The following is a 57,671-nucleotide window of genomic DNA, read 5'->3' as shown; positions in this document are numbered from 1 at the left end:
TACGCTAAAGCTGTGGTTTTTGCCTGTGTGCTCGCGCTTTTCCCCGCCTATGGTTTCATGTTCGTTGGCTTTAACGTGGCTTAGCCGGGTTTTCTCTACGGTCAGATGGCTGTCATTTCTGATGACTTCGGTGCGGTTGTTTTCGGTGAGCAGGTCCAGGTTTTTCTGAGCGTGAATATACACCTGCTGTTTTTCTGCTTCGTCTTCAAAGCGCAATTCGTTGCTGCCTTCGCCCTTGTGGGTGCGGGTTTTCAGGACGGTACGGGTTTTGTGTTGTGGCAGCGCGTAGGGCGGCATGCTGGTGGCGTTGTAGGTGCAGCCTGTGATGATGGGCTGATCCGGGTCGCCGTCCAGGAAGGAGACGATGACTTCACTTCCAATTCTGGGCAGGGCCATAAAACCATATTGGCCACCGGCCCAACCCTGGCTAACCCGGAGCCATGCACTGCAGTGCTCGTTGTTTTTCCTGCTCTCTGCCTCATTTGGCCGCTGGCGCCGGTCCCAGGGGAAACGGACTTTTACCCGGCCGTGTTCGTCGCAGTGGATTTCTTCGCCCTCTGGGCCTGTGACTATGGCCACTTGTGGCCCGTTCATCACAGGTCGGGGACGGATTTGAAATCCGTCCCCGTCGGGCAGATCGGAGACAGGTAAATCGGGGACAGATTTGAAATCTGTCCCCAAGCTTGTCTTCATGTCAGGGCGCCAGGTTTTATTGGCTGGTATGGCGCTGAACGTGTTGTGATAGGTGGTGGGTTCGGCGCCAGCTTCTTGTTCTAATGCCTGAGGCTGTTTGCCAGTATGGGTGATGCTGGTCAGCAACCAGTCGCGGTTCATGATCTCGTGATTGTGACTGTTGAGCTTAACTTTCGCACCGCAGGTGAAATCTGGCCGGTTGCTGGCACCCGTGGCGGTGTTGGCGTCATTTCGAAGTGCATCCAGGCGCGCTTGGGTAAAGCGCTTGCCGCTGGCGTCGGCTTTGAATCGGCCGGGGTAGTCGAAGTGTTGGTAATCCTGGCGTTGGTTTTCGGGGGCCGCATGGTGTTCGTGCCTCATGGCGTAAGCTGGATTTTTGAAGGTGTAGTCTTTCATCACCACGGCCGAGGCTTTTACGCGTTCTTCGGAGCGCAAGCGAAATACGGCGGGTTGCCGGCTACTGCCGCCCGCTTTGGCGTTGTATTCCGCGCTGTCCAATCTTGGGGAGTCACCGTGATGGTCTGCAAAAATAACCGTTGGCTGCTGGCTGGCGTCGATGCTGCCGTGACAGTAGCGGTAATGCCAACCTTCTTCCGCCGCCAGGCGTTGGATAAAGGCCAGATCACTCTCCCTGTGCTGAACACAGTATTCCCGAACGTCGCCACCGCACCTCAGTTGGAACGCTGCGGCAGGTATTCCGCGTTCTTGCAGAAGCGCGCTGGCAATGGACTCTGTGGTCTGGCCCTGAAAAATACGACTGTTGTACATCAACTCAAGGCGCCACAGAGGCGACTGCAGCACGATTTCATAACGGGTGCGGTGATGGCCGCTGTCACACTGTACACATTCGCTGACCACGCCGGTAAAGCGCCGCAAAGGCTCGTTGTGCTGCCATATCACCAGGTCAACCGATTGTTCCAGAACATTGCCGGGGTCAATATCAGAACCGGTGCTGGCCAACTGCAGACGACCGCAGACTAGCTGTGACAGGCTTTCTGTTAGCTCGAAGCCAACAACGGAGAATACTTCTGAGGGAAACTCACCGACTTGTGCGGTGAACTGCAGTCCATTTGCCTTGGGCATATCTTCAATCCTTGAAGGTATGTGTTTGAATGATGATAGTCTATTTCCGCCATGCTGCGCTGTCGAGCGTGTCGCAAATCATGCGGTAGGGGACAGATTTGTGAGTTTGGGGACAGACTTGAAGTCTGTCCCCAAAGATGCGGGGACGGATTTGAAATCCGTCCCCAGGAAACGAAATCCGTCCCCTAACGAAAAAACCCCAGATTGTTTCCAATCTGGGGTTTTTAAATTTGGCGGAGCGGACGGGACTCGAACCCGCGACCCCCGGCGTGACAGGCCGGTATTCTAACCAACTGAACTACCGCTCCAAGCTGAAACCGTGTGTGCGATCTTTTCAGATTGCTCGGTGACAACGAGGGCGAATTATAGAGACACCCCACTTTATGTCAACGGTTTTTATGAATATTTTTTATTTTCTGGCATCCAGGCGTCCGGCACGACTGCCACAAAGCCTGTTCAATCAGAGTCGGGCCGGGCGACCACCGCCACGGGCAGCGTGAAGTAAAAACGGGTGCCGCCGTCTATCGGGCGTTCAAAACCAATCTCACCACCCTGGGCGTGAATCAGTGATTGGCAGGTGGTCAAGCCGATGCCCATGCCGTCGCTTTTGGTGGTGTAGAAGGGCAGAAACAACTTTTCCTCGGCGTCGTCTTGCAGACCAATGCCATGATCACGCACCTCGATGCGCACAAAGCCTTGTGCAGTGAGCGTTGCGCTCACCTCCACCGGTACCGCCGAGTCAACGCTGCGGGTTGCCTCCAGGCCGTTGCGGATCAGGTTAAGGGCTACCTGCTGGACCTGAATCGGATCTGCAAGCACGTCAGGCAGGTTTGGGGCCAGAGTCAGCTCTATTCCGCCCTCGTTATTGCGCATGTCGACTTCCGCGAACTGGCGGGTATCTTCGAGCAAAGCGGCGATAGCGACAATTTCTTTGCCAGTGGCAGGCTTTTTCATAAACCGGCGGATACGACGAATAATCTCACTGGCCCGGTGCGACTGGGCTTCGACTTTGTCCATGGTCTGCTGTAGCAGACCTAAATCCGGCTCTGCTTTGCCCACCAGGCGTTTGGCCACGCGGGCGTAATTGGTAATAGCGGTCAGCGGCTGGTTCACTTCGTGAGCAAAACCTGCGGCCATTTCGCCCATGGTGGTCATGCGCGAGGTATGAGCAAGCTGGTCGCGCTGTTCCTGCACCGTGGCACGGGCTTCTTCCAGCGCCTGTTCGTTAGCCAGTTCTTCGGTGATGTCGCGAAACACGACAACAGCGCCATGCAACTCGTCGGCATCCTGTTTAGGCGAAGACCGATATTTTGCGCGAAACGCCGACCGGTCTACGCGCAGCATCTGAATATCGCGCTGCGCCTCTGCAATGCCGTGACGACAGGTGGCCTGAACCGGCAGGGGTTCCTGACTATCGCCCCCGCCTGCAAAGTGCAGGTCAAAAAAACATTGGCCAATCAGCTCTGCCACCGGAGCGTTCATAATCTGGCCGGCGGCGGGATTGGCAAATTCGATGATTCCATTTTCGTCGAGGCCGTAAATGCCCTCGCTGATGGCGTTAAGAATACGGGACTGATCACTTTGTAATTCACGGTTACGCGCCTGAAGTTCGCGCTCAAGGCGAATAACCCGGGCGTGGGTTTTTACCCTCGCGATCACTTCTTGTGACTGAAACGGCTTGGAAATGTAGTCGGCACCACCCAGCGAAAACCCTCTTACCTTAGCGCTCAGGTCATCAAGGGCTGACAAGAAAACCACCGCGCAATCGGCGGTGGCCGGGTCAGCTTTCAAGCGACGGCAGACTTCATAGCCGTCCATTTCCGGCATCATGATGTCCAGCAGAATGACTTCTGGCTGATGACAATGGGCCAGTTCCAGCGCTTTTTCGCCCCCGTTGGCGATCAGCAGCCGATAGCCTTTGTCTTTCAGAGTCTCATAAAGCACTTTCAGGTTCTGGGGATTGTCATCCACTAGCAGAACCGTTACCTCACGGTTGTCGATGACGGAATCAGTCATATGCAAGAAGCCGGTTACCATAGTAACCGTATGATGCCGTTCGGATCATCGTGGGTCGATAAGGTTCTTTACTGACAGCACCATCCGGACCAGATGTGCCAGTGAATGGGTGCCCATCTTGTGCATCACCCGGGAGCGGTGAATCTCTACGGTGCGCTGACTGATTTCCAGCTCTATGGCAATCACCTTGTTGGCTTGGCCGGCAATCATGCGGTCCATAATTTCGTGTTCGCGGGGGGTCAGGCTTTTTACACGGCGCACAATTTCCTGCTTTTCACCCAGGCTTTTGCGCTGCTGGCGGTCTTGCACCAGGGCGGCTTCGATCTTTTCCAGCAGGGCTTCTTCGCGGTAGGGCTTCTGAATGAAGTCTATAGCGCCCTCTTTCATGGCGTCTACCGCCATGGGAACGTCGCCGTGCCCGGTTACAAAGATAATGGGCAGAATCGAGTGTTTGTCGTTGAGTTTTTTCTGTAGCTCCATGCCATCCATACCCGGCATACGGATATCCAGCACGATGCAGCCCGCCATGGCGTCAGAATAGCTTTTCAGAAACGCGGTAGCGCTGTCGTAGGTTTTTACCGGTTTGTCGTCTGACTGCAGCAACAACTCCAGTGAATCGCGCACCGCTTCGTCGTCTTCAACCACGTATACCGTTTGTTGGATGTCCGTCATCATTTTGCGCGGGATACCCCGTCCTTCAGGGCGGGGAGGGATAGCGCGTCGTGCGTCAGCGCGACTCGTTTTTCCTGTCTCCCTCCTCCTTTCGTTGGTTGGGTTGGATGTGATAGCCGTAGCCATCCGCTCGCTGGGTTAATGTGCAATGCCGATATGAGATGCCTTGTATGGCACCGCCCGGTGTCTGGATATTGAAACTGCCGGTCTTGCGAACGGCGACCCGTCCCAACCAGGTGCCGGCTTTCATGCCTGTCGGCACTACGGCGCGCACCATATCGCCGGTCTGAAACCCTTGGACTTTTTTCTGGCGCATCAGATAGCCACGAGGGAAACCGTATCTTGTGAGTCTTGTACGCTGATAGCTGCCACGCCCGGTAGCCTTGATCGCCAAGGTTGGAATGTCCCAGCCCTCTACGATCTCGACTTCTCCGACGCAAGCCGCATCCAGCGCGTGAGTCTTTGGAATGCGCAACTGACAGCGATTGAACTTGGTCCGGCCACCGGTACTCACTTCAACCGGCAGGCCCGTCTGCTTCAGTGCCTGATGCAATGCCCACCGGGTGGAGTTGACCGCTGAGGCGTCTCTTAAAGGCTTCTTACACTGTTTTAGAATACGATCCAGCCTGGCCTGGTGATTTTTCAGCCGTTTTGATGTGGCAAAGAATGAAACCAGGGACTTCCGGTTCTTTTCCCGGTTGCACGGCCGGCACGCCAGCGTCAGGTTGCTGATCCGGTTCGAGCCACCGTTAGCCTTTGGGTCGATATGCTCAATTTGCAGCGGTGTGTCTTTTTCGGTGCAATAGGCGCATTCGCGGCCCCACTTTTCCAGTAGGTATTCGCGGATCTCGTAGCTGAGCAAGGTACCTTGCTGGTATTCGACACCGCTGACTTCCGGGTTTTCCATCTTTTGCGTATCGAATCGAACCAGCTCCTGGCTAACGGCGGTTACCGGAGCTAAAGCCCAGAGCCGATTCACCAGGCTTTTCGTGGTATCGACCCGATGCTGGAGACTCGGGGCCAGCCAGCCTTTCGGCTTGGTTCGATTCAAGAATCTGGGTGCCCGGTACCGCAGTTGATTGCGACGCCGGCGACGGAACGCCCTGCGTTGCTCCAGAGACTTGCTGATCTGGCGGCCGCGATGGGCCAACTCCATTAACGCCAGAACGTGTTGCTTCTGCCCGTTTTCTCTCACCACTGCAATCCCGGTGGTTTTGCTGCCGGGATCGATCTTGATACGGACCGGCTGTGTGATGCCACCGGTACGGTCTTTCAGCCGGATCGTAAACGGATACGCACGCACTACCACCGCTCGACCACGGTCGAGTAGAAGCCGCGCACGCCTTTCGGTGCACGGCATAAGGGGGTGTTTGCGTCTATCCAATACGAAGACCGACATCGTTTTCCTTTCAATGAATGCCCTTACGGGCCTTGTAACGGAGGCCGAAGCATCTCTCCCCTCGGGAATGTCTATCACCGGCTCCCGCTTGAGCGGCGACCGGAACCTTCGGCGCTTTACCTTTCGCCAGCGTGATCCCAGTCTTTCAGAGCGCCGAACTGAGGAAGCATTCGGCGGTGAGTCTTAGCGACCTGTGATAAACGTAGCGGGTTGGTGTCCACTTTCCCTGGTCAACCTGGCTTGCAGGGTGTTCTCTACAAGCTCCGTCCTTTAGGGCGGGGTAGTTGACGGCGCTGTAATCTCCTGTCCGTTTTATAGTGCTGGTCAGTGAATGGACGGATCTTTGTTGTCATCCCGACTATGTTCCTGCCGCTCGTGTTCACGCATTTTTTCAAACCGTTGCTGGATAATGCCAAAAACGGTGCCTTTAGGGTACCTGCCTTTGCTATCGGGCGTGCCCGCTGGCGTACCCATCAACATGGCTACGGCTTCTTCCACGTGGCTGACAGCGTAAACATGGAAGTCGCCGGCTTTCACCGCGGCAACCACTTCGCTGTCTAGCATAAGGTTTTGTACGTTGCTGGCCGGCATAATGACGCCCTGATTGCCGCTAAGGCCACCCTTAAGCTGGCAGGTCGTGAAAAAGCCTTCTATTTTCTCGTTCACCCCACCAATCGGCTGCACTTCGCCAAACTGGTTGATAGAACCGGTAATGGCCAAATCCTGCCTGACCGGCAGCTGCGCTATAGACGACACCAGGGCGCACAGTTCTGCTAAAGAGGCACTGTCGCCATCTACTTCGCCATAATTTTGCTCGAATGTAAGGCTGGCCGACAGGTGCATCGGGTCGTCTACGGCAAACCGCGACGCCAGCCAGGACGTCAGAATCATCACACCTTTTGAGTGAATGCTGCCGCCCAATTTTACGTCGCGTTCAATATCAATGACGTCGCCATCACCATAATAGCTGCTGGCGGTGATGCGGTTCGACAAACCAAATTCGAAACCGCCGGTAGAAAGCACTGAAAGCGCGTTGACCTGGCCAACGCAGCTGCCACTGGTCGTCACCAATGTGGTGCCATCGCGAATGGAGTCGTAAAAATGATCACGAATGCGACTGTTGCGGTAACGAGCGCTAACCAAAGCACGCTCTACGTGCACATCCTGAATCTGTTTGGCCTCGGCTTGGCGCGCCCAGTAGTCTGACTCGCGCAGCAGGTTTGCGATGTCTGCGGCGTGCAACGACAGGCGGTTCTGATGCTCAGCCATGCGGGCGCTTTGCTCAATCACTCGCGCCACGGCTTTATGGGTGCAGTGCAGCAGTTTTTTCTCGACCACCAGGCTGGCAATAAACTTGGCGTAGGCCAACTGACTGTCGTCGTTGCGATACATTTCGTTTTCGAAATCTGCGGTCACGCGGAACAGTTCTGAAAACTCGGGATCGTATTCCTGCAGCAGCATCCAGGTTTCACGGTCGCCGAACAGTACGATTTTCACATCCAGTGGCACCGGCTCGGGCTCAATGGAGATGGTGCCAGACAGGGTCAGTTCGCGCTCCAGGGAGTTAATCTGGATACAATGAGACTGCAACGCACGCTTGAGGGCGTCCCAAGCGAACGGCTGCTCCAACACTTTTGTGGCGTCCATCAACAGATAACCGCCGTTGGCGCGGTGCAAGCTGCCCGGGCGAATCAGCGAAAAGTCGGTAAACACCGTGCCTTTATAAGTAACGTTTTCGACGTAACCGAACAGGTTGTGATAAGTGGGGTTGTCTTCCACCTCCACCGGGATCTCTTTGGTTTTCTGATGTACCAGCAGATTCACCAAATAGCGCCGCGGCATTTTCTTATCCAGTGACGCGTAGGCAATCGTGGCCTGCTCATCATCGTCATCCAGAAAAATTTCCAGATTCTCGGACAGGTCTTTACGCACGGCTTCAATAAATCCGGCCACCTCTGGCAGGTCTTTGTAACGTTCTTTCAACTCGTCAATCTGGTGACCGGTAACGCCCTCCAGAGTTTCCTGGTTTAGCGCTTGCTGTTTGTCAGCGTATTCCTGCTCCCAGTCGGCCAGTTTGCGCAGGGCGCGGCGCAGGCGTTTTTCCAGATTATTGACAATCTCTTCAAACTTTTCGCGCTGAGCATCCGTCAAGGCCTTAAAAGACTCTGCGGTATGAGCTTCATCACCGCTCATAGCGACTAGCCGATAACCGCCCGGGGTGCTTATGGTCAACCTGACTTTTTGACGCTTGGCCTGCTTCGCGACTTTTTCCAGCTCGCCATCCTGAAGCGCGGTGTAATCGCTTTTTAACTTTTCAGCACGTTCCAAAAAGCCATCGCTATCGAAGGTTTGCGGAATCACCTTCACCAGCCGGCTCATCAGCTTTTCCATATCGCGCTTCAGCTGAATGCCCTGCCCGGCCGGCAGTTTCAGCAGCTTTGGCACCCGCGGCTCTTCAAAGTCGGCCACGTAGCACCAATCGTGGGACTGCTGATCGGTATCTTTGTGGTGTTCCAGGTACCGCAACATCATGGTGCGCTTACCCAGGCCATTGATACCGACCGCATACACGTTGTAACCACCGTGAGGCATGGCCAACGCAAAGCGCACCGCTTCCTGAGCACGGTTCTGACCCACAATTTCAGCCAGGGGCTCTAACTGGCGGGTACTTTTAAATGGCAAATCTCTCAGAACACAGGCTTTGTAGAGCTGATGCGAAGGCAATGACTTCAAGGTTTAATCCTGTAACAGTCGGAATACAAAGATGACTTACTGCGCACAGCAGCAAGTCCGATTTAATAATCGGGCCATTGTACATTTTTTAGAGGCAAGGGGCTCTTGCAAGCCGTTTAGATCATACCGTTATCGAGACTGGCGGCAATGTACAAGCCCAACTCTTCGCACTGCTGTTCAAACTCATCGGCGTAATTGCCACGGCACAGCAGAGGCTCTTGCACCAGTTTCCAGCGCAGGCCGGTGGTAATACTGTCAATCGCACGGCGGGTGCCAGTACCGTCATGACCGGCCCGAATATAAAAGGTAAATGGCAGGCCCTGGGTTTTTTCCAGGCACGGATAATAACAGCGATCGAAAAAATCTTTCAACGCGCCGCTCATGTAACCAAGATTTTCGGTGGTGCCGAGGATAATAGCGTTGCAAGCCAGAACATCTTCGGGGCCGGCATCCAGCGGAGCAAGAACCGTTACATCAACGTTTTCAATATCGCTATGGCTCGCACCAGCGGCGACTGCGTTGCGCAATTTGAGGGTATTTGGCGAGGGAGCGTGGGCAACAATCAATAGTTTTTTGGCGCTGGGCTTTCCGACTTCTGACTTTTCAGAGTCTGAACCTTTAGAGTCTGGCATAGCCGGCCTCACATTTAGTGCTTGTCAGCGCACTGCCATCAGCGGTGCGCTGACAAACTAACGGTCTTACAGTAGTTCGTCGCTGGCTTCTGCAGGCGCCACTGCGGCATCTTTTCCTGCATTTTTCCCTACATTCTTTCCTGCGTCTTTCCCTGCATCTTTCCCTGCATCCTTTGCCGCGTCTTTTTTCACTGGTTTGGGCATCAGCTTGTCGCGCACTTTGGCTTCAATTTCTTTCGCCATTTCCGGGTTTTCTTCCAGGAATTTGCAAGCGTTGGCTTTGCCTTGGCCAATTTTGTCACCGTTGTAGGCGTACCAGGCGCCAGCCTTATCTACAAAGCCTTCCTTTACACCCATGTCCACCACTTCGGCCATGCGGTAAATGCCCTTGCCGTACAAAATTTGGAATTCGGCCTGGCGGAACGGCGGTGCCACTTTGTTTTTAACCACTTTCACCCGGGTTTCGTTACCGGTGACTTCGTCGCCGTCTTTCACTGCGCCAATGCGGCGGATATCCAGACGCACAGAGGCATAGAATTTCAACGCGTTGCCGCCGGTAGTGGTTTCGGGGCTGCCAAACATCACGCCTATTTTCATGCGGATCTGGTTGATGAAAATCAGCAGGACGTTGGCATTCTTGACGTTGCCATTCAGTTTGCGCAGAGCCTGTGACATCAGGCGGGCCTGAAGACCAACATGAGAGTCGCCCATTTCGCCTTCAATTTCAGCTTTTGGCGTCAATGCGGCAACGGAGTCCACGATGATGACATCCACCGCGTTGGAGCGCACCAGCATGTCGCAGATTTCTAACGCCTGCTCACCGGTGTCGGGCTGGGAAACCAGCAGCTCATCAACGTTCACGCCCAGCTTTTCAGCATATTGAGGATCAAGGGCGTGCTCAGCATCAACAAAAGCACACGTTTTGCCCTGCTTCTGGGCTTCGGCAATAACCTGCAAAGTCAGCGTAGTTTTACCAGAGCTTTCAGGGCCGTAGATTTCACAAACCCGGCCATAAGGCAGGCCACCAATGCCAAGAGCAACGTCCAGACCAAGAGAACCGGTAGAAACGGACGGGATTGCCTCACGGGGGTGGTCGCCCATCTTCATGATGGCGCCTTTACCAAACTGGCGTTCAATCTGGGTCAGAGCGGCGGATAAAGCTTTCTTGCGGTTGTCTTCCATAGGTACGAACCTTCTTCAAAATGGTGCGTTAGAATAGTGCGCTGATAAAATAGTGCGCTGATAGGGTGCGCCGGTAATATGATGCGCTAATCTAAACTTGGGAACTGGCTGCCCCGGAAAATCACTGTATATTTAACCAGCATTAAACCACATTAGACAAAGCAGACCAACCCTTGTGTGGGGGATTTTTTAGCCATTGCGGGTCAGATATCACTCGATAAGAAACGGCGCACACTTTCAATCGCAAAGATCACAGCCTGGCGCCGCACCTGGTCGCGATCGCCGTCAAAATGCCTTAAACCGGTGCTGATATTCTCAGCGCTGCCCCAGGCGAACCACACCGTTCCTACCGGCTTGGCGTCGCTGCCGCCGCCAGGCCCGGCAACGCCGCTTACTGAAACGGCGACGCTTGCACCCGACGCTCGCAGCGCTCCGGCGACCATCTGCCGCACCACCGGCTCGCTCACCGCGCCGTATTCCGCCAGCGTCTGTTCACTGACACCCAGCAACGCGTGTTTAGCCTGGTTGCTGTAGGTAACCAACCCACCTGTAACGTAGGCCGAAGAGCCAGCCTGATCGGTCATGGCCTTAGCCACCCAGCCGCCGGTGCAGCTTTCTGCAGTCACTAGCATGGCGCTGGCGCGGGTTAATACGCTACCCAGTTCTGCCGCCTGCTGGCGGATGTATTCATCAGTGATCTCAGGCATGGTGACCTCATTTGTAATCCACGTTTCATCCTGCGGTGTAATTTTCTACAATCCACCGCCCGTTCCTCAAAACAGCCATCGCGGATGTCCCATGTCAGCAGCGCACACCGAAAGTCCAAAAATCACGCCCATGATGCAGCAATACCTGAAAATAAAGGGCCAGCATCCCAATGAGCTGGTGTTCTACCGCATGGGGGATTTTTACGAGCTGTTTTATGACGACGCTAAAAAAGCCTCGGAACTGATGGATATTACCCTGACCGCCCGCGGCCAGTCAGGGGGCAATCCGATTCCCATGGCGGGCATTCCGTACCATGCGGCTGAGGGTTACATTGCCCGCCTGGTGCGCGCAGGTCAATCCATTGCAATTTGCGAGCAGATTGGTGACCCGGCCACCAGCAAAGGCCCGGTCGATCGCCAAGTGGTGCGCATTGTCACCCCCGGCACCCTCAGCGACGACGCCTACCTGGAAGACCGCCGTGACAACCTGCTGGTGGCGATTTATCACCATAAGCAGCATTTTGGTTTTTCCTCTCTGGATATTTCCAGCGGCCGCTTTGCAGTGTCAGAGCTGAACAGCCCTGAAGCCTTGCAAGGCGAACTGCAACGGCTGCGCCCGGCGGAAATTTTGATCAGCGAAGACTTTCCTTTCACCGATTTGCTGGAAGGCTTTACCGGCATTCGTCGCCAGGGGCCCTGGCTGTTCGAACCCGATACCGCGCGACGGGTGATTACCCAGCAATTGCAGGTGCGCGACCTGACCGGTTTTGGCTGTGAAGATATGCACTTAGCCGTGTGCGCCGCCGGTTGCCTGCTGCAATACGCACGGGAAACCCAGCGCACCGCCCTGCCCCACATTCGCAAGCTCAGCCGCGAGCGCCGCGAAGACGCGGTCATTCTGGACGCTGCCAGTCGTCGCAACCTGGAAATTGACACCAACCTGATGGGTGGCACCCAGTACACTTTGGCCTGGGTGATGGACCGCACCGCCACTGCCATGGGTGGGCGGCAGCTGAGGCGTTGGTTGAACCGTCCGCTTCGCGATGTGGCGGTGGTACGTCAGCGCCAGCAGGCGGTCAGTGCGCTATTGAAAGATTTCGACTATGAACCGATTCACGACCAGCTGAAATCCATCGGCGATATAGAACGCATTCTGGCGCGCGTGGCGCTTCGTTCGGCACGGCCCCGTGATCTGGCACGGCTGCGGGATGCGTTTGCCGTGTTGCCCGATTTGCAAAAGGCCCTGGCCGCGGTTGATTCCACCCACATCGGCGAGCTAGCCACGACTATTGGCGAATACCCGCAGTTAGCGGATTTGCTGGGCCGGGCAATCATTGATAACCCACCGGTAGTGATTCGCGAAGGCGGGGTGATTGCAGACGGGTTTGACGCCGAACTGGACGACTTGCGCAACATCAGCGAAAACGCTGGCCAATATCTGTTGGACGTGGAAACACGCGAAAAACAGCGTACTGGCATCAGTACCCTGAAAGTGGGCTACAACCGGGTACATGGCTATTACATTGAAATCAGCCGCTTACAATCGGCCCAGGCGCCTGCGGATTATATTCGCCGGCAAACCCTGAAAAACGCTGAGCGTTTTATTACCCCGGAACTAAAAGAGTTTGAAGACAAGGCCCTAAGCGCCAAAAGTCGTGCCCTGGCCCGGGAAAAAGCCCTGTGGGATGAGGTTCTGGAGACGGTCGCGGCAGAACTTGCACCGCTGCAAGATGCCGCTCAGGCGCTGGCCGAGCTGGACGTGCTAAGCAACTTTGCCGAGCGCGCCTCCAGTTTGCGCCTGTGTGCACCGCAATTCAGCGATGAACCCGGCCTGCAGATTGAGGAAGGCCGGCACCCGGTGGTCGAGCAGCTATTAGACGATCCGTTCGTGCCGAACAATCTGCTGATAGACGCCAAACGCCGCATGCTGGTGATTACCGGCCCCAACATGGGGGGTAAATCCACCTATATGCGCCAGGTGGCACTGATCGCTTTACTGGCTTACACCGGCAGCTTTGTGCCTGCCGACAGCGCGGTGCTTGGGCCGGTAGACCGAATATTCACCCGCATGGGATCGTCTGACGACATTGCCGGCGGGCGCTCCACGTTTATGGTGGAGATGACCGAAACCGCCAATATTCTGCACAACGCCACCAAACACAGCTTGGTGCTGATGGATGAAGTAGGCCGCGGCACCAGCACCTTTGATGGTTTGTCATTGGCCTGGGCCACGGCCGAACATTTAGCGCAGGACATTCTGTGCTACACGCTATTTGCCACCCACTATTTTGAGCTGACCCAGCTCGCGGATGAACTGGAGCACGCCGTTAACGTACACCTGACCGCGACCGAGCACGATGACAGCATTGTGTTTCTGCACAACGTACACGAAGGCCCCGCCAGCCAGAGCTACGGCTTGCAAGTAGCAAAACTGGCCGGCGTACCGGTGGAGGTTATCCGCAATGCCAAAGCCCAACTGGCGAACCTGGAAGGCGCCAATGCAACGCCCGATGAAAAACGCTCAACCACCGGGTTGCCGCAAAAATTGACGCGACGGGCGACGGCTATTGCAGATTCAACTGCGTTTCAGGGGGATATGTTCGCGAGGCTGGAGCCCAGCGCGTTAGAGCTGGCGGTGAGCGCGCTCGACCTGGATGACATGACTCCGCGCCAGGCGCTCGAGCAGCTGTATCAGCTGAAACAGCAACTTGAAAAGTAGTGGCAAAAAAAGTGCGGATAAATTGATGTAAGTATAACGTTATAGAATACGGATGCTTGCGACCGGAGTAGTGGCTCCCTACAATATCGCGCATCAAACTATAATCTCGGGAGCCCGCATTCTAAGCTCCTGATGAGACAGACCAGCCAACCAGGAATATAAACATGACGTTTATCGTTACTGATAACTGCATCAAGTGCAAACACACCGACTGTGTGGAAGTTTGCCCGGTAGATTGCTTCTACGAGGGCCCGAACTTTTTGGTCATTGACCCTGACGAGTGCATCGACTGCGCCCTGTGCGAGCCCGAATGCCCGGTTGAGGCTATTTTCTCGGAAGACGAGTTGCCCGACAACCAGAAAGTGTTTATCGAACTGAACGCAGATCTGGCCGGAAAATGGCCTAACATCACAGAGAAGAAAGAGGCGATGGTTGACGCTGAAAAATGGGACGGCGTGCCAGACAAGCTGCAGTATCTGGAAAAGTAACTATTCATAAAAGTAAAACCATTACCGTGTGCGAGATAGAAAACAGCCGGCTAACTGCCGGCTGTTTTGTGTCTGCTGATCGTGTTTTTCCAGACACAAAAAAGGGAGGCACTGAGGCCTCCCAAGGACACACATCGTTTTGCCGCCGGGGCCTTGTGACCCCGGTCAGCAGAGTGCTTTAGCTTTTTGGTGTGGTTTCCGGCTGAACGATCACATCAGCGGCACCCGGGGAGTCCGGATCCGGCGTGAAGCCCAGCAGCTTTGTGCGCTCAATCAGGAAGTAGAGCACCGGCTGGAAGAAGCTCACCAGCGGCGATACCTGCACCGATAATAATACCGCCTTTCATGAAGCGCAGTATGAAGTCGACGAGTTTACTGCCAAGACGTGTAACGCCCAGGAACAGGAAAATGATAAACACCAGAAACTGCAGGGCAAACAGCGCCTGAATAGCTTCAGGGCCGGGTTCATAGTCGCTCAAGAACAGCAGCACCACGGGAATACCCGGCGAACCGGGTGTAATGTTGTTCTTGTGTGAGCTCTTGTATAAGTCCTTGCAAGGCGCTTTGCAGCTACTTGATTTCCTTAGCCTGTTCGCGCAGCAGGAATTTCTGGACTTTACCGGTCGAGGTTTTCGGCAGGTCCGAAAACACCACGGTTTTCGGAACCTTGAAACGGGCCATGTGCTTACGGCAGAAATCGATCATTGCTGCTTCGGTCACGTTGCCGGCGTCGGGCTTTAGAGTCACAAAGGCGCAGGGTGTTTCGCCCCACTTTTCATCCGGGCGGGCGACAACGGCCGCCTCCATAACCGCCGGGTGACGGTAAAGAACGTTTTCAATTTCAATGGTGGAAATGTTCTCGCCGCCGGAAATAATGATGTCTTTCAGGCGGTCTTTGATTTCCATGTAACCGTCTTCGTGCCAAACGGCCAGGTCGCCGGTGTGGAACCAGCCGCCGCGGAAGGCTTCTTCCGTGGCTTTCGGGTTCTTCAGGTAGCCCTTCATCACGGTGTTACCGCGCAGAAAGATTTCACCAATGGTTTTGCCGTCTTTCGGCGTCGGCTTCATGGTGCCCGGGTCTGCAATCATGGTGCCGCCTAGGGTGTGGTAACGAACGCCTTGGCGGGATTTGATGGCAGCGCGCTCTGCCAGCGGCAGATCGTTCCAACGATCTTTCCAGGCGCAGACGGTCACAGGGCCGTATACTTCGGTCAGGCCGTAGGTGTGGGTCAACGCGATGCCCATTTCTTCAACTGCACCAATAACCTGGGCGGGAGGCGGAGCACCGGCAACCATAGCCTTCACAACATGATCAATACCGGCCTTGGATGCAGGCGGCACGTTCAACAAGGCGTTCAGCACAATCGGGGCGCCGCACATGTGGGTAACACGGTGCTCGCGGATCAGCTGCAGAATTTTTTCTGGATCAACCCGGCGCAGGCACACGTGGGTACCGGCCATGGCGGTGATGGTCCAGGGGAAACACCAGCCGTTACAGTGGAACATCGGCAGGGTCCACAGGTACACCGGATGCATGGCCATAGACCATACCGCGGTATTACCCAGTGAATTCAAGTAAGCCCCACGGTGGTGATACACCACACCTTTGGGGTTGCCGGTGGTGCCAGAGGTGTAGTTCAGGGAAATGGCGTCCCATTCATCAGTCGGCATATCCCACTGGTACTCGGGGTCGCCTTCTTGCAAGAAGGCTTCATAATCCAGATCGCTGACCTTAACGCCTTCACCGTATTCGGGGTCGTCTACATCAATTATCAGCGGCTTTTTGTCCAAGCGGCTGACGGCTTCCAGAATCACTTCGCCAAATTCGCGATCGACCAGAATGACTTTGGCTTCTGCGTGTTCAAGCATGTAAGCAATCACTTCGGCATCGAGCCGAACGTTCAGGGCGTTCATTACCGCGCCGGTCATGGGCACACCAAAATGACACTCAACCATGGCTGGAATATTGGGCAGCATGACGGCGACGGTATCGCCTTTTTTGATGCCGCGGCCGACCAGCGCCGACGCCAGGCGCAAACTGCGCTCGTGGGTCTCGGCCCAGGTTCGGCGAATGGCACCGTGAATAATCGCAGGATAATCCGGATAAACACTGGCGGTGCGAGTAATAAAATCGATAGGTGTTTGAACGGCGTAATTGGCATCAACGGGCGTAAGGCCCTGGTCGTAGATCGAAGTCATTGTGTGTGATCCTATAGGTAGGCATAAACGCTGTTTTGCTTGGTATATTCTGACGAATCACCAAATTAGTTATAATTTACAGCTGAACAAATAGTATTAAATAGAAATATTACTATAAATTGCACCAACGTATTACAGTAAACATACTATACAATTGACCGCATATCGAAGATCTCCTTGCCATGAACGCAAATTACTTTGACTTATCAATGGGCTTTGCCGCCACCGATCCGCATCCACTGCTGATTGTTGACCACAAAAGCCGCACGCTGAGTATGAATCCGGCCATGAAAAACCTGGTCGAAGCGGTTGACGAGTCGCCCAATGCGGCTGACCATTCCGGCGCGATGGCCGATCCTCGACGTTTTTTGCCCGTGAACGTCGAAGAGCTGGTGCGAGCCTGCCTGAATCAGCAACGCCCTGTGGACAACGCAGAGGCGCGTTATAATGGCCAAATTTACCTTTGGGCGCTGGTTCCTGACGTTGCTCAAAACCAGGTATTGTTAAAGGGTCGGGATGCAACCCGAGAGCTGGAACTGCAAGAGCAGGCGGTGCGTGCCAACCGTTTGTACCGGCTGATCACCGAGAATACCACCGACCTGATTTCCCGCCACGCGCCGGATGGCCGTTTTATTGACGCTACGCCGGCGTCGTGGCGGCTGCTGGGCTACTGGCCGGAAGACCTGCGCGGGCGCCTGCTGGAAGACCTGTTTCCCGGTGGCCAGCCACAAAAGCACCTGATAGAAGCCCGCAACCGGCTGAGCGAAGATGGCTACGCCATTGTAACCGCGCAAATTGTGCACCGTGACGGCACCCCACGCTGGTTTGAAATTGCCAGCCGCGCCATTCGCGAAACCTACACAGGCGCGGTGGTAGAAGTGATCAGTGTATCCCGAGACATAAGCGCGCGGGTGGCGTCGGAAGAAAATAACCGCCGCCTGGCGAACGAACTGGCCCACGCCGCACGGCTGGCCACTCTGGGTGAACTGGCCAGCAGCATTGCCCACGAAATGAATCAGCCGCTGGCGTCTATTGTGAATTTTGCCAGCGCCAGCCAGCGCTTTCTGAAAACCGCAGACACCCAGCCCGCTAACCTGACCAGGGTAGGCGACGGTCTGACAAAAGTGATTCACCACGCCAATCGCGCCTCGGAAGTCATTCGCCGGCTGCGGGCGTTTTTGCGCAAGGGCCGCAAACGTTCAGAACTGCTGATACTGAATCAGGTGGCCAGCAACGTTGCCCTTCTGTGCCAGTGGGAAGCCGACAAGCATCGAGTATCGGTCGTGTGCCGGCTGCCAGAAAGCAGCCCTAACCTGACCGCAGACCCGGTACTGCTAGAGCAGGTGCTCATCAACCTGGTGCGTAACGCCATCGAAGCCAATGTGGAGGCCCGCGTTGATGCCAGCTCCGCATCGGCCATCACCCTGACCATTCGAGCGAACGATCTGGGCGAAACCCTAGTCGAAGTGACGGATCAAGGGCCGGGTTTGAACGCCAATGGCATCCGCCAGATGTTTCAGCCATTTTACACCAGCAAGCCTGATGGCCTGGGGCTGGGACTGTCCATGAGCCGTTCTATTGTTGAAGGTTTCGGCGGTTTTCTGGATGCTTACCCGGCGCCAACCGGCGGTTTGACGCTGGTTTGTCGATTTCCACCACCGGCCTGTCAAAAATCTATTATAAGTCCACGGGAGACACCCAATTGCCAATGACTGACCAGCCCACAGCCCAGACCACCTTGGTGTATGTAGTGGACGACGACGCCGGCATGCTGGAGTCCACCCAATGGCTGCTGGAATCGGTGGGCCTGGCCGTGGAAGCCTACAGCGACGGCCGCAAATTTCTGGATTCCATGACCGCACAAAGCAACGGCTGCGTTGTGCTTGATATTCGCATGCCCGGGCTGGGAGGCCTGAACGTGCAGGAAGAACTGCAAAAGCGTGGGTTGGCGCTGCCCATTATTTTTGTATCTGGCCACGCCGATGTGCCCATTGTGGTGCGCGCGTTCAAATCCGGTGCCTTTGATTTTATTGAGAAACCCTTTAACGAACAGCTACTGCTAGACAGCGTGCAGCAGGCACTGCAGGAGCGGCAACAGACCAGCCATCAACAGCAGGGCAGCAGCCAAACCACTGCGCTACTAGACACCCTCACCCGTCGCGAGCGAGACGTATTTTTGCCACTAGCAAAAGGCTACACCAGCCGTGAAATTGCCGAACAGTTGGGGGTAGGCGTAAAAACCATCGACCTTTATCGGGCACGGGTGATGAAACGGCTAGGAGCAGACAGGCTGCCAGACGTCACTGGCATCGCTCTTGCCGCAGGTTTGGTTGACGCGCTGGATTTGCGCAACAAACGCTAACTGGCAATATGATCGCTAAATCGACCGCGCCTGTACTTCGTGGGCAAGCGCGCCAAGCCTTACAACAGCGTGGTCGATTCGGTCACTCCATGGGTTGCCACAGTTTATTCGCAGGCAAGATTCAAACTTGTTTGAAATAGAGAACATCAAGCCCGGTGCAACATTGATGTTTTCTGCCCTGGCAAGCTGATAAACCAGTGTGCCGGAAACTCCAGCAGGCAGTTGAACCCAAAGCACAAAGCCGCCTTGGGGCCGGCTTATGGCTGTACCTTCGGGAAATGATCGAGCAACCGCTGTGCGCATTCGTTCCGTAGCTTGGCGATAATTCTGTCGTGCAGAACGCAGATAACGATCATAACCGCCCTGTTCAAGAAAATGCGCAACGGCCATTTGTGGGATGGAAGACGTCGCCAGATTCGAGAAATATTTGTGTTGCCTGGCGCTCGCCATATAACGCCCGGGCAACATCCAGCCCACTCTCAATCCCGGCGAAATGGTTTTTGATACGGAGCTGCAATAAATTACATTACCTGCGTGGTCAAAGGCCTTCGCGGGTTTCGGTCTTTCACCGGAATGGTACAAGTCGCCATAAATGTCATCTTCAATCAACGGTACGCCCGCAACGGCAAGCATTGAAACCAGCTGTTGTTTGCGCTCCTCCGACATTCTGGCGCCCATTGGATTGCTGTGATTACACACCACCACACAAGCTTTGACAGGCCACTGTTCCAGGGCCAACTCCAAACCCTCAAGACTGAGGCCTTCCGCGGTATGAGTGGGGATCTCCAGCGCTCTCAGCCCAACAACTTCTAACGCTTGAAGAATTCCGGGAAACGACGGTGACTCAACCGCGACGATGTCTCCGGGTTGGGTCACCGCCCTAAGACCAAGAATGATTGCTTCCTGCGCTCCGTTGGTGACGAGCACATCCTCAGGGGTGATCGGCACGCCTATCGTCGCCATACGCTGAGCGATTTGTCGGCGTAATGGTTCCTTGCCGGGAAAAGCATATTCCAGTGTTTCAATGCCACGTCGCGCCGCCCAGAGCGCGCTTTGCTGAATCTGGCGAAAGGGCAGAAAATCCGCATGAGGAATGGCTCCAGAAAGGGGCACCATGCGTTTTTGCTCGTCAGCGCACAATTCCAGGGTCATTTCCCGCGCATTAACAGGAACGGGACGGCTCCGATCGGTTCGCATGACGGGTTCCGGGGCATCCCGCAGCGGCAAGCGTACAAAGTAGCCGCTGCGCTCGCGGGCCTGAACATAACCGCGGGCCTCAAGCGTCTGGTGCGCTTGCAATATCGTCGAAACGCTGACGCCAAACTGCCGGCTTAGTGCCCTGACGCCGGGCAGCCGATCGCCATCCCGAAAGACCCCATCCTGAACCTGAGCCTGAAGCCTGTCTGCTACCTCGTTATAAAGAGCGCCCATCCTGTTTGCCTCGTTAAACCAAAAAGATTATAGCCTTTAAGCAGACTTTGACTTTATTTCAACAGACCGGCGGCAAAACGGAACATCACAGATGCCACTGAAAAATTGCAGTACAGAAAGCTAAACATACGATCTGTACCGGTTCAAAACCAGATTATCTGATTCTGTTTTGGAATTTGGTATGGGCGGAAAATGGTAATACCGTAACCAGAAGAAGGAGTTTGATCATGGGTATAACCAACAATCCCGCGTTCAGCGCAAGTCGGAATAACCTTTTTGGTTTCAGGCCGCCATCTGTGAAACTTGCCGCAAAACATCCTGATCAAACCCGTAAGGATTTGGCAGCACTAGGTCTATCTGTTTGCCAGTGCGATTCAAAACACTGGATAGTAACGCATCGCGCTACCCTGCCCGAGCTCCACTTTTACAGTGAGTGGGAATTAACGCAGTTTGCCAACCACAATTCACACCAATACGCCAATCAACCATCAACGGAGAACACATGACAAGCTATCCCATTTATCAGGTAGACGCGTTTACCAGCGAAATTTTCAAAGGTAACCCGGCCGCGGTCATGCCCTTAAAGGCATGGCTTCCCGACGGGGTTCTTCAGGCCCTTGCCGCCGAGAACAACCTGTCAGAAACGGCCTTTTTTGTTCCCGAGCCAGAGGCTAGTGAAGCAGACTTCCATATTCGCTGGTTCACGCCAGAAATCGAAGTTCCGCTGTGCGGTCACGCTACGCTGGCAAGCGCCTGGGTTATTTTCAACAAACTGGGTTGGACTTCAGACCGGATTCGCCTGCGCTCCAAAAGCGGTCCGCTTGGCGTGCACAAGCAATCCGACGGTTGGCTGGTTTTGGATTTCCCAAATCTTGCGGTTACCGAACAATCTACACCCAGCATCATCCTTGACGCTTTGGCGGATGCGCCGACTACGATTTTTTACGTCGCCAAAGACACCAACTACATGCTGGTGTTAGAAAACGAAGCTGCGGTAAAAGCAGCACAACCCGACATGCAGAAAATTAAACAGCTTAAGAGCTTGGGGTTGATAGTCACCGCGCCCGGAACTGATTCGGACTTTGTTAGCCGTTACTTTGTGCCGTGCGCCGGTATTAACGAAGACCCTGTGACCGGCTCTATACACAGTGCGCTGGTGCCGTATTGGGCAGAGAAATTGGGCAAGAAAGCTCTGGAAGCGCGTCAGCTTTCTGCACGTGGTGGTCTGCTGCGCTGCGAATTGAAGGGAGAACGGGTAGCCATTGCCGGCCAAGCGGCGTTTTACATGGAAGGCACCGTATACCTTCAATAGGGCTGGTATACTCTGTGCCCACATTTTTAGCGGCAGACGGTAATGACAACGCTTTCCAGTAACCAAAACGCCAACAATCAGCACGCTAATGACCATCGCGGCAGCCATTACGATGTCATCATCGTCGGCGCCGGCGCGGCGGGGCTGATGTGTGCGGCAACCGCTGGTTATCGAGGGCGTAAGGTACTGGTGCTGGATCATGCTAATAAGGCTGGTAAGAAAATTCTGATGAGCGGTGGCGGGCGCTGTAATTTCACTAATTTGAACAGCACCACCGCCAACTTTTTGTCCGACAATCCCCATTATTGCATTTCGGCGCTGAAACGCTACACCCCCAGACATTTTCTGGAGTTGGTAGAGCGGCACGGCGTGGAATACGAAGAGAAGGCAGCGGGCCAGTTGTTCTGTCAGCACAGCGCCAAAGACATTCTGAACATGCTGCTGACCGAATGTGAATGGGCCGGTGCTGATGTGCGGTTGAAAACCGGCGTTACGGAAGTGGCCAGAACGACCAAAGGTTATCGACTAACGGCAGGTGGCCAGGCATTAACCTGTGAGTCTTTGGTTGTTGCCTGTGGCGGGCTGTCTATCCCCACTTTGGGGGCTTCCGGTTTCGGCTACGACCTGGCCCGCCAGTTCGGGCTAGAAATACTACCCACCCGCGCCGGGCTGGTGCCCTTTACCCTGCACCCCGAGCTGAAGATGACACTGGCGCCGTTGGCTGGCATCAGCTGCCCGGTAAGCGCGGAGTGCAATCATGAACAGTTCCAGGAGCCCATGCTGGTTACCCATCGCGGCTTAAGTGGCCCCAGCATGCTGCAAATTTCCAGCTTCTGGCAGCCCGGTGACGAACTGTACATCAACCTGCTGCCGCAACAGCAGGTTGAGCAAGATCTGCTCAGCCTGCGCAAGCTCAAACCGCAAAGCACGCTCGAACACTATCTGAATGCGCACCTGCCAAAGCGCTTCGCGCAAGCCTTCAACGAGTTGCAGCGCTGGACCGGTCCGCTTCAAAGCTACCGCAACCCGGATATCGAACACATCAGCCGCACGCTGCAGCAGTGGACCATAAAGCCCGCAGGCACCGAAGGCTATCGCACTGCGGAAGTGACCCTGGGCGGCGTAGATACCCGCCAGCTATCCTCTAAAACCATGGCGGTTCTGGAACAGCCGGATTTGTATTTTATCGGTGAAGTGGTAGACGTGACTGGCCACTTGGGTGGCCATAACTTTCAGTGGGCCTGGGCATCGGGGGTGGCGGCCGGACAGGCGGCGTGAGTTTGGGAGCCAGACCGGGGACGGATTTCAAATCCGTCCCCTACGCCAGACAGTGCAAAGCAGGGGACAGATTTAAAATCTGTCCCCTGCTTCGTAATTTCTCAGCGCAGAATAACCAGTGGTTTTTTGGCGGATTTCAGCATGTTGGTGGTGGTACTACCGAGCAGAAACCTGCGAATTTTTGAGTGGCCGTAGGCCCCCATCACCAACAGGTCGATGTTGTGCTCGTCTTGGTACCTGTGCAGCACTGGCTCTACCTCACCACTGCGGATGGCCAGGGTTATTTCGGCTTCCAGCGGCGCCAGCATGGCCTCGGCTTTGCGCAGCTGCACCATGGCCTCTGGGCTTTCCTCGCCCACCATCACCAGGTGCAGCGGCATGCCTTTCAAAACCTGGGTGGCGGCTAAGTGCTCTACTCCACGAAACGCGGTAGCGCTGCCGTCAAAAGCCAACATGGAGCTTTGCGGCGCAGAAAAGTTGTCAGGCACCAGCAGAATTGGGCGGCTCATGCTGCGAATCACCGTCTCGAGCTGACTGCCAATCTGCACATCGCGGTCGGAGCTGCTTTCGCCATAAAGGCCCATCACCAGCAAGCGCGTCTGTTCCTGAAGCGCCAGTAGCGATTCGGTTAGGTCGCCGTGGCGCTGGCGCTTTTTGATATCACTGATGCCCGCCTGCCTAACTCGCTGCTCGGCGTTTTCCAGCATGTGATTGCCGTGCTCCAAAGCGAGTTTGGAGCGTTTGCGATCCAGTTCGGCCAGTTCGTCCAGCAAATGTTCCCGACTGCCAAGGCCAATGTTGCCGGCCAGGTCCGGCTCTGACGGGTAGCGCTCTTGGTCCAGCACGTGCAGCAGGGTCAGGGGCGAGTCCATATATTTGCTCGCCCAGACAGCGTAGTCACACACCGCCGGCGCAGCGCGTGAGCCGTCAATGCAGGCCACCACGTGCAAGGTGTCTTGCGGCGCGTTTTGTGGCGTCTCTTGTGACGTTTGTTGTGACGTTTGTTGTGAAGAGTGCTTGGCGTTCGGTGTGGTATTTTGCATATTAATGGCCTATCAGCTGGTCAACGCCTTCCGGCTTGTCGTGCACACCAAAGCGGTCAACGATGGTGGCACTGGCTTCGTTCATGCCAATAACTTCTACCTCGGCGCCTTCGCGACGGAACTTGATAACAACTTTGTCTAGCGCGGCCACAGCGGTAATGTCCCAAAAGTGGGCGCGACTCACATCTATTACTACCTTATCGACCACTTCACGGAAGTCAAAGGCGGCTATAAACTTTTCCGACGAACTGAAGAATACTTGCCCGGTAACCTTGTAGGTACGGGTACTGTCGGCCTCGTTCAAAACACTGTTCACGCCCATGTAATGGCCAATTTTGTTGGCGAAAAACAGCGCAGCCAACAGCACACCGGCAAATACGCCCAGTGCCAGGTTGTGAGTGAATACCACCACCACTACCGTCACCAGCATCACAATGTTGGTCGACAGCGGGTGGGTTTTCAGGTTGCGGATAGACTCCCAGGAGAAGGTGCCAATGGACACCATGATCATTACCGCTACCAACGCAGCCATGGGAATACGCACCAGAAAGTCGTCCAGCACCAGAATCAACACCATCAGGAAAACACCTGCGGTCAGCGTTGACAGGCGGCCACGGCCACCGGATTTTATATTGATGATCGACTGGCCAATCATGGCGCAGCCGGCCATACCACCGAGCAAGCCAGAACCGATGTTGGCAATACCCTGCCCCTTACATTCGCGGTTGCGGCCGCTTTCGGTATCGGTCAGGTCGTCCACAATGGTGGCGGTCATCATCGATTCCAGCAGGCCCACCGCTGCCAGCGGTATGGCGTAGGGTAAAATAATCATCAGGGTTTCAAGATTCAGCGGCACATCTGGCCATAGGAAAATCGGCAGTGTATCCGGCAGGTCGCCCATATCACCGACGGTGCGTACGTCGATATCAAACAGGAACGCAACAACTGTCAGCCCCACAATGCAAACCAACGGCGACGGCAGCACCTTGCCAAGTTTCGGTATATAAGGAAACAAATAGATGATGCCCAGGCCAGCCGCCGTCAGCGCGTATACGTGCCAGGTAACATTGGTCAGTTCCGGCAGCTGCGCCATGAAGATCAGGATGGCCAGGGCGTTGACAAAGCCGGTCACCACCGAGCGCGACACAAAACGCATTAGGCTGCCCAGCTTTAAGTAGCCTGCCACAAGCTGAATCAGGCCTGTTAGCAAGGTAGCTGCCATCAGGTATTCCAGGCCGTGTTCTTTTACCAGGGTGACCATGAGCAGCGCCATGGCGCCAGTGGCCGCGGAGACCATACCTGGCCGGCCGCCGACAAAGGCGATGATCACGGCAATGCAGAATGACGCGTACAACCCTACTTTCGGGTCTACGCCGGCAATAATGGAAAAGGCAATGGCTTCGGGAATCAGCGCCAGCGCCACCACCACGCCAGCGAGTAAATCGCCGCGCACATTCGACAGCCATTGATGTTTAAAGGTGTTCACCATATCGGGTTCCGTTTTACTTAAGGGTTGCTCAGATCGGGTCTTGGGCGGGAAATTAGCGGCGAAAAGGCGAAACAGTCTAGCAGATTGTGGCGTCTGGCAAAAACCCGTATATTTCCACGGTCTGACATTGACGCAAGGGATTTCTTAATGCTGTTTGCAATCATTCTGGGTGGCCTGATTGGCTCGGCCTTTGGCGGCTTCGCCGGCTTCATTATTGGCGGCGCGATTGGCGCATTTTTACTGAACCGAATAAAAAGTCGGTTAATCGGAAAACTGCAGAATATTCAAAGCGGTTTTGTTGAGTCTGTGTTCGCGGTCATGGGTGCGGTGTGCAAAGCCGACGGCGTGGTTTCACAAAATGAAATCGCCGTGGCGGAAGCCATGTTTACCCGCTTTCGCCTGAACGAAAGCCAGAAAACCAACGCCCGCGCCGCGTTCAACCGCGGCAAAGCACCAGAGTTTGATCTGGACGCCGAACTGCAACGCTTTATGCGCGTCAGCGGCGGCCAGCCGGCTTTGTTGCAGATGTTTCTGCAGGTTCAGGTATCGGCGGTAGCCGCCGATGGCGTAGTGCACCCGGCCGAGCACGACATGCTGGTTAAAATTGCCCGTGGCCTGGGGTTGCCAGAAAGCCAGGTTGACCAGCTGGAAGCCATGCTGCGTGGTGCCCATTACAGCCAGACCGGCGGCGGCCAGCGCTCCAGCGGCCAACAGACCGACGACGCCTATAAAGTGCTGGGCGTGTCGCCGCAAGACAGTGATGACGACATCAAAAAGGTGTACCGCAAGCTGATGAGCGAAAACCATCCGGACAAACTGGCCGGCCGCGGCTTACCGGAAAGCATGCGCGAGATGGCCGAAGAGCGCACCGGCGAAATCACCCATGCTTACGATGTAATCAAAGACGCCCGCAGTGCAAATGGATAGTGCGAATCCCGGGGACGGATTTCAAATCCGTCCCCTAGCTCCCCAAATTCGCCCCCTAACTGCCAGCAACTGTTTCACTTTTTGCCCGCTTTGCTCACCCAATACCAGCAGCGCCGGTGTTAGCAGCAGCGTAAGCAGGGTTGCGAACGTCAGTCCGCCGGCAATGGCGCTGGACATCTGGGTCCACCATTGGGTGGATGGCGCGTTTAGCCCTAGCGACGGCGTAATCAAATCCACGTTTATACCCAGCACCATCGGCATCAGGCCCAGCACGGTGGTAATGGCGGTTAGCAACACCGGGCGTAGGCGCAGGCAGCCAGTCTCCAGCGCCGCTGTCGCCGGCTCCATGCCGTCGGCGCGCATCTGGTTGTAGGTATCAATCAAAATGATGTTGTTGTTCACTACAATACCGGCTAACGCAATGGTGCCCATACCCACCATCACAATGCCAAACGGCTGACTGTTCAGCAGCAGGCCCAGCAGCACGCCGGCGGTGGACAGCACAATAGCCGACAAAATCAAAAAGCTTTGGTACAGCGAGTTGAACTGGGTCACCAGAATCAGCAGCATGAGCCCTATGGCCACCATAAATGCGTTAATCAGGAAGTTGGCCGCTTGCTGCTGATCTTCACTTTCGCCACCTTCGAGCACGGTTATGCCGTCCGGCAACTCGGGCATAGTGGCGCGCAGCTCTCGCAGCGCCTCTTCCACCTGCCGGCCGGGTTGCAGATCGGCTTTGATGGTGATGGTACGGCGGCCATCCACCCGCACGATGTTGCCGGTTTTATCACCGGGTTCTAAACTGACAAACTGCGACAGCGGTACCTGGCCCCGTGAGGTGTTCAGGGTTTGCCGCTCCAGCTGATCCAGTTCACGCCAGTTGTTAGGAACGCGCACCACAATATCCACTTCGTCACGCACGTCTTCAGGGCGGTAATTGGCCAGCACCAAGCCGTTGGTCACCAGCCGCACGGCGTTGCCGATGCTGGCCACGTCGGTACCGAAACGGGCAGCCGCTTCGCGATTCACCTTCAGGCGCCATTTAATACCGTCAAGGCTGCGGTCGTCTTCGGTGTCGACATAAGCACCCTGCGCTAGCATTTGCGCACGAATCGCGCTGACCGCGGCTTCCAGCTTGTTGGGATTACTGCTGCTAACCAGTAACTCAATCGGTTTGCCACCGGCCGGGCCATCTTCCTGCTTACGAAACTCTAACTCCACACCCGGAATGTCTGCGGTGCGCTGGCGAAAATCCTCCAGAATAATGTCGGCGGCACGCCGGGTGTACCAGTCATTAAGATGGTGACCAGCACGATGGCGGTCAGCACGTTGTTCAGCAGGTCCTGCACTTCGCCCGACTGGTCCATGATGTAACGGATATCCAGCTCATCGGGCAGGCGTTCTTGCGCCACCACGATCAGTGCACGCACCTGAGCGCTGGTCGCGATGATATTGGCCCCGGAACGCTTGGACACTTCCAACACCAGCGCCGGTTCACCGTTAATACGGGCAAAGCCCTGGGGATCTTTGTAACTGCGCTGCAGCATCGCCACATCACCAAAGGTGATCACCGTGTCGCCATCTACCTTGACCGGTATCGACATCACATCTTCGACGTTTTCAATCACGCCTGGCACTTTCAACGTCATCCGTCCGTTGCCGGTGTCAATAGAGCCAGGCGCCATCGGTTTTCACGCTGAGCAGGCGAACCCGGGAAAACACCACTTTGTTGTCGTCGCTGACGTGTTTTACGCCAGGCTTACCGTTGTTATCCAACGCCAAAAACGCGGGCGACAGGTGATGGGCGCTGACCTCTGGCAAGGCAATGGCCAGATTGGCGCTGCCACCGGCGATGCGCCTTTGCTGCGGGTTGTCCACCTCCACTTCGATCGCAAAGCTGCGGGTACCGGTGTCGGCGGCGCTGGCTAAAAAACGGACGCGTCCGCTCAATTCTTCGCCGTCCAGCAACCGCACACTAACCAACTGACCTTCGGCAACTTGGTGCACCGCTTGTTGGGGTATCTGGGCAGTGGCTTTTAGCCGGTCTACCTGAACCACGCGCATTAGCGCCGAGCCTGGCTGCACCAGGTCGCCTGTGTCGATAGACTTCTGATTAACCACGCCATCAAAGGGCGCTTGGGGCGCTAAATCGGCAATTGCCTGATTGGCCATTTCCAGTTCGGCTTTGGCCTCCGCCAGTTCGCTTTCCAGGCCCAGCAACTCCGACTCAGACGCCAGATTGCGACTGTGCAAACTCTGGGCCGCGTTCAAATCCGCGTTCAGTTTGCGCACCCGTGCCTGCCAGCGACTGCGTTCGGCACTGCGGCCGTCGTCGGTGAGGGTGAGTAATGTTTGCCCCAGGATGACGGTGTCACCCAGTTCCACTGCCAGTGATTTCACCGTTGAGGACACCCGCGCCGACACCATAACGGATCGCCAAGGTAAGACCTGCCCTTGTACCAACAATTCGGGCTGATAATTACGAGCGTTCAGGGTTGTGACCTCTACCCGGCTCAACTCGGTGTTCTGCTGTGCCGATAGTTCCGGCGCTTTGGTTTCTGTCCGTTTGATTTCGCCGCTGGCCATCCAGACTAGCAACGCCAAAATTAACAATACAGACAGGCCGACAGAACTCCATTTAAATTTGTTCATACTGCTCTCATTGGGAAAACCGGTTGTTGCGAACACGACTGAAAAAACGGGTTGCCAAACGCATAAAAAACAGGTTAGATTCTACACAGGTTCGGTATATGAATTTCAAAGAGACACGTATTAAATGAACTTTAACGTTGTGGTTGTCCTCGTGAAGCTAGTCCTGGTGGTGATGGTATCCCCCGGGGGTTTTTGCGTGGATACACAGTTGAGGCGAGATTTCTAAACCGACACTGCAAACACCAAAGCCCCCGGCACCGAAAGGTCCCGGGGGCTTTTTTTTGGCCTTTTTGGAAACACTTGAAACGGTAAACCAACACTCACAGGGACTCAGACCATGAACGGCGCGCAGCACATACTTAAGGCTTTCCAGCAGCACGGTATTACCACGGTATTTGGCTACCCTGGCGGTTGCATCATGCCGCTATACGATGCTCTGGTGGGTGATGTGAGTGTGGAACATGTGCTGTGTCGCCATGAGCAAGGCTGCGCCCTGGCCGCTGACGGCTACGCCCGCGCAAGCGGCAACTTGGGCGTGTGCATTGCCACGTCCGGCCCGGGCGCTACCAACCTGATTACCGGAGTGGCTAATGCGTTTCAGGATTCGGTGCCGCTGCTGGTCATCACCGGCCAGGTGCCCGCCGCACTGATTGGCACCGATGCGTTTCAAGAGACCGATGTACTGGGCATGACTCTGGGCATTGTTAAGCACAGCTATCTGGTGGATGACGCCGACAGCCTGCCCGGCATTCTTATTGAAGCGATTGCATTGGCGCAAAGCGGTCGACCAGGACCGGTATGGATCGATATTCCCAAGGATATTCTGCTGACTCAGGTAAACCCGCAAGCAGCGGATCAGCAGGAACGCGAGGGTTGTGAAAGCGCAGAGCCACGAACCGATTCGGCCACACATAACGGCGCCATTGATAAAGACATCAACGAGCTTATGCGGCTGCTGCGCGCGGCCCGTAAGCCATTACTGTATAGCGGCGGGGGCATCACGTTAGCCAGCGCTGAGGACAGCTTTCGCGAGTTTGCTGAACAATCGGCCCTGCCCGGTGTTGTCACTCTAAAGGGCATTGGTAATCCGGGCCGGCACAATCCAAATCACCTGGGCATGCTCGGCATGCACGGCTGTCGTGCCGCCAATCGCGCTGTGGACGAGTGTGATCTGCTTCTGGTGTTCGGCGCCCGCCTGGACGACCGCGCGACCGGAAAGCCGGAAACCTTTGCTCCCAACGCAAAGATTATTCACATCGATGCCGACAGCGCCGAGTTTCATAAGATCAAAGCGGCGGTATTAACCATCAGTGCCGATCTTAATGACGTATTGCGCACCCTTACCCTCGGGGTCAAAGCGCAGCCGCTGAATATCGAAGCGTGGCAGAAGCAATGCCGCACCTGGCTCACTACCGGTGGATTTCAGGCGGCAGATAACGAGGAAGCCCTGGCGCCCATCACCGGCCCGGCGTTTGTTCGCCAGCTGTCCCGTATTGCCGGTGATGACACGATTATTTCTTGCGACGTGGGCCAGCACCAGATGTGGGTGGCGCAGCATTATCAGTTCAATCACCCGCGCCAGCACCTGACCAGCGGCGGCCTGGGTACCATGGGTTTTGGCCTGCCTGCGGCCATAGGCGCGCAGTTCGCAAAGCCCGGCACCGCGGTTATAAACGTAGCCGGAGATGGTTCGTTCATGATGAACGCCCAGGAGCTGGCTACTATTCGCCGCTATCGCCTGCCGCTGAAAATAATCATTCTGGATAACCAGTGCCTGGGCATGGTGCGCCAGCAGCAGGAGCTGTTTTACGACAACCGCGAAAGCCACATTAACCTGGACGACAACCCGGATTTTGTCGCTATGGCGCGGGCCTTTAATATTCCAGCGTTGCACATCAACCGCACCGATCAGGTTCGCCGGGGTATTGAGACAATTCTGGCCTACAAGGGCCCGATGCTGTTGCACGTGGCCATTGCTCGCGAAGAGAACGTGTGGCCCACGGTAAGACCCGGCGGAAGCAACCGAGACATGATGGAAAATACCAAACCAGCGAAGAAGAAAACCGAGGAGAATGCAGCATGAGCCAGGCCATCACATCCAGCATAACGACATCCGGAACAACTATATCCAACCGGCATGTTTTGCATTGTCGCATGCAGTCGGAGCCTGCCGGCCTTGAACGCTTGTGCCGTGTGGTGCGGGTTCGGGGTTTTCGGATTGCGGGTATGTCGGTTGAGTGCAGTGGGGAGCATTTTGAGATTGCTCTGACGTTGGAGGGTAGCCGGCCGATTTCTATGCTTCAGTCGCAGTTGTTGAAACTGCATACGGTGGCGGAGGTTGTTCTTGGCGCTCAGCAGGCTCGTTCTGTGGCCTGATGGTTTGGGAGCGGGTTCGCTTGGTAGCCTTTTGATTTGGTGGCGGGTACGCGGAGTGGGGGTATCTTTCTGTCAGGGAAAAGGTTTCTGAGCGAAGCGAGTTCTTTTCCCAGAAGAAAGGTACCCCCGCCTCGCTGCTTCCCCCCATGTCAAAACACAAGAGGAAGAACCGCCAAAAGTCAGATCAACTCAATAGCCACTGCCGTAGCTTCCCCACCGCCGATGCAAAGTGCAGCCACGCCGCGCTTCAGGCCTTTTTGCTTCAATGCGTTGATCAGGGTCACCAGAATTCTTGAGCCGGACGAGCCGATGGGGTGGCCCAGAGCGCAGGCGCCGCCGAAGACGTTTATTTTATTGGCGTCCAGGCCCAGTTCGTTGATGGCCAAAAGGGAGACTACCGCGAAAGCTTCGTTGATTTCGTAGAGGTCTACGTCGTCTTTGCCCCAGCCGGCTTTTTTCAGGACTTTATCGATGGCGCCGATGGGGGCCAGAGTGAACTCTGCGGGTAGCTGGGCGTGGGTGGAGTGGGCAATGATTTTTGCCTGTGGGTGCAAGCCACGAGCTTTGGCTTCTTTTGCAGAAGCCAGTACCAATGCTGAGGCTCCATCGCTGATGGAGCTGGCATTGGCAGCGGTTACGGAGCCGTCTTTTTTAAACGCCGGTTTCAGCGTGGGGATCTTGTCCGGGCGGGCATTGCCGGGCTGCTCGTCGGTATCTACCACTGTGTCGCCACCACGACCGGCAATGCTGACCGCGCAGATTTCGGGCGCGAACCAGCCGTTATCGATGGCTGCGTTAGCACGGTTAAGGGACTCGATGGCAAAGTTATCCATTTGCTCACGGGTGATTTTGTAGTCATCAGCGCTTTTTTGTGCAAACACGCCCATCAGGCCGCCTTCGTAGGCATCTTCCAAGCCGTCCAGGAACATGCTGTCCATCACCTGGCCATGGCCCATGCGCATTCCGCCGCGGGCTTTGGGCAAAATGTACGGTGCCTGGCTCATGTTTTCCATGCCACCGGCAATCATGATGTTGTTGGTGCCGGCTTTGATCTGATCGTGGGCGATTATTACCGCCTGCATGCCCGATCCGCACATTTTGTTAACGGTGGTGCAGCCGGAGCTGTCTGGTATGCCGGCACCGCGGGAGGCCTGGCGCGCGGGTGCCTGGCCCAAGCCGGCCGGTAATACGCAACCCATGATGACTTCATCAATGTCAGCAGGCTTCAGGCCGGAACGCTCGATGGCGGCTTTGATGGCAACTGCACCCAACTGCGGCGAAGGTACGCTGCTCAGCGAGCCCATCATGCCGCCCATGGGTGTGCGGGCGGCGCCGGCTATTACTACGAAATTATCATTAGCGGTGTCAGTCATCGTTGCTTGTCCCCGTTTTATTGAAAGGTTTGGTTGTTATTGGCAATCGTTAGTCAGGCGCGCCCGAAAATTGAGCGAGCAATAATTTCCTTCATAATTTCCGACGTGCCGCCGTAAATGCGCTGCACGCGGGCATCCGCAAAGGCCCTTGAAATCGGGTACTCACTGGTATAGCCGTAACCGCCGAACAATTGCAGGCAGCCATCCGTCACCCGGCACTGCATTTCAGTCGCGCTGTATTTGGCCATAGAGGCCGTCGCAGCATCCAGAGTGCCGGCAACGTATTCGTTGATGCACTGATCTACAAAAGCCTTGTTGATGCGGTATTCGGTTTCCATGCGGGCCATTTCGAAACGGGTGTTCTGCAGCTGCGCCAACTTCTGGCCAAACAGCACCCGCTCCTGACAGTAAGCAACGGTCAGGTCCAGGGCACCGCGGGCAGCCGCAACGCCCAACGCACCAATCACCAGGCGTTCACGCGGCAGTTCCTGCATCAAATAGGCAAAGCCTTTGCCGGCCTCGCCCAATAACGCCGACGCCGGCACCCGCATATCAGCAAAGAACAGCTCGGAGGTATCACCGGCATGCTGGCCAATCTTGTCCAGATTGCGACCAACGCCATAACCCTCCAGCGTGGTGTCCACCAGAAACAGGCTGACGCCTTTGGCACCAGCGGAAGGATCGGTTTTGGCGGCCACAATCACCATATCCGCATGCTGGCCATTGGTAATGAACGTTTTGGAGCCGTTCAGAATGTAGTCATCGCCCTCTTTTACGGCACGGGTGCGCATGGCCTGCAAATCACTGCCGGCGCCGGGTTCGGTCATCGCGATGGCGCCCACGGCTTCACCGGAAACCATTTTTGGTAGCCACTGCTGTTTTTGCTCGTCGTTGCCCAAGTGGCTCAAGTAAGGCGCGACAATATCGGAGTGCACCATCACATTGGTGGACAGCGCACCAAAACCCAGCCGTGCCAATTCCTCGCCCACCACCACCGAATATTGAAAGGGTGCGCCGCAACCGCCACAGCCCTCGGGCACATCTACGCACAGCATGCCGGCGTCGCCCAGGGTGTTCCAAAGCTTGCGTGGGGCAATGCCGTCTTTTTCCCACTGCTCATAGTGGGGTTTGATTTCTTTTTCCAGTGCCTTAATCACCGACTCACGGAATAACGTCATTTCTTCTTGATCGACAGTCGCAGTCATACAGACTCCTGCTTATGATAAATTGCTGAAGGACCGCTTATCTCGGGGCCATACGCAAAGCGCTATCAAGACGGATGACTTCGCCATTCAGCACCGGGTTACGCACCATCTGGTCCACCATCATGCCAAACTCTTCCGGCTTACCCAGGCGCTTCGGAAACAGCAAGGTTGCTGCCAGGCTGTCTTGTACTTCCTGCGGCATGCCGGCAATCATCGGCGTCATAAACAGCCCAGGGGCGATGGTGTTCACCCGAATACCCTCACGCGCCAGCTCACGGGCGGCCTGCAGAGTTAAGGCAACAACGCCGCCCTTGGACGCACTGTAGGCCGCCTGACCAATCTGGCCTTCATAAGCCGCGATAGACGCCGTGTTGATAATAACGCCCCGTTCACCGTCGGCATTGGGTTCACGCTGGGCCATATCCGCCGCTGCCAGTCGCAGTATGTTAAAAGTTCCGATCAGATTGACTTGCACCACTTTACTGAAATTTTCCAGTGGCAGCACACCCTCGCGCCCTAAAATCTTACCTGCGGTGGCAACGCCTGCGCAGTTTACGGCAACGCCACAAAAACCATGTGCTTCGCTGGCTTTGGCGAAAGCCGCTTCGGCACTTGCGGCGGAACTGACGTCGCACTCAACAAAGATTCCCCCCAACTCTTTTGCAACGGCTTCACCGCGTTCTTTCTGCAAATCGAAAATCGCTACCTTGCAACCCGCTGCCGCCAGCGCCCGCGCTGCGCCTTCGCCAAGGCCAGATGCACCGCCTGTTACAATGGCCGCTACGTTCTGAAATTCCATCGGATACTCCCGTTGCTGTGGATAACAATACAATCAAATGCTTTACGTTTACGTAAACTTTAACTAACCTGACAAAAAAAGGAAACACTCAATGGCTGCAAAGAAGACCTACAGCATCAGCGAACTGGCTCAGGAGTTTGACGTAACGACCCGTAGCGTTCGCTTTTACGAAGATCAGGGCTTGCTAAAGCCCAGCCGTAAGGGCCAAACCCGCATCTTTAGCTCCAAAGACCGGGTGCGTCTGAAACTGATCCTACGCGGTAAACGCATGGGGCTGTCGCTGGCCGAGACCAAAGAATTGTTTGACCTGTGGGACGAAACCACCAGCGGTAACGAAAAACAGCTGTTGCTGATGCTGCAAACCATCACTCGCCGCCGCCAGGCGCTAGCGCAGCAAAAAGAAGACATCGCCATTGTGGAAATGGAAATGGAAAACGCCGAGGCCCGCTGCCTCGAAGCATTGAGCGAACTGCAAATGAAAAAACAGACGGCAACACAGCTCTGACGACCCAACAACAAGGTGATCATCATGAAATCGCAATACTCGGAACTGAACTTCGGCCTTGGCGAAACCCTGGACATGCTGCGCGAGCAAATCAACGGTTTCGCCACCCGCGAAATTGCACCGCGTGCGGCAGACATTGACCGGTCCAACGAATTCCCCATGGATTTGTGGAAAAAGTTTGGCGACATGGGCCTGCTCGGCATCACCGTCGACGAAGCCTACGGCGGTTCCGGCATGGGCTACCTGGCCCACGTAATTGCGATGGAAGAAATCAGCCGCGCCTCCGCATCGGTAGGTTTGTCTTACGGCGCCCACTCTAATTTGTGTGTGAACCAGATTCACAGCAACGGCACCGAAGAGCAGAAACAGCAATATCTGCCCAAGCTGCTCAGCGGCGAACACATAGGCGCTTTGGCCATGTCTGAACCCAACGCCGGTTCCGACGTCATCTCCATGAAACTGAGCGCCAAAGACGCCGGTGACCACTACGTGCTGAACGGCAACAAAATGTGGATCACCAACGGCCCTGACGCCCACGTTTACGTGATCTACGCCAAAACTGACGTGAAAGCCGGCTCGAAAGGCATCACCGCCTTCATCGTAGAACGCGACGCACCTGGCTTCAGCCGCCACCAGAAACTCGACAAACTGGGCATGCGCGGCTCCAACACCTGCGAACTGGTGTTTCAAGATTGCAAAGTACCCAAAGAAAACATCCTTGGCCAACTCGGTGGCGGTGCCCGAGTGCTAATGAGCGGCCTCGACTACGAACGCCTGGTACTCGCAGGTGGCCCGCTGGGCATTATGCAAGCCGCCATGGACGTGGTTGTGCCCTACATCCGCGAACGCAAACAGTTCGGCCAGGCCATCGGCGAATTCGAACTGGTACAAGGCAAAGTGGCCGACATGTACACCTACATGAACACCGCCAAATCCTATGTCTACATGGTTGCCCAATCCGCCGACCGCGGTGAAACCACCCGCAAAGACGCCGCCGGTGCAATCCTCTACTCCGCCGAAATGGCCACAAAACTGGCCCTGGACGCGATCCAGCTGCTGGGCGGCAACGGCTACGTCAACGACTACCCCACCGGCCGCCTGCTGCGCGACGCCAAGCTGTACGAAATCGGGGCTGGCACGTCGGAAATACGGCGTATGTTGATTGGGCGAGAGCTGTTTTTGAACAAGTAAGACACCGGGGACAGATTTAAAATCTGTCCCTGCGGTGAGGGCGATGGGAACAGATTTGAAATCTGTCCCCGCGGTGGAAGTTCGCCTGAGGCCAACGCCAAACACTCCAGGCCCGATGCACGGAAACCAAGGCTATGACAATACTACAAAGCAAGATCAACTCCAGATCTGAAGAATTTCAGGCCAAACACCAATCCATGGCCGACGCCGTAGCCGACCTGCGAGAAAAGGTTGCCACTATCCAGCAAGGCGGCGGCCCCAGCTACCAGGAACGCCACATTGCCCGTGGCAAATTGCTGCCCCGGGAACGTATTAACCGCTTGCTGGACGACGGCTCGCCGTTCCTCGAAATCGGCCAGCTCGCTGCCTATGACGTCTATGAAGACAACATACCCGCCGCCGGTCTGATCGCCGGTATCGGCCGCGTTAACGGCACCGAATGCATGATCATCGCGAACGACGCCACCGTAAAAGGCGGGACCTACTACCCGCTGACCGTCAAGAAACACCTGCGGGCCCAGGAAATCGCTCTCGCCAACCGCCTGCCTTGTATCTACCTGGTAGACTCCGGCGGCGCCTACCTGCCGCTCCAGGATGAAGTGTTCCCCGATCGTGATCACTTCGGCCGCATATTTTACAACCAGGCCCGCATGTCCGCCGAAGACATCCCCCAGATTGCCGTGGTGATGGGTTTGTGCACCGCCGGCGGCGCTTACGTACCGGCCATGGCCGACGAATCCATCATCGTGCGCAACCAGGGCACCATCTTTCTGGCCGGCCCACCTCTGGTCAAAGCCGCCACCGGTGAAGTGGTCAGCGCCGAAGATCTGGGCGGTGCCGATGTACACTGCAAAGTGTCCGGTGTAGCCGACCATTACGCCGAAAACGACGCCCACGCCTTAGACATCGCGCGCCGCTGCGTGTCTAACCTGAACCGCCGTAAACCCGCAGACGTGCAAATTCGCAAACCCAAAGCGCCCCTGTTCGACGCCAGCGAAATTTACGGCATTGTCGGCACCGACCTGCGCAAACAATTTGACGTGCGCGACGTCATCGCCCGCGTTGTCGACGGCTCAGAATTCGACGAATTCAAACGCTATTACGGTCAGACTCTGGTCACCGGCTTTGCCCATGTGCACGGCTATCCGGTAGGCATTATTGCCAACAACGGCGTCCTGTTCAGCGAATCCGCCCAAAAAGGCGCGCACTTCATAGAGCTTTGCTGCCAGCGCAATATTCCGCTGCTGTTCCTGCAAAATGTGACCGGCTTTATGGTGGGCCAGAAGCACGAAGCCGAAGGCATTGCCAAACACGGAGCCAAAATGGTGATGGCCGTCGCCTGCGCCAACGTGCCAAAAATTACCGTACTGATCGGCGGCAGCTTCGGCGCAGGAAACTACGGCATGTGCGGCCGCGCCTACAGCCCTGATTTCCTGTGGATGTGGCCTAACGCCCGCATTTCCGTAATGGGTGGCGAACAGGCTGCCGGTGTACTCGCACAGGTTCGCCGCGACGGCATGGAACGCAATGGCGAAACCTGGAGCGGAGAAGACGAAGCCGCCTTTAAACAACCCATTATTGACACCTACGAACACCAGGGCCACCCCTACTTCGCCAGTGCCCGCCTGTGGGACGACGGCGTGATAGATCCTGCCCAAACCCGCGAAGTAGTGGCTCTGAGTCTGTCGGCCACACTCAACCGCCCCGCCCAGCCAACACGCTTCGGCGTGTTCCGCATGTAACGGGGGAATGACCATGACCGAACCAAATTCTGCCCCAAACTCGGCGCCAAACTCTGCCCAAAATCTGGCCGTTGTGATCAACACCCGCAGCCCCGGCGTGACCGAGGTGGTGTTGAACCGCCCCGAAAAACGCAACGCCTTTGACGACGTGATCATCAGCCAGCTGATTGCCGCGTTCGAACAGATCGGGCAAGACAGCAGCACTAACGTGGTGGTACTGCGCTCCGAAGGCAAACACTTTTCCGCCGGAGCCGATCTGGGCTGGATGCGGCGCATGGCCGACAACAGCCAACAGGAAAACCTGAACGATTCACGGCAGCTCGCGCGCCTGATGTCAGTGCTGAACAGCCTGCCACAGCCAGTGATTGGGCTGGTTCAGGGTGCCGCTTTTGGCGGTGCCGTGGGCCTTGCAGCCTGCTGCGATATCGTGATTGCGACCGAACAAAGCAAGTTCTGCTTAAGCGAAGTGAAGCTGGGGCTGATTCCAGCTGTGATCAGCCCTTACGTGGTGCGTGCCATCGGCGAACGCCAGGCGCGGCGCTATTTTCTGACGGCGGAAGTATTCGATGCCCATCAGGCCTGCGAGTTCGGGCTGGTCCACATTGTTGCGAGCGATAACGACGACCTGCAAACCCGCTGCGACCAAATGCTGCTGCAGCTTGCCGGCAATGGCCCGCAAGCCATGGGCGCCGCCAAAGCGCTCATTTTTGCCGTCAGCCAACAGCCACTGAGTGCAGATGTGATTGAAGACACGGCCCGGCGCATTGCTGATATCCGCGTGGGACAAGAAGGCCAGGAAGGCCTTGCCGCTTTCCTTGAAAAACGTGCCGCCAGCTGGGTTCCAGAGGACCAACACTGATGTTTACAAAAATACTGATCGCCAACCGTGGCGAAATCGCCTGCCGGATCATAGAAACCGCACACGCCATGGGTATCCGCTGTGTGGCTGTCTACTCCGATGCCGACGCCAACGCCCGCCACGTGGCCATGGCCGACGAGGCCTTTCGCATTGGCCCCGCCGCCAGCTCTGAAAGCTATTTACGCGGTGATATCATTATTGAGGTCGCGCTGAAAAGCGGCGCCCAGGCCATTCATCCCGGTTACGGATTTCTGTCCGAAAACACCGGCTTTGCCGAGTCCTGCGAGGCTAATAATCTTGTGTTTATTGGCCCGCCCTCCTCGGCCATCGCCGCCATGGGTTCCAAATCCGCCGCTAAGGAGATTATGGGCAAAGCCGGCGTGCCGTTGGTGCCCGGCTACCACGGTGCCGACCAGGCACTGGCAACCCTGCGCGCCGAAGCCGAAAATTGCGGTTTTCCGCTGCTACTGAAAGCCGTCGCCGGCGGCGGTGGCAAAGGCATGCGAGTAGTGGAGCACATAGGCGAGTTTGATGAAGCCCTGGCCGCCGCCCAGCGTGAATCTAAAAACGCGTTCGGCAACCCGGATATGCTGATCGAGCGCTATCTGACCCAGCCCCGCCACGTGGAAATTCAGGTGTTTTGCGACCAGCACGGCAACGGCGTGTACCTGGCCGACCGCGACTGCTCGGTACAACGGCGCCACCAGAAAGTGCTGGAAGAAGCCCCCGCACCCGGTCTGAGTGATGACACCCGCAAGGCCATGGGTGAAGCCGCTGTAACCGCCGCAAAAGCCATACATTACGTTGGCGCCGGCACCGTTGAATTCCTCTACGACGTCGACGGCTCGTTCTTCTTTATGGAAATGAACACCCGGCTGCAAGTAGAGCACCCTGTCACCGAAATGGTCACCGGCCAGGATCTGGTGGAATGGCAATTGAAAGTGGCCTGGGGCGACCGGCTGCCACTGGCGCAGGACGACGTAAAAACCCGTGGTCACGCACTGGAAGCGCGGATTTACGCCGAAGACCCGGATCAGGATTTTCTGCCCGCCACCGGTACCCTGCGCTACCTGACTACGCCCGATGAAAACGCCCACATACGGGTAGACACCGGCGTGACCGAAGGCGACGAAATAAGCATTCATTACGACCCGATGATTGCCAAGCTGATTGTGTGGGATGAAACCCGTGAACAGGCCATCAACCGCATGGTGCAGGCGCTGGAAAGCTACCGCATCGCAGGAGTGAAAACCAACATCCGCTTTTTGCACGCTCTGGCCGACGCCCAGCCCTTCCGCGAGGCCAAGCTGACCACCGGGTTCATCGACGACCATCATGATTTGCTGTTCCCGAAATCACGGCTAGACACTCAAAAAGCCCTGGTACTGGCCGCTGGCTTCGTACTGGAGCAGCGCAAAGCCGGTGAAGTGAACGCCCAGGATCCCTGGTCGCCGTTCGGTCGCCAGAACAGCTGGCGCATGAACTCGGAATACGCTCAACCATTGCAGTTCAAAGTGGGCGACGACATCCACGAACTGAAGGTGTTGGAGCAAGACGACTGCTATCAGGTGACGGTAAACGGCAGCCTTTACAATCTGAATGCCCGGCTCGACGATGATCACCTGCAAGCGGTGGTAAACGGCCACCGTCTGAGCGTGCACGGCAACCTGCATAACGATCAACTGGTCTTGTTCCATCAAGGGCAGAGCTTCCCGTGTGTGGTCTATCGTGAAACCTACGGCTTTGAAGAAATGGCCAGCGAAGGCAGCTTGGCCGCACCCATGAACGGCGCAGTAGTGGCGATTCAGGCGAAAGTAGGCGATAAAGTAGTCAGCGGCCAAACTCTGGTAATTATGGAAGCCATGAAAATGGAGCACGCCATTAAGGCGCCAGCCGATGGCGTAGTCACCGACATCTTCTACGCCGAGGGTGATCAGGTGGCGGAAGGCGCAGAATTGATCGCAGTGCAAGTAGAGACTGAAAGCGAGCAACAGGAGGCAGGCTAATGGCCTTTCCCAAGCGTGTAAGACTGGTAGAAATGAGCCCCCGCGATGGTTTGCAAAACGAGCCCGGCCCGGTGGTTCCTACCGCAGTAAAAGCTCGGCTGATCAAGCGTTTGGTAGAGTGCGGGCTTACCCATGTGGAAGCCGCCAGCTTTGTATCACCACGCTGGGTGCCGCAAATGGCTGACGCCAGCGACGTGATGGCACTGATCGAGCGCAAGCCCGGTGTGTGCTATTCGGCGCTGACGCCCAACCTGCGTGGTTTTGAAGGCGCTCTGGCCGCTGGTGCTAGCGAAGTGGCCGTGTTTGGCGCGGCCTCAGAATCGTTCAGCCAGAAAAACATCAACTGCTCCATCGCCGAAAGCCTTGAGCGCTTTGCTCCGGTAATGGCAGCCGCAAAGCACAACGGTATTCCAGTACGTGGTTACGTGTCCACCGTGCTGGGCTGCCCTTACGAAGGCGAGATTGCCCCGGCCAAAGTGGCCGAGGTGGCCAAAGCCCTGTTTGATATGGGCTGCCATGAAATTTCACTCGGCGACACCATTGGCACCGGCACCCCCACCAAGGCCAAGCGTATGCTCGAAGCCGTGACCCGTCATGTGCCGGTAGAGCATCTGGCGGCACACTTTCACGACACCTACGGCCAGGCCTTGGCCAATCTGTACGCGGTGCTAGAAGAAGGCGTGGCGGTGATAGATGCCTCCGTGGCCGGCCTGGGTGGCTGCCCCTACGCCAAGGGTGCATCTGGCAACGTGGCCACCGAAGACGTGCTGTACATGCTGGATGGGCTGGGCATTGAAACCGGCGTTGATCTGCGCCAGCTGGTGGCGACAGGAAACTGGATCAGCTATCGCCTGAAGCGCCGCAACGGCTCCAAGGTCGGACTGGCTCTGGCAGAACCTGACTCTCGCTAATGGCACCTTGAACTTAATAAAAGGATCTGACATGAATCACAAAAACAACGCTGTCGCTCTTGATCTTCCTATTCCCGAACTTGCTGAGTTACCGGACGACGTTGGTAAGTACTTTGAAATTTGCCAGGAAAAGCTGGGCATGATCCCAAACGTGTTGACCGCCTACAGCCAGAACCTGAAACAGCTGGATGGTTTTTCCCGCCTTTACAACGAGCTGATGATGGGCGAAGGCGAGCTTAGCAAGCTGGAGCGGGAAATGGTGGCCGTGGTGGTGTCCGCGGAAAACAAATGCTTTTACTGCCTGGTGGCCCACGGCGCCGCCGTGCGTGTTATGAGTGGCGACCCGACTTTAGGCGAGCACCTGGTGATGAACTACCGAACCGCAACGCTGGATAAACGTCAGCGAGCCATGCTGGATTACGCCTCGCTCCTGACCCGCTCTCCCGCCACCGTCGGCGAAAAACAGGTGCAAGCCTTGCGCGACGCTGGTTTTAGTGACGGCGGCATCTGGGATTTGGGCAACGTGATCGGTTTCTACAACATGTCGAACCGCGTAGCGATCACCAGCGATATGCGACCTAATCCCGAATATCACAGCCAGGCCCGCTAACGGTACCGTTAACTTTTTTAGCCGATGCGCCGGTGCGCCGGACCGTCCTGAACAACAACAAATGGAGGCAGACAATGACTCAGACTCTTCCTAGCGACTCTTTACCAAGTTACTCTTTACCGAGTTATACAAGCGGGCCATCCACAACCCCACTGCTGGGCATGACCATCGGTGAAATGCTCGACCGCACCGCTAAAAAGTTTCCCGATAACGAAGCCCTGGTGAGCCTGCATCAAAACATTCGCTGGACCTATAAAGAATTCTTGGCCAAGGTCAACCAGGCCGCGCGAGCTTTCCTGGCCATCGACGTCAAGCGTGGCGATCGGGTGGGCATCTGGTCACCCAACCGTTACGAATGGACCGTTACCCAGTTTGCCACCGCCAAAATAGGCGCCATTCTGGTAAATATAAACCCCGCCTACGGTGCCCATGAGCTGGAATACGCCATGAACCTGTCAGGCATAAGCGTGCTGGTCACCGCTGATCGATTCAAAGCGTCTGATTACCGTAAAACACTTTATGAACTGGCGCCCGAACTGAAAGCCAGCACCGCTGGTAAGATCAAAGCCCGGCGCCTGGCGGACTTGCGTGCAGTGGTTAATATGGACACAGAACAACACGCAGGCATGTGGAGCTGGGACGAATTTATCGGCTTTGCCGATCAGGTCGACCAGAAAAGCGTCGACAAGATCCAAAGCCAACTCCAATTCGACGACCCTATCAACATCCAATTCACCTCTGGCACCACCGGCAGCCCGAAAGGCGCCGCCCTTACCCACCACAACATCCTTAACAACGGCTTTTTTGTCGGCGAAAGCCAGCGCCTGAGCGAGAAGGACCGGTTGGTCATTCCGGTGCCCCTTTACCACTGCTTTGGCATGGTGATGGGCAACCTTGGCTGCGTCACTCACGGTTCTACCATGATCTACCCCGGCGAAGGCTTTGAGCCAAAAGCCGTGTTGCAGGCCGTGCACCAGGAAAAAGCGACTGCGCTTTACGGCGTGCCCACCATGTTCATTGCGGAATTGGCAGATCCAGAGTTTGAAACCTACGACTTGTCGACCCTGCGCACCGGCATTATGGCCGGCTCTATCTGCCCGGCCGAGGTGATGAAAAAGGTCAACGGCAAGATGAACATGAAGGAAGTTCAAATAGCCTACGGCATGACCGAAACCAGCCCGGTATCTACCCAGACCAGCGCCCAGGATCCGTTCGAGAAGCAGGTGACCACCGTAGGCCGCACCCAGCCCCACCTGGAAAGCAAAATTGTTGAGCCGGCCAGTGGTAATATAGTCCCCCGCGGCGAGATTGGAGAGCTGTGCACCCGCGGTTACAGCGTCATGCTGAAATATTGGAACAACGCCGAAAAAACCCGCGAAACCATAGACGATGCGGGCTGGATGCACACCGGCGACCTGGCCACCATGGATGAGGACGGCTATATTCAGATTGTCGGACGAATAAAGGACATGGTGATCCGTGGCGGCGAAAACATCTATCCGAAAGAAGTTGAAGAGTTTTTGTACACCCACCCTTCCATTGAAGAAGTTCAGGTAACCGGCGTTCCAGACGAAAAGTTCGGTGAAGAACTGGTGGCTTGGGTGAAACTTCGGCCCGATGCAGACTCGGTCGATGCCGATGACCTGATCGCATTCTGCAAAGGCCAAATTGCCCACTACAAGATTCCGCGGAACTACAAATTTGTGGAGGCGTTCCCGATGACGGTGACCGGCAAGATCCAGAAGTTCAAAATGCGGGAAATGTCCATCGAAGAGATGGGGTTGAAAAAATAGCACCTATGCCAGGTTCGACATCCCGACCAAAGCCAAAACCCAGCTCGATTCGCGTTGGCCATCGCTACCGTGCCAACCGCCTGAAGGGCCCTTATGATGCCATTGTGATTGGCTCTGGCATTGGCGGGCTGGCCGCGGCGGCTTGCATGAGCAAACTGGGTAAAAAGGTGGCAGTGTTTGAACAGCACTACACCGCCGGCGGCTTTACCCACAGTTACGACCGTAACGGCTACGAGTGGGATGTGGGCGTGCACTACATAGGAGATATGGGCACCAGCCACACCTTGGGCCGGCGCCTGTTTGACCACATCACCGATGGCCAGCTGAAGTGGGCGCCCATGGACGCCCACTTCGACCGGATTTTTCTGGGCGACAAACACGTAGATCTGGTCGCTGGGCCGGAGGCTTTTAAGGCGGAGCTGGTCGCAGCTTTCCCGGATGAAACCAGCGCCATCGACACCTATCTGGATTACTTGCGCCAGGTGTCCAAGGCCATGCCTGGCATTGTGCTGGGCAAGATTTTGCCTGATCTGGCCGTAGGCCCGTTGGCGAAAATTACAAAACGTAAGGCGCCGGCGTTTTTGAACAAACCGACTCGCCAGGTTCTGGAAAGCCTGACCTCCAACCAGGAACTGATTGCCGTGCTCACCGGCCAATGGGGCGATAACGGCCTGCCGCCGGCGCAGTCCAGCTTTATCATCCACGCGCTGATTGCCCGGCATTATTTACACGGTGGTTACTACCCGATCGGCGGTGCGTCAGAAATGGCGAAAACCATTATGCCGGTCATTCAGAAAAGCGGCGGCGAAGTCTTCACCTACGCTGACGTCACCCGTATCGTGATTGAAAATGGCAAAGCCGTGGGTGTCACCATGGCCGACGGTGAGGAGGTGCGGGCACCCTTGGTCATCAGCAACGCCGGTGTGTTTAACACCTTCAACACGCTGCTGCCAAAAGCGGCACCAAGCTGGGACTACTATCAGGACAAGCTGACCACGGTAGAACGCTCCATGGCCAGCAACTGCCTGTACATAGGCCTGAAAGACACCGCTGAAAATCTGGGCTTGCCAAAAACCAATTACTGGATTTACCCCGGCCCCCATTACGAGCAGCAGGTACAGGATTTTATGGATGATCCTGACGCCAACGACATCCCGCTCACCTACATTTCTTTCCCCTCTGCCAAGGACCCCAGCTTCGCCGAACGTTACCCCGGCCGCGCCACCATCGAAATTGTCGCTCCCGGTCCGTTTGAGTGGTATGCCGAGTGGGCGGGCAAAATCTGGGGCAAGCGCGGTGGCGACTACGAAGCCAAAAAGGAAGAATACGCCCAGCGTTTGCTGACCAAGCTATACCAGAAGTTCCCGCATGTGGAGGGAAAAGTGGATTACTACGAGCTGTCTACGCCGCTTTCTACCCATCACTTCTGCCGTTACAGCCAGGGCGAGATTTATGGCGTGGCACACACTCCAGACCGCTTCGAGCAGGACTGGCTAAAACCCAAAACCCGCATCCCCGGCCTGTACCTGACAGGCCAGGACATCATGACGTGCGGCGTAGTAGGCGCGATGATTGGAGGGCTGTTGACGGCCGTGGCAGTGAGCGGTTTACGCGGCCTACCACTGGCCAAAAAGATGTTTTTAGGCTGACACTTTCTTTACCTGAGACACGCACTCCTTATTTTACGCCCAGGAAACCGGTGCCTTTCTAACAACGAGGTTGCATGAAAACCATTGGCCTCATCGGCGGTATGAGCTGGGAATCAACTCAGACTTATTACCGCCTGATTAACCAGAAAGTACGAGAACAGCTCGGCGGGCTCCACTCGGCAAAACTCATACTCTACAGCGTGGACTTTTCCGAGATTGAAGCGCTCCAGCACCAGGGCGACTGGGAGGGGGCAGCCAAAATACTGGTCGCCGCAGCGCAATCCGTGCAGTCCGCCGGAGCTGATTTTCTGGTTATTTGCACCAACACCATGCACAAGGTCGCCCCGCAAATTGAGCAGGCCATGGCCATACCCCTGCTTCATATTGCCGACGCCACCGCTAAAGAGCTGCTCAACGATGGAATAACCTCGGTGGGACTGCTTGGCACCCAATTCACGATGGAACAGGCGTTCTACCGGGAACGGCTTGAGCAAAAGGGCATTACCGTTATCATTCCAAATGATAACGAACGGGCTGTGGTACACCGAATAATCTACGACGAATTGTGTCAGGGCATTGTTAATCCTGAGTCAAAGGCCTGGTATCTTGATGTGGTCGCTGCATTGGCCGCTCGAGGGGCGCAGGCCGTTATTTTAGGGTGCACCGAGATCAGCCTGCTCATCCAAGCCTCCGATACACAGGTTGCACTTTATGACACAACAGACATTCATGCCGACCAGGCTGTTACGCTCGCGCTGAATTGAGCGTGTCGAGCCTGACCCTAAAATACTCACCAAAATGCCCCAGTGAGGCTACGAACCTGCGATCACCCTCAGTCGCCAAGACGAGAAATACACCCATCCGTACAAACCTATAACTCGCAACAAAAATTTTTGTAGCGCTCCGTGCGTCCTCGTGTTAAAAAACGAACAAATACGGCAGGTTCCCCACCGCCGTAGCAAGGACGAGCCTCAAAGGAGTCGCAGTGCGGCCTTCCCTCAGCTAACTTGCACAACACCGCGTGCGTCCTGCACGTTTTGTATTCATCCCTTTTAAGTGAGGGACTCCAAAATGTTCAAGTTGTGTAAGCCACAGGCGCTGGCCGCCGCTATAGCCTTGTCTTTTTGCGCTTTCTCTGCACTCGCTGCGGAAGAAGTGCGTGTGTATAACTGGTCGGACTATATCGCCGAAGATACCCTGGCGAAGTTCACCAAAGAAACCGGCATTAAAGTCATTTATGACGTGTACGACAGCAACGAAGTGCTAGAAGCCGCACTCTTATCGGGCCGTTCCGGCTACGATTTGGTGGTGCCTTCTAACCACTACGTGGCCAGGCAGATTTCTGCCAAAGCCTTTGTGGCGTTGGACCACAGCAAGCTGCCGCCCGCGCTGAAGAAGCCAAAAACGGCAACGTGATTCGCTACACCATCCCCAAAGAAGGCGCCACACTGTGGTTTGACATGATGACCATCCCGGTCGGCGCACCCAATGTGGACAACGCCCACAAGCTAATGAACTTCCTGATGCGCCCGGACATCATCGCCGAGGTGTCTAACTATGTGTGGTACGCCAACCCCAACCTGGCGGCAAACGAATTTGTGGATGCAGATATCCTGAATGACACATCCATTTACCCGACGGAATCCGTTATGGACAACCTTTACCTGATGCAGGGCCGGCCGCAAGACGCACAGCGTCTGATGACCCGCATCTGGACCAGCGTAAAGTCGGGCCGCTAGGGGTGGCGGATGGCGCAAGCACCTCCGCAAGCGCGAAGGTGCTACTCAGCATTCAGGGAATCTCCAAAAACTTTGACGGTACACTGGCGGTAGACGACGTCAGCCTGAACATCAACAAGGGCGAGATCTTCGCCCTTCTGGGTGGTTCCGGGTCTGGCAAATCCACTCTGTTGCGCATGCTGGCCGGGTTTGAAACCCCAGACAGCGGCCGCATTGTGCTGGACGGGCAGGACATTACCGGCCTGCCGCCTTACCTGCGCCCAACCAATATGATGTTCCAGTCTTACGCTCTGTTCCCGCACATGACCGTGGAGCAGAACATCGCCATGGGCCTGAAGCAGGACAAACTGCCAAAAGCCGAAATCGCCGCGCGGGTGGCGGCCATGCTCAAGCTGGTAAAAATGGAAGCCTACGCCAAGCGCATGCCGCAGCAGCTGTCTGGTGGCCAGCAACAGCGTGTGGCCCTGGCCCGTTCGCTAGCCAAGCGGCCAAAACTGTTGCTGCTCGATGAGCCCATGGGCGCGCTAGACAAAAAGTTGCGCTCGGAAATGCGGTTGGAGCTGGTGGATATTCTGGAAAACGTGGGCGCCACCTGTCTGATGGTGACCCACGACCAGGAAGAAGCCATGACCATGGCCAACCGAATAGCCATTATGTCCTACGGCCAGATTGCACAGGTGGGCTCGCCCATCGATATTTACGAAAGCCCGAACAGCCGCATGACGGCGGAGTTTATTGGCTCGGTGAATATCTTTGAAGCCAGCATTGAGGAAGACAACTCCGACACTATTCTTCTGACCAGCAAGCTGTTAGACGCACCGGTGTTCATTGACCGCGGCGTAACCACGTCGGCAGAGAGCACCGATACCCTGATTGCCCTGCGGCCAGAGAAAATTTATCTGACCAAGGACAAGCCAGAGGGTGAGTTCAACTGGAGCCAGGGTACGGTCGAGAACATCGCCTATCTGGGCGATATCACCTCGTATTACGTGAAACTGGCCAGCGGCAAGCGCGTTCAAGCCACCATGGCCAACGTGGAACGCCGCGGTGAGCGGCCAACCTGGGGCGATTTAGTGTTTGTGTCCTGGGAAGCTTCCAGCCCCATTCTGCTTTGGAATTAATGTCATGAACAGGGACCCAATTCCCGCTTCGTTAATGGCGCGGGTACGCACACGGCTGTTCAATCGGCGAGTGCTGTTTGGCATTCCGTTTGTATGGCTGATGCTGTTTTTCCTGCTGCCTTTTGCACTGATTCTGAAAATCAGCCTGACCTCTTCGGTCATGGCCATTCCACCCTACGAGCCGGTGTTCCGGTTCGCAGAAAACACCCTGTCGGTGGTGGTGAATTTTGGCAACTATCTGTTTCTGCTGTCAGACAGCCTTTACGTGGCCGCTTATTGGGGGTCGTTGAAAACCGCGTTCCTGGCCACCGTATGCTGTTTGCTGCTGGGCTATCCCATGGCCTACGCCATGGCGCGAATGCCCAAGCACTGGCAGCTGGTGATGCTACTGATGATTATGCTGCCAACCTGGACCTCGTTTCTGATTCGGGTGTACGCGTGGACGGGTATACTGGGCAATCAAGGGCTGCTGAACAGCCTGCTGTTGTGGCTAGGAGTGATCAACGAACCACTGAAAATGCTGAACACCAATTTTGCCGTGATTCTGGGCATTACCTACGCCTATCTGCCGTTTATGGTGCTGCCCATTTACACCAATCTGGTAAAAATGGACACGCGCTTGCTGGAAGCCGCCTCGGATCTCGGCTGTCGCTCACTGACCACTTTCTGGAGCATTACCCTGCCGCTGTCAAAAGCCGGCATTCTGGCCGGTTCCATGCTGGTGTTTATACCGGCGGTGGGTGAATTTGTAATTCCAGAACTACTGGGCGGCCCAGACACGCTGATGATCGGCAAAGTGCTGTGGGAAGAATTCTTCAACAATCGCGACTGGCCGGTGGCGTCATCTCTGGCGGTTGTCATGCTGGTCATGCTGCTGGCACCCATTGTGCTTTTCCACCGCTTCCAGAGCCGCGAGATGTCAAAACATGGTTAATGCTTGCGGACTCAGTTTTTCCCGCTTCATGTTGGTCATCGGCTTGCTGTTTCTTTACCTGCCGATGTTTGTGCTGGTGGTGTATTCGTTTAACGCGTCACGCCTGGTGTCGGTATGGGCGGGGTTTTCTACCCAATGGTACGGCGCGCTGTTTGAAGACCAACAGATACTGTCTGCGGTGTGGATGAGCTTAAGAATCGCCTTTTACGCGGCCAGCATGGCAGTGTGCCTGGGCACTTTGTCCGCGTTTGTGGTGACCCGCTTCAAACGTATGCGTGGGCGCTCCCTGTTGTCGGCGATGATCAGCGCGCCGCTGGTAATGCCTGAGGTGATCACCGGTTTGTCGCTGTTGCTGCTGTTTGTGCAACTGGCAGAACTGACCGGCTGGCCCGCAGACCGCGGCATGGTCACCATCTGGATTGCCCACACCTCTTTCTGCAGCGCTTATGTGGCTGTGGTGGTTAGTGCGCGCTTGCAGGAAGTGGATCGCTCGATTGAAGAAGCCGCCATGGATCTGGGCTGCACCCCACTAAAAACGTTTTTTGTCGTGACCCTACCGGTGATTACCCTGGCGCTGGCGTCTGGCTGGTTGCTGGCGTTTACCCTATCGCTGGACGATCTGGTGATTGCCAGCTTTGTGTCTGGCCCCGGCGCCACCACCCTGCCGATGGTTGTGTTCTCGTCAGTGCGCATGGGTGTGTCGCCGAAGATTAACGCGCTGGCCACGCTGATTATTCTGGCAGTATCGCTGGTGGCGTTTGTGGCCTGGTACATTATGCGCCGCAACGAAAAAAGGCGGCGCAGTGGCCGCCTTTCTTAATGCCAAAACCGGGGATCGATTTTGGGGACAGATTTGAAATCTGTCCCCTACTTTATATCTTATGATTAACCGATATTTTTCTTCATGAACTTCTGTACCTGGCCAACAATCCCGCTCTGGAACATCAGTACGGTCAGTACAAAGATAGTGCCAAGAATGGCATCTACCCAGTCAGCCAGGGGGCCTTGCGACAGCTGATATTCCAGGTTAACCACAAAAGCCGCGCCCACCACCGGGCCCAACAGGGTTCCGGTGCCGCCCAGCAACGTCATCAGAATGACTTCACCCGACATGTGCCAATGGGCGTCATTGAGAGAGGCCAGCTGGAACACCACGGTTTTCATGGACCCCGCCAAACCTGCCAGGCCTGCAGAAATCACAAAAGCGATGATCTTGTAACGGTTGACGTTATAGCCCAGGGAAATCGCCCGTGGCTCATTCTGTTTAATGGCTTTGAGCACCTGGCCATAAGGGCTGTCCACAATCCGCTGCACCAGAAGATACCCGGCTAAAAACACTGCTAGCACAAAATAGTACATGTTGAGATTATCATTCAAATCAATCAGCCCCAGGAACTGACCACGGGGTATGCCGTGCAAGCCATCTTCGCCGCCGGTGAAACTCGATTGGACAAAGAAGAAAAAAACCAGCTGCGACAGCGCCAGGGTGATCATGGCAAAGTAGATACCCTGGCGGCGAATAGCCACCAATGCGAAGCCGAGACCCAGCAAAGTTGCCACCAGCGTGCCTGCGATAATGCCAAGCTCGGTACTCAAACCCGAAAAAGTGGTTAACAGATAACCGGTGGTATAGGCACCACTGGCCAAGAAGGCTGCATGACCAAACGACAGCAAACCGGTGAAGCCCAGCAGCAGGTTAAAAGCAACCGCAAACAGGGCAAAGCACAGTATTTTCATCAAAAACACCGGGTACATCACCATCGGTGCCACCATAAGCAGCGCCAGCAGCACCAGGTTCAATATTAAACGCCTGCGATGTTCTGATTTTTGCTGGTCGAGCATGGTTTTGTGAATATCCGCCGGATTTACGGAATTGCTCATGGTTACGCCTCCTTTCCAAACAAGCCGGATGGACGCACGAACAGCACAACCACCATCACCAGAAAAATCACCGCCGACGAAGCCGGCGGGTAGAAGGTTTTGGTCAGCCCTTCTACCACCCCCATCAGAACTCCGGTGATGATCGCACCAGCAATAGACCCCATGCCGCCAATTACCACCACCGCAAACACCACAATCAAAATGTGCGAGCCCATCACCGGTGTGACCGAGTAGATAGGTGCCGCCAATGCGCCGGCAAAAGCCGCCAGCATCACCCCGAAGCCGTAGGTAAGGCTAACCAGCAAGGGCACGTTGATGCCAAAGCCCTGCATCAGTTGCGAATCTTCGGTGCCGGCCCGCAGATAAGCACCGAGCTTGGTTTTTTCAATCATGAACCAGGTACCAAAGCACACCAATAGCGCAATCACGATAACCCAGGCGCGATAATAAGGCAGGAACATAAAGCCCAGATTCATGCCGCCTTTGAACACGTCAGGCATGGAGTAACGCAAGCCAGACACGCCGTACATGTTGGTCAGCACGCCCTGAATTATCAGCGCGACGCCAAAGGTCAACAATAGGCTGTAAATATGATCCTGACCGGCGATTTTACGCAGCAGGAAATACTCGATGGCAACACCCACGCAGCCCACCAGAATCGGCGCGACAAACAGCGCCGCCCAATAGCTGATACCCAGGGTATCGAACAGAATAACGGTGGCCATGGCGCCGAGCATATAAAGGGCGCCGTGGGCAAAGTTGATAATTTTCAGAAGACCAAAAATGACAGCGAGGCCCAGGCTCAACAGCGCGTAAAAGGCTCCGTTAATCAGCCCAAGCAATAACTGGCCGAAAAGCACAGCGACAGGGACTCCCAGAATCATGGACATGTAGCTAACTCCAAAAGCAATGCAGGGGGCACCAGAGGTTGGTGCCCGTTCTGCTTGAGTCCGAGGGCTCCCCGCCGGGATTGCCGGGGGCCCCGTGGTTCAACTGCTTACTTGCTGGTTACCAGCGGGCACTGGCTTTCAGACAGCGGGCGGAAAGCTTCTTCAGCCGGGATGGTGCGCACGATGTTGTACAGATCCCATTCGTTTGTAGACTCGGCCGGGGTTTTCACCTGCGCCAGGTACATATCGTGGACCATGCGGCCGTCTTCACGAATGCGGCCGTTGGTGGCGAACATATCGTTGATGGGCGTTGCTATCATCTGCTTGCGCACTGCTTGAGCTTCGTCTGAACCCGTGGCTTTTACTGCATTCAGATATTGAATGGTGCTGGAGTAAATGCCGGCATGAACCATGGTTGGGCGCACTCCGGTTTCTTCCATAAAGCGATCAGACCAGGCACGGGCGTCGGCGTTCATATCCCAGTACCAGCCTGTGGTCAGCTGAATACCCTGGGCCGCTTCAGCGCCGAGTGCGTGTACGTCAGTGAGGAACAGCAGCAAGGCGGCCAACGTCTGGCCCGACTGGGTAAGCCCAAACTCGCCGGCCGTAGTGATAGCGTTGGTTGTGTCTGCACCGGCGTTGGCCAGAGCCACAACATCCGCTCCAGAGCCTTGGGCCTGTAGAATAAATGACGAGAAATCCGGAGTCGGGAAAGGATGGCGAATAGTACCAATGACTTCACCACCGTTGGCTTCCACTACCCTTGTTACGTCTGCCTCAAGAGCGTGGCCAAAGGCGTAATCGGCGGTGAGGATAAACCAGGTTTTGCCACCTTCTTTAACGATGGCGCTGGCGGTGCCGTTAGCCAGTGGGTAGGTGTCATACACATAGTGGATATGGTTGGGCGTGCAATGCTCGTTAGTAATGCTGGAGGCCGCAGACCCGGACACAATGCCCAGTTTGCCACTTTCTTCCAGAATGTCGCTGACCGCGATGCTGACCGACGATGCCACCAGGCCGGCAATCATGTCGACGTTGTCATTTTCAACCCAGCGACGCGCCGTGCTGGAGGCAACGTCCGGGCTGTTGCGGTCATCTGCGCTGACGATTTCAATATTTTTGCCGTTCACCTGGCCACCAAAGTCGGCCACAGCCATTTCCAGGGCTATCAGGCCATTTGGGCCAGCTAGGTCACGATAGGTGCCTGACATATCGGCCAAATAGCCGATTTTAACCATATCATTGGAAATTTCTGCCTGGGCAGCGCCGGCCATCAGAGTGTCGCTATGGCGGTGGTCAGCAGCTTTTTATCATTGTCATTGTTATTTCTCCACTACGTTCATGCGTGATTTTTATTGGTTTTCAACGTCGCTTACTGCACTTACACTTGTTTTTATTGAGCCTCGTTCCGCAAGTTTTTGTGATTACACCCCCAGATAGCCGTTCAGCAAAGAGCGCTTGGAGTCCAGCTCTGAAGCACTTACTTCCTCCACAATCTGGCCATGCTCGACCACGTAGTGCCGATCCGCCAGAGGCGCAGCGAAGTGGAAATTCTGCTCTACCAGAATAATAGTCAAACCTTTACTTTTAAGCTTCATCAGAACCTCACCCAGCTTTTCCACAATCACCGGGGCCAGGCCCTCGGTAATTTCATCAAGCAGCAGCATGTTGGCACCGGTGCGAAGAATGCGTGCCAGAGCCAGCATCTGCTGCTCCCCGCCTGACAGTTTAGTGCCAGGGCTGGCGCGGCGCTCATACAGGTTAGGAAACATGGTGTAAATTTCTTCCAGACTCATACCACCACTGCGCACAACAGGCGGCAACGTCAGGTTTTCCTCTACGTTCAGCGCCGCGAAAATTCCGCGGTGTTCGGGACAGAATCCCACGCCCAGACGCGCTATGTGGTGGGGCGCGCAGCTCATGGTTTCTTCACCGTTGATCATGATCGAACCGGTGCGCCGGCCCACCATGTTCATAATAGCTTTGAGCGTGGTACTACGCCCGGCGCCATTGCGCCCAAGCAGGGTTACCAGCTCACCCCGATTCACCACCAGATCAATGCCGTGAAGGATGTGGGATTCGCCGTAAAACGCATGCAAGCCAGAAACACGGAGCTGTTCGTAGTCTTTTTTTCCAACTTGGTTTTGGACAGCCGGGCTCATGCGTTTGCCTCCTTTTCTGACGCCTTAGAATCGCTGGCGCTGCCCATATAAACTTCCCGCACCCGCGGGTCTGCCGACACGGTTTTGTAGTCGCCTTCGGTAAGCACGGCACCCTGGGCCAGCACGGTGATGCGGTCGCAGAGTTTACTGACAACACTCAGGTTGTGTTCCACCATCAGCACTGTGCGGCCCACGGCTGCTTTGCGCACCAGTTCGACCACCTGCCCAACATCCTCAGCACCCATTCCCTGGGTGGGCTCGTCCAGCAACATCAACTGCGGTTCCATCGCTAGAGTGGTGGCCAGTTCCAACGCGCGCTTGCGGCCGTAAGCCAGCTCGACGGTGGTAATGTGGGCGAAGTCTGCGAGCCCTACCGAATCCAGCAACTCCATTGCGCGATGGTTCAATTTGTTCAGGCAGTTGCCGGATTTCCAAAAACTGAATGAGTTGCCTTCAAAGCTTTGCAACGCCACCCGGATGTTCTCCAGGGCCGTCATGTGAGGGAACACCGCCGAAATCTGAAACGACCGCACCACCCCTTCGCGCGCAATAGCGGCGGATTTCATCGTGGTGATATCGCGACCATTGAATAAAATCTGGCCTCGAGTAGGAATCAGGAATTTTGTGAGCAGGTTAAACACCGTGGTCTTTCCTGCGCCATTAGGCCCTATCAGCGCGTGAATATGGCCGTTGCGGATGTTCAGGTTAACGTCGTCAACGGCGACAAAGCCTTTGAATTCCTTAACGAGGTTGCGCGTTTCCAGCACGTACTCTTCGCTCATGAGCCAATCTGCCTTTGTTATTGTTGTACATCACAACTAATCATAGATTGAATTGACGTACACGTAAACGTCAATTCTTACTTCCGCAAGTTTTCCGTGTTTTTTTGCTGACCACTTGTGGACGTAACGCTGAAGACCATCTTTCAGCGTTGCGGCGGTATGGAGTAGGTCATCGTGGAGTGCGCGACTGGCTCCTCGACTCCCCGAGAATATATAAACACCTCCCCTACCGCCATTGTTCTACCCACCTTAAGCATGGTGGCACGGGCCCATATGGGCTGGTGCGCCACTGGCTTGCGTAGAAAATTGATATTCAGGTTGGTGGTAACCGCCAGCGGCACCAAGCCGATTCTGGACAGCAGCGCCGCGTAGAGCGTGACATCCGCCAGCCCCATCATCACCGGCCCAGACACGGTGCCGCCTGGGCGCAAATGGGTTTCGTCTACGTCGAGCATCATTTCAGCGCTGCCATCGCCCAGCTCGCACAGGGTGCCGAATGCGGCGCCTTGCGGAAACTGCTCGTTTAGAAAAGCCTGCAACTGCTCTATTGTCACCTTCATTCGCTGGCGTCTTCCCTGGCGCGGTCGCGCAGAATAAAGCGCTGTATCTTGCCGCTTGGCGTTTTTGGCAGCTCGTCAACAAACTCGATTTCCCGTGGGAAAGCGTGGGTGGACAGACGCCGGCGCACATGGTTCTGCAGTTCTTCTCTCAGAACCTGGTCATCGGCCGGAATCTGGTCACTTTTGATCACCACGTAGGCCTTGATGATGGCGCCACGCTTTTCATCGGGCTTGGCTACCACGCCAGATTCCGCCACAGCCGGATGCTCCAACAATGAGCTTTCAACATCGGCTGGCCCCACTCGATAACCTGAGGTGGTAATGATGTCGTCGTCGCGCCCACTGAACGAGAAACTGCCGTCGCCGTTGTTAATGGCCATATCGCCGGTCAGGTAGTAACCATGGGCGAACGGATCTTTTTCACTCCAGGTGTAGCCATCGAAATGAAACAAAGGTGATGCAGCCACATCAATCGCGACCTGCCCGGCTTCACCGGCACCCACCTCTTCGTGCTTTTCATTCAGTGCTACCACACGATGGCCTACCGATGAGAAACCCATGGCAGCCTCTTTTACCGGGTGCGCCAAACCGTGGAAGTTGCAGCAGGTCATGCCCGTTTCAGTCTGGCCGTAGTGATCTTTTACCTCGCAGAAATGACGACGGCGAATCCAGTTAACCACTTCTGGATTCAAGGGCTCACCGGCGCTACTCGCTACCCGTAGCCCGAGATTTTCACCTTCAGGAAGCACGTGATCATTCGCTTTTAACAACCGATAGGCCGTGGGCGCCGCCGCAAGATTTGTGATTTTGTACTTGCGGATCATGTCGTAGGTGCTTTCAGGGGTAAACGCGTTGGGATTGAAGTGGGTAGCGTGACCCATCAGCAGCGGTCCGATAACCGCATAGTACAAGCCGTAGGCCCAACCCGGGTCTGCCACGTTCCAGAATGTGTCGCTGTCACGAAGGCCCACCGCATCGCGCATGTAAACGTAGAATGACAACAGCGCCCGGGCTGGAACAGACACCCCTTTGGGCTTGCCCACGGTGCCCGAGGTAAACATTTGCAGGAAAGGATCAGTGCCTTTAATCAACACCGGTTCAAATTGGTCGGACTGCTCGCCCAGCGCCTGATAAAAGTCAGCATCACCATGGCCAGCTTCCGCCGAATCAACACACAATACCGGCGGGCAGTTTTTAACGTCATCCAGTTTTGAACGATTTTCCGGGTTGGTGACAATCAATTTGGTGCTTGCCCGTTCCAGGCGGTATTCGATGGCGCCAGAGCCGAACGCCGTAAACAGCGGTTGATAGACAGCGCCAATGCGCCAAGCGCCCGCCATAACAATGAGCAGTTCCGGGGTGCGCGGTAACAAACCCGCAACACGGTCGCCCTTGCCCACTCCCTGCAATTTCAGGTAATTGGCAAAGCGGGCGGACGCCTGTTTCAGCTTGGCAAAGGTAAGAACGCCGTCACCGCCGTCCTCCGTTTCGTAATACAGCACAACTTTTTCGGCATTGGCTGCCCATTTGTCGCAAATTTCATGGCAAACATTCAGCCCGCTGTCC

45 protein-coding genes, 1 tRNA gene and 4 pseudogenes (1 of these 50 running past the window's edge) are annotated in these 57,671 nt (G+C 55.7%); 24 read left to right on the top strand and 26 right to left on the bottom strand.

The genetic code is table 11. From position 1 onward, the window contains the following. The 9 genes from MELB17_RS16945 to MELB17_RS16905 form a co-directional block, all read right to left on the bottom strand. Nucleotides 1-1,776, bottom strand: the 5' portion of a protein-coding gene (locus MELB17_RS16945) for a type VI secretion system Vgr family protein (RefSeq protein WP_007351538.1). It extends 453 nt beyond the left edge of the window; only the first 1,776 of its 2,229 coding nucleotides appear in the window; it begins with the start codon at nt 1,774-1,776; the stop codon falls past the left edge of the window. A 231-nt stretch (nt 1,777-2,007) separates the two neighbouring features. Continuing rightward, nucleotides 2,008-2,084 (bottom strand) — tRNA-Asp (locus MELB17_RS16940). 148 nt (nt 2,085-2,232) lie between these two features. Beyond that, nucleotides 2,233-3,792: a response regulator gene (locus MELB17_RS16935; RefSeq protein WP_036185261.1), complete on the bottom strand. Its 1,560-nt coding sequence runs from the start codon at nt 3,790-3,792 to the stop codon at nt 2,233-2,235. A 45-nt stretch (nt 3,793-3,837) separates the two neighbouring features. Continuing rightward, nucleotides 3,838-4,464, bottom strand: coding sequence for a response regulator FixJ (gene fixJ / locus MELB17_RS16930; protein WP_014871838.1), 627 nt, complete (start codon nt 4,462-4,464; stop codon nt 3,838-3,840). 55 nt (nt 4,465-4,519) lie between these two features. Beyond that, complete coding sequence (gene iscB / locus MELB17_RS16925) at nt 4,520-5,863, bottom strand: RNA-guided endonuclease IscB (protein WP_083796420.1); 1,344 nt, start codon at nt 5,861-5,863, stop codon at nt 4,520-4,522. A gap of 324 nt (nt 5,864-6,187) precedes the next feature. After that, complete coding sequence (locus MELB17_RS16920; protein WP_007351534.1) at nt 6,188-8,596, bottom strand: Lon protease family protein; 2,409 nt, start codon at nt 8,594-8,596, stop codon at nt 6,188-6,190. A 116-nt stretch (nt 8,597-8,712) separates the two neighbouring features. Continuing rightward, entirely contained in the window at nt 8,713-9,228 is a 516-nt protein-coding gene (locus tag MELB17_RS16915; protein ID WP_007351533.1) for a flavodoxin family protein, read from the bottom strand. A gap of 66 nt (nt 9,229-9,294) precedes the next feature. Next, entirely contained in the window at nt 9,295-10,410 is a 1,116-nt protein-coding gene (recA, locus tag MELB17_RS16910) for a recombinase RecA (RefSeq protein WP_007351532.1), read from the bottom strand. A gap of 203 nt (nt 10,411-10,613) precedes the next feature. Further along, the gene (locus MELB17_RS16905; protein ID WP_007351531.1) at nt 10,614-11,117 is read right to left on the bottom strand and encodes a CinA family protein; all 504 of its coding nucleotides are present in this window, start codon (nt 11,115-11,117) and stop codon (nt 10,614-10,616) included. Nucleotides 11,118-11,208: 91 nt separating this feature from the next. Between MELB17_RS16905 and mutS the strand changes: the two genes are divergently transcribed. Together mutS and fdxA are read left to right on the top strand one after the other, a co-directional pair. Next, on the top strand, nt 11,209-13,836 hold the full coding sequence (mutS, locus tag MELB17_RS16900; RefSeq protein ID WP_036185244.1) for a DNA mismatch repair protein MutS: 2,628 nt from the start codon (nt 11,209-11,211) through the stop codon (nt 13,834-13,836). Between the two features lie 164 nt (nt 13,837-14,000). Then, nucleotides 14,001-14,324, top strand: a complete 324-nt coding sequence (fdxA, locus tag MELB17_RS16895; protein WP_007351529.1) for a ferredoxin FdxA — start codon at nt 14,001-14,003, stop codon at nt 14,322-14,324. Nucleotides 14,325-14,605: 281 nt separating this feature from the next. Here the strand turns inward: fdxA and MELB17_RS16890 are convergent. Further along, nucleotides 14,606-14,845: pseudogene (locus tag MELB17_RS16890) on the bottom strand (xanthine/uracil/vitamin C permease); the annotation flags it as partial. A gap of 49 nt (nt 14,846-14,894) precedes the next feature. Next, nucleotides 14,895-16,523, bottom strand: coding sequence for an acyl-CoA synthetase (locus MELB17_RS16885; RefSeq protein ID WP_007351526.1), 1,629 nt, complete (start codon nt 16,521-16,523; stop codon nt 14,895-14,897). 182 nt (nt 16,524-16,705) lie between these two features. On the opposite strand from MELB17_RS16885, the gene MELB17_RS16880 reads away from it, so the two are divergent. Together MELB17_RS16880 and MELB17_RS16875 are read left to right on the top strand one after the other, a co-directional pair. Further along, on the top strand, nt 16,706-18,235 hold the full coding sequence (locus tag MELB17_RS16880) for a sensor histidine kinase (protein ID WP_007351525.1): 1,530 nt from the start codon (nt 16,706-16,708) through the stop codon (nt 18,233-18,235). After that, the gene (locus MELB17_RS16875) at nt 18,232-18,885 is read left to right on the top strand and encodes a response regulator transcription factor (RefSeq protein WP_007351524.1); all 654 of its coding nucleotides are present in this window, start codon (nt 18,232-18,234) and stop codon (nt 18,883-18,885) included. Before MELB17_RS16880 ends, MELB17_RS16875 begins: the two co-directional genes overlap by 4 nt. Nucleotides 18,886-18,900: 15 nt before the next feature. On the opposite strand, the gene MELB17_RS16870 is transcribed toward MELB17_RS16875, so the two are convergent. Then, on the bottom strand, nt 18,901-20,316 hold the full coding sequence (locus MELB17_RS16870) for a PLP-dependent aminotransferase family protein (RefSeq protein ID WP_007351523.1): 1,416 nt from the start codon (nt 20,314-20,316) through the stop codon (nt 18,901-18,903). A gap of 227 nt (nt 20,317-20,543) precedes the next feature. On the opposite strand from MELB17_RS16870, the gene MELB17_RS16865 reads away from it, so the two are divergent. From MELB17_RS16865 to MELB17_RS16855, 3 genes are read left to right on the top strand one after another with little or no spacing between them, the layout of a single operon-like run. Continuing rightward, nucleotides 20,544-20,822, top strand: a complete 279-nt coding sequence (locus MELB17_RS16865; RefSeq protein ID WP_036185242.1) for a hypothetical protein — start codon at nt 20,544-20,546, stop codon at nt 20,820-20,822. Next, nucleotides 20,819-21,628 (top strand): PhzF family phenazine biosynthesis protein, encoded by an 810-nt coding sequence (locus tag MELB17_RS16860; RefSeq protein ID WP_007351522.1) that lies wholly within the window; start codon nt 20,819-20,821, stop codon nt 21,626-21,628. Before MELB17_RS16865 ends, MELB17_RS16860 begins: the two co-directional genes overlap by 4 nt. A 42-nt stretch (nt 21,629-21,670) precedes the next feature. Next, nucleotides 21,671-22,906 (top strand): NAD(P)/FAD-dependent oxidoreductase, encoded by a 1,236-nt coding sequence (locus tag MELB17_RS16855; RefSeq protein WP_007351521.1) that lies wholly within the window; start codon nt 21,671-21,673, stop codon nt 22,904-22,906. 101 nt (nt 22,907-23,007) lie between these two features. Here MELB17_RS16855 and MELB17_RS16850 read toward each other — a convergent pair whose 3' ends face one another. Further along, complete coding sequence (locus MELB17_RS16850; RefSeq protein WP_007351520.1) at nt 23,008-23,949, bottom strand: universal stress protein; 942 nt, start codon at nt 23,947-23,949, stop codon at nt 23,008-23,010. Nucleotide 23,950: 1 nt separating this feature from the next. After that, a complete protein-coding gene (locus MELB17_RS16845) occupies nt 23,951-25,438 on the bottom strand; it encodes a SulP family inorganic anion transporter (RefSeq protein WP_007351519.1) in 1,488 nt (495 codons plus the stop codon). Between the two features lie 147 nt (nt 25,439-25,585). Here MELB17_RS16845 and djlA point away from each other — a divergent pair, with 147 nt between their 5' ends. Continuing rightward, a complete protein-coding gene (gene djlA / locus MELB17_RS16840) occupies nt 25,586-26,365 on the top strand; it encodes a co-chaperone DjlA (protein WP_007351518.1) in 780 nt (259 codons plus the stop codon). A 21-nt stretch (nt 26,366-26,386) separates the two neighbouring features. Here the strand turns inward: djlA and MELB17_RS16835 are convergent. Both MELB17_RS16835 and MELB17_RS16830 read right to left on the bottom strand, forming a co-directional pair. Further along, nucleotides 26,387-28,050: pseudogene (locus MELB17_RS16835) on the bottom strand (efflux RND transporter permease subunit); the annotation flags it as partial. After that, the gene (locus MELB17_RS16830) at nt 28,031-29,017 is read right to left on the bottom strand and encodes an efflux RND transporter periplasmic adaptor subunit (RefSeq protein ID WP_007351515.1); all 987 of its coding nucleotides are present in this window, start codon (nt 29,015-29,017) and stop codon (nt 28,031-28,033) included. The gene MELB17_RS16830 and the pseudogene MELB17_RS16835, both read right to left, overlap by 20 nt. A gap of 337 nt (nt 29,018-29,354) precedes the next feature. Between MELB17_RS16830 and ilvG the strand changes: the two genes are divergently transcribed. Together ilvG and MELB17_RS16820 are read left to right on the top strand one after the other, a co-directional pair. Further along, a complete protein-coding gene (gene ilvG, locus MELB17_RS16825) occupies nt 29,355-31,100 on the top strand; it encodes an acetolactate synthase 2 catalytic subunit (protein ID WP_007351514.1) in 1,746 nt (581 codons plus the stop codon). Beyond that, a complete protein-coding gene (locus tag MELB17_RS16820) occupies nt 31,097-31,393 on the top strand; it encodes an ACT domain-containing protein (RefSeq protein ID WP_227498948.1) in 297 nt (98 codons plus the stop codon). Before ilvG ends, MELB17_RS16820 begins: the two co-directional genes overlap by 4 nt. Nucleotides 31,394-31,572: 179 nt before the next feature. On the opposite strand, the gene MELB17_RS16815 is transcribed toward MELB17_RS16820, so the two are convergent. The 3 genes from MELB17_RS16815 to MELB17_RS16805 are packed head-to-tail and all read right to left on the bottom strand — an operon-like array spanning nt 31,573 to nt 34,770. Continuing rightward, nucleotides 31,573-32,766 carry an acetyl-CoA C-acyltransferase gene (locus tag MELB17_RS16815; protein WP_007351512.1) on the bottom strand — a complete coding sequence of 398 codons (1,194 nt, stop codon included), beginning with the start codon at nt 32,764-32,766 and terminating at the stop codon, nt 31,573-31,575. A 53-nt stretch (nt 32,767-32,819) separates the two neighbouring features. Next, a complete protein-coding gene (locus MELB17_RS16810) occupies nt 32,820-33,971 on the bottom strand; it encodes an acyl-CoA dehydrogenase family protein (RefSeq protein WP_007351511.1) in 1,152 nt (383 codons plus the stop codon). 37 nt (nt 33,972-34,008) lie between these two features. After that, entirely contained in the window at nt 34,009-34,770 is a 762-nt protein-coding gene (locus MELB17_RS16805) for an SDR family NAD(P)-dependent oxidoreductase (protein WP_007351510.1), read from the bottom strand. A gap of 91 nt (nt 34,771-34,861) precedes the next feature. Here MELB17_RS16805 and MELB17_RS16800 point away from each other — a divergent pair, with 91 nt between their 5' ends. The 14 genes and pseudogenes from MELB17_RS16800 (at nt 34,862) to MELB17_RS16735 (ending at nt 50,650) form a co-directional block, all read left to right on the top strand. Continuing rightward, the gene (locus tag MELB17_RS16800) at nt 34,862-35,275 is read left to right on the top strand and encodes a MerR family transcriptional regulator (protein WP_007351509.1); all 414 of its coding nucleotides are present in this window, start codon (nt 34,862-34,864) and stop codon (nt 35,273-35,275) included. Nucleotides 35,276-35,299: 24 nt separating this feature from the next. Next, nucleotides 35,300-36,466 (top strand): isovaleryl-CoA dehydrogenase, encoded by a 1,167-nt coding sequence (locus tag MELB17_RS16795; RefSeq protein ID WP_007351508.1) that lies wholly within the window; start codon nt 35,300-35,302, stop codon nt 36,464-36,466. Nucleotides 36,467-36,600: 134 nt separating this feature from the next. Then, nucleotides 36,601-38,208: a carboxyl transferase domain-containing protein gene (locus tag MELB17_RS16790; protein ID WP_007351507.1), complete on the top strand. Its 1,608-nt coding sequence runs from the start codon at nt 36,601-36,603 to the stop codon at nt 38,206-38,208. Nucleotides 38,209-38,221: 13 nt separating this feature from the next. Continuing rightward, nucleotides 38,222-39,067 carry an enoyl-CoA hydratase-related protein gene (locus MELB17_RS16785; protein ID WP_007351506.1) on the top strand — a complete coding sequence of 282 codons (846 nt, stop codon included), beginning with the start codon at nt 38,222-38,224 and terminating at the stop codon, nt 39,065-39,067. Then, nucleotides 39,067-41,073 (top strand): acetyl/propionyl/methylcrotonyl-CoA carboxylase subunit alpha, encoded by a 2,007-nt coding sequence (locus MELB17_RS16780; protein WP_007351505.1) that lies wholly within the window; start codon nt 39,067-39,069, stop codon nt 41,071-41,073. Before MELB17_RS16785 ends, MELB17_RS16780 begins: the two co-directional genes overlap by 1 nt. Further along, entirely contained in the window at nt 41,073-41,984 is a 912-nt protein-coding gene (locus tag MELB17_RS16775; protein WP_007351504.1) for a hydroxymethylglutaryl-CoA lyase, read from the top strand. Before MELB17_RS16780 ends, MELB17_RS16775 begins: the two co-directional genes overlap by 1 nt. A 31-nt stretch (nt 41,985-42,015) precedes the next feature. Continuing rightward, nucleotides 42,016-42,594, top strand: coding sequence for a peroxidase-related enzyme (locus MELB17_RS16770; protein ID WP_007351503.1), 579 nt, complete (start codon nt 42,016-42,018; stop codon nt 42,592-42,594). 74 nt (nt 42,595-42,668) lie between these two features. Continuing rightward, the gene (locus MELB17_RS16765) at nt 42,669-44,387 is read left to right on the top strand and encodes an AMP-binding protein (RefSeq protein WP_083796419.1); all 1,719 of its coding nucleotides are present in this window, start codon (nt 42,669-42,671) and stop codon (nt 44,385-44,387) included. Nucleotides 44,388-44,392: 5 nt separating this feature from the next. Next, entirely contained in the window at nt 44,393-46,036 is a 1,644-nt protein-coding gene (locus MELB17_RS16760; RefSeq protein WP_007351501.1) for a phytoene desaturase family protein, read from the top strand. Nucleotides 46,037-46,110: 74 nt separating this feature from the next. Continuing rightward, a complete protein-coding gene (locus MELB17_RS16755) occupies nt 46,111-46,800 on the top strand; it encodes an aspartate/glutamate racemase family protein (RefSeq protein ID WP_007351500.1) in 690 nt (229 codons plus the stop codon). Nucleotides 46,801-47,107: 307 nt separating this feature from the next. Further along, a pseudogene (locus tag MELB17_RS26365) lies at nt 47,108-47,775 on the top strand (extracellular solute-binding protein). Nucleotides 47,776-47,777: 2 nt separating this feature from the next. Next, on the top strand, nt 47,778-48,896 hold the full coding sequence (potA, locus tag MELB17_RS16745) for a polyamine ABC transporter ATP-binding protein (RefSeq protein ID WP_007351497.1): 1,119 nt from the start codon (nt 47,778-47,780) through the stop codon (nt 48,894-48,896). 34 nt (nt 48,897-48,930) lie between these two features. Next, entirely contained in the window at nt 48,931-49,830 is a 900-nt protein-coding gene (locus MELB17_RS16740; protein WP_007351496.1) for an ABC transporter permease subunit, read from the top strand. Next, complete coding sequence (locus MELB17_RS16735) at nt 49,823-50,650, top strand: ABC transporter permease subunit (RefSeq protein WP_007351495.1); 828 nt, start codon at nt 49,823-49,825, stop codon at nt 50,648-50,650. Before MELB17_RS16740 ends, MELB17_RS16735 begins: the two co-directional genes overlap by 8 nt. A gap of 65 nt (nt 50,651-50,715) precedes the next feature. Here MELB17_RS16735 and MELB17_RS16730 read toward each other — a convergent pair whose 3' ends face one another. From MELB17_RS16730 to MELB17_RS16700, 7 genes and pseudogenes are all read right to left on the bottom strand, one after another. Continuing rightward, nucleotides 50,716-51,711: a branched-chain amino acid ABC transporter permease gene (locus MELB17_RS16730; RefSeq protein ID WP_007351494.1), complete on the bottom strand. Its 996-nt coding sequence runs from the start codon at nt 51,709-51,711 to the stop codon at nt 50,716-50,718. A gap of 2 nt (nt 51,712-51,713) precedes the next feature. Beyond that, nucleotides 51,714-52,601 (bottom strand): branched-chain amino acid ABC transporter permease, encoded by an 888-nt coding sequence (locus MELB17_RS16725; protein WP_007351493.1) that lies wholly within the window; start codon nt 52,599-52,601, stop codon nt 51,714-51,716. A gap of 107 nt (nt 52,602-52,708) precedes the next feature. Continuing rightward, nucleotides 52,709-53,904, bottom strand: a pseudogene (locus tag MELB17_RS16720) (ABC transporter substrate-binding protein). 121 nt (nt 53,905-54,025) lie between these two features. Beyond that, complete coding sequence (locus tag MELB17_RS16715; protein WP_007351491.1) at nt 54,026-54,763, bottom strand: ABC transporter ATP-binding protein; 738 nt, start codon at nt 54,761-54,763, stop codon at nt 54,026-54,028. Then, nucleotides 54,760-55,545 (bottom strand): ABC transporter ATP-binding protein, encoded by a 786-nt coding sequence (locus MELB17_RS16710; RefSeq protein WP_007351490.1) that lies wholly within the window; start codon nt 55,543-55,545, stop codon nt 54,760-54,762. Before MELB17_RS16710 ends, MELB17_RS16715 begins: the two co-directional genes overlap by 4 nt. Nucleotides 55,546-55,688: 143 nt before the next feature. Then, a complete protein-coding gene (locus MELB17_RS16705; RefSeq protein ID WP_007351489.1) occupies nt 55,689-56,105 on the bottom strand; it encodes a PaaI family thioesterase in 417 nt (138 codons plus the stop codon). Next, nucleotides 56,102-57,671, bottom strand: a 1,570-nt coding sequence (locus tag MELB17_RS16700; protein WP_007351488.1) for an AMP-binding protein, incomplete at its 5' end; no start/stop codon positions are given. The genes MELB17_RS16705 and MELB17_RS16700, both read right to left, overlap by 4 nt.

Origin of the sequence: Marinobacter sp. ELB17, assembly GCF_000169375.1 — a bacterium.
Taxonomy (GTDB): Bacteria; Pseudomonadota; Gammaproteobacteria; order Pseudomonadales; family Oleiphilaceae; genus Marinobacter.
Note: the sequence above shows the minus strand (reverse complement) of the source record. Positions and strands in the feature narration are given on the sequence as shown.

Coding starts and splice junctions, on each gene's coding strand:
- MELB17_RS16935 (WP_036185261.1), bottom strand. CDS start 3,792: ATGACTGATTCCGTCATCGACAACCGTGAGGTAACGGTTCTGCTAGTG.
- fixJ (WP_014871838.1), bottom strand. CDS start 4,464: ATGACGGACATCCAACAAACGGTATACGTGGTTGAAGACGACGAAGCG.
- iscB (WP_083796420.1), bottom strand. CDS start 5,863: ATGTCGGTCTTCGTATTGGATAGACGCAAACACCCCCTTATGCCGTGC.
- MELB17_RS16915 (WP_007351533.1), bottom strand. CDS start 9,228: ATGCCAGACTCTAAAGGTTCAGACTCTGAAAAGTCAGAAGTCGGAAAG.
- recA (WP_007351532.1), bottom strand. CDS start 10,410: ATGGAAGACAACCGCAAGAAAGCTTTATCCGCCGCTCTGACCCAGATT.
- MELB17_RS16905 (WP_007351531.1), bottom strand. CDS start 11,117: ATGCCTGAGATCACTGATGAATACATCCGCCAGCAGGCGGCAGAACTG.
- mutS (WP_036185244.1), top strand. CDS start 11,209: ATGTCAGCAGCGCACACCGAAAGTCCAAAAATCACGCCCATGATGCAG.
- fdxA (WP_007351529.1), top strand. CDS start 14,001: ATGACGTTTATCGTTACTGATAACTGCATCAAGTGCAAACACACCGAC.
- MELB17_RS16885 (WP_007351526.1), bottom strand. CDS start 16,523: ATGACTTCGATCTACGACCAGGGCCTTACGCCCGTTGATGCCAATTAC.
- MELB17_RS16880 (WP_007351525.1), top strand. CDS start 16,706: ATGAACGCAAATTACTTTGACTTATCAATGGGCTTTGCCGCCACCGAT.
- MELB17_RS16875 (WP_007351524.1), top strand. CDS start 18,232: ATGACTGACCAGCCCACAGCCCAGACCACCTTGGTGTATGTAGTGGAC.
- MELB17_RS16870 (WP_007351523.1), bottom strand. CDS start 20,316: ATGGGCGCTCTTTATAACGAGGTAGCAGACAGGCTTCAGGCTCAGGTT.
- MELB17_RS16865 (WP_036185242.1), top strand. CDS start 20,544: ATGGGTATAACCAACAATCCCGCGTTCAGCGCAAGTCGGAATAACCTT.
- MELB17_RS16860 (WP_007351522.1), top strand. CDS start 20,819: ATGACAAGCTATCCCATTTATCAGGTAGACGCGTTTACCAGCGAAATT.
- MELB17_RS16855 (WP_007351521.1), top strand. CDS start 21,671: ATGACAACGCTTTCCAGTAACCAAAACGCCAACAATCAGCACGCTAAT.
- MELB17_RS16850 (WP_007351520.1), bottom strand. CDS start 23,949: ATGCAAAATACCACACCGAACGCCAAGCACTCTTCACAACAAACGTCA.
- MELB17_RS16845 (WP_007351519.1), bottom strand. CDS start 25,438: ATGGTGAACACCTTTAAACATCAATGGCTGTCGAATGTGCGCGGCGAT.
- djlA (WP_007351518.1), top strand. CDS start 25,586: ATGCTGTTTGCAATCATTCTGGGTGGCCTGATTGGCTCGGCCTTTGGC.
- MELB17_RS16830 (WP_007351515.1), bottom strand. CDS start 29,017: ATGAACAAATTTAAATGGAGTTCTGTCGGCCTGTCTGTATTGTTAATT.
- ilvG (WP_007351514.1), top strand. CDS start 29,355: ATGAACGGCGCGCAGCACATACTTAAGGCTTTCCAGCAGCACGGTATT.
- MELB17_RS16820 (WP_227498948.1), top strand. CDS start 31,097: ATGAGCCAGGCCATCACATCCAGCATAACGACATCCGGAACAACTATA.
- MELB17_RS16815 (WP_007351512.1), bottom strand. CDS start 32,766: ATGACTGACACCGCTAATGATAATTTCGTAGTAATAGCCGGCGCCGCC.
- MELB17_RS16810 (WP_007351511.1), bottom strand. CDS start 33,971: ATGACTGCGACTGTCGATCAAGAAGAAATGACGTTATTCCGTGAGTCG.
- MELB17_RS16805 (WP_007351510.1), bottom strand. CDS start 34,770: ATGGAATTTCAGAACGTAGCGGCCATTGTAACAGGCGGTGCATCTGGC.
- MELB17_RS16800 (WP_007351509.1), top strand. CDS start 34,862: ATGGCTGCAAAGAAGACCTACAGCATCAGCGAACTGGCTCAGGAGTTT.
- MELB17_RS16795 (WP_007351508.1), top strand. CDS start 35,300: ATGAAATCGCAATACTCGGAACTGAACTTCGGCCTTGGCGAAACCCTG.
- MELB17_RS16790 (WP_007351507.1), top strand. CDS start 36,601: ATGACAATACTACAAAGCAAGATCAACTCCAGATCTGAAGAATTTCAG.
- MELB17_RS16785 (WP_007351506.1), top strand. CDS start 38,222: ATGACCGAACCAAATTCTGCCCCAAACTCGGCGCCAAACTCTGCCCAA.
- MELB17_RS16780 (WP_007351505.1), top strand. CDS start 39,067: ATGTTTACAAAAATACTGATCGCCAACCGTGGCGAAATCGCCTGCCGG.
- MELB17_RS16775 (WP_007351504.1), top strand. CDS start 41,073: ATGGCCTTTCCCAAGCGTGTAAGACTGGTAGAAATGAGCCCCCGCGAT.
- MELB17_RS16770 (WP_007351503.1), top strand. CDS start 42,016: ATGAATCACAAAAACAACGCTGTCGCTCTTGATCTTCCTATTCCCGAA.
- MELB17_RS16765 (WP_083796419.1), top strand. CDS start 42,669: ATGACTCAGACTCTTCCTAGCGACTCTTTACCAAGTTACTCTTTACCG.
- MELB17_RS16760 (WP_007351501.1), top strand. CDS start 44,393: ATGCCAGGTTCGACATCCCGACCAAAGCCAAAACCCAGCTCGATTCGC.
- MELB17_RS16755 (WP_007351500.1), top strand. CDS start 46,111: ATGAAAACCATTGGCCTCATCGGCGGTATGAGCTGGGAATCAACTCAG.
- MELB17_RS16740 (WP_007351496.1), top strand. CDS start 48,931: ATGGCGCGGGTACGCACACGGCTGTTCAATCGGCGAGTGCTGTTTGGC.
- MELB17_RS16735 (WP_007351495.1), top strand. CDS start 49,823: ATGGTTAATGCTTGCGGACTCAGTTTTTCCCGCTTCATGTTGGTCATC.
- MELB17_RS16730 (WP_007351494.1), bottom strand. CDS start 51,711: ATGAGCAATTCCGTAAATCCGGCGGATATTCACAAAACCATGCTCGAC.
- MELB17_RS16725 (WP_007351493.1), bottom strand. CDS start 52,601: ATGTCCATGATTCTGGGAGTCCCTGTCGCTGTGCTTTTCGGCCAGTTA.
- MELB17_RS16715 (WP_007351491.1), bottom strand. CDS start 54,763: ATGAGCCCGGCTGTCCAAAACCAAGTTGGAAAAAAAGACTACGAACAG.
- MELB17_RS16710 (WP_007351490.1), bottom strand. CDS start 55,545: ATGAGCGAAGAGTACGTGCTGGAAACGCGCAACCTCGTTAAGGAATTC.
- MELB17_RS16705 (WP_007351489.1), bottom strand. CDS start 56,105: ATGAAGGTGACAATAGAGCAGTTGCAGGCTTTTCTAAACGAGCAGTTT.